Annotated in this window: 50 protein-coding genes and 1 tRNA gene (1 of these 51 running past the window's edge); 13 read left to right on the top strand and 38 right to left on the bottom strand. The window is 68.0% G+C overall.

Features of this window, described 5'->3' with window-relative positions; translation table 11 throughout:
* The first annotated feature begins 14 nt into the window (after window positions 1–14).
* Window positions 15–91, top strand: a tRNA-Met gene (locus Q8S38_RS17315).
* Between the two features lie 443 nt (window positions 92–534).
* Here the strand turns inward: Q8S38_RS17315 and Q8S38_RS17320 are convergent.
* From Q8S38_RS17320 to Q8S38_RS17365, 10 genes are all read right to left on the bottom strand, one after another.
* Window positions 535–1,809, bottom strand: a complete 1,275-nt coding sequence (locus Q8S38_RS17320; protein WP_305681631.1) for a TRAP transporter large permease — start codon at window positions 1,807–1,809, stop codon at window positions 535–537.
* Between the two features lie 12 nt (window positions 1,810–1,821).
* Window positions 1,822–2,424 (bottom strand): TRAP transporter small permease, encoded by a 603-nt coding sequence (locus Q8S38_RS17325; protein WP_305681632.1) that lies wholly within the window; start codon window positions 2,422–2,424, stop codon window positions 1,822–1,824.
* Window positions 2,425–2,527: 103 nt separating this feature from the next.
* Window positions 2,528–3,535 carry a TRAP transporter substrate-binding protein gene (locus tag Q8S38_RS17330; RefSeq protein ID WP_305681633.1) on the bottom strand — a complete coding sequence of 336 codons (1,008 nt, stop codon included), beginning with the start codon at window positions 3,533–3,535 and terminating at the stop codon, window positions 2,528–2,530.
* Window positions 3,536–3,581: 46 nt separating this feature from the next.
* A complete protein-coding gene (locus tag Q8S38_RS17335; RefSeq protein WP_305681634.1) occupies window positions 3,582–4,505 on the bottom strand; it encodes an amidohydrolase family protein in 924 nt (307 codons plus the stop codon).
* Window positions 4,502–5,419 (bottom strand): NAD(P)-dependent oxidoreductase, encoded by a 918-nt coding sequence (locus tag Q8S38_RS17340; protein WP_305681635.1) that lies wholly within the window; start codon window positions 5,417–5,419, stop codon window positions 4,502–4,504. The genes Q8S38_RS17335 and Q8S38_RS17340 overlap by 4 nt, the downstream gene beginning before the upstream one ends.
* A gap of 209 nt (window positions 5,420–5,628) precedes the next feature.
* A complete protein-coding gene (locus Q8S38_RS17345; RefSeq protein WP_305681636.1) occupies window positions 5,629–6,411 on the bottom strand; it encodes an enoyl-CoA hydratase in 783 nt (260 codons plus the stop codon).
* Entirely contained in the window at window positions 6,408–7,598 is a 1,191-nt protein-coding gene (locus Q8S38_RS17350) for a CaiB/BaiF CoA transferase family protein (protein WP_305681637.1), read from the bottom strand. Before Q8S38_RS17350 ends, Q8S38_RS17345 begins: the two co-directional genes overlap by 4 nt.
* Before the next feature lie 129 nt (window positions 7,599–7,727).
* Window positions 7,728–8,507, bottom strand: coding sequence for a GntR family transcriptional regulator (locus Q8S38_RS17355; protein ID WP_305681638.1), 780 nt, complete (start codon window positions 8,505–8,507; stop codon window positions 7,728–7,730).
* A gap of 144 nt (window positions 8,508–8,651) precedes the next feature.
* Window positions 8,652–10,160 carry an NAD-dependent succinate-semialdehyde dehydrogenase gene (locus Q8S38_RS17360; RefSeq protein WP_305681639.1) on the bottom strand — a complete coding sequence of 503 codons (1,509 nt, stop codon included), beginning with the start codon at window positions 10,158–10,160 and terminating at the stop codon, window positions 8,652–8,654.
* Window positions 10,161–10,179: 19 nt separating this feature from the next.
* Window positions 10,180–11,403, bottom strand: coding sequence for an iron-containing alcohol dehydrogenase (locus tag Q8S38_RS17365; RefSeq protein WP_305681640.1), 1,224 nt, complete (start codon window positions 11,401–11,403; stop codon window positions 10,180–10,182).
* A gap of 236 nt (window positions 11,404–11,639) precedes the next feature.
* Between Q8S38_RS17365 and Q8S38_RS17370 the strand changes: the two genes are divergently transcribed.
* Together Q8S38_RS17370 and Q8S38_RS17375 are read left to right on the top strand one after the other, a co-directional pair.
* A complete protein-coding gene (locus tag Q8S38_RS17370; RefSeq protein ID WP_305681641.1) occupies window positions 11,640–13,043 on the top strand; it encodes an NAD(P)H-dependent oxidoreductase in 1,404 nt (467 codons plus the stop codon).
* Window positions 13,044–13,093: 50 nt separating this feature from the next.
* Window positions 13,094–13,762: a GntR family transcriptional regulator gene (locus Q8S38_RS17375; protein ID WP_305681642.1), complete on the top strand. Its 669-nt coding sequence runs from the start codon at window positions 13,094–13,096 to the stop codon at window positions 13,760–13,762.
* Between the two features lie 404 nt (window positions 13,763–14,166).
* Here Q8S38_RS17375 and Q8S38_RS17380 read toward each other — a convergent pair whose 3' ends face one another.
* The 6 genes from Q8S38_RS17380 to Q8S38_RS17405 form a co-directional block, all read right to left on the bottom strand.
* The gene (locus Q8S38_RS17380) at window positions 14,167–15,132 is read right to left on the bottom strand and encodes a LysM peptidoglycan-binding domain-containing protein (protein ID WP_305681643.1); all 966 of its coding nucleotides are present in this window, start codon (window positions 15,130–15,132) and stop codon (window positions 14,167–14,169) included.
* 52 nt (window positions 15,133–15,184) lie between these two features.
* Window positions 15,185–15,670: a helix-turn-helix domain-containing protein gene (locus Q8S38_RS25060; protein ID WP_465247599.1), complete on the bottom strand. Its 486-nt coding sequence runs from the start codon at window positions 15,668–15,670 to the stop codon at window positions 15,185–15,187.
* A 149-nt stretch (window positions 15,671–15,819) separates the two neighbouring features.
* Window positions 15,820–16,830, bottom strand: coding sequence for a TRAP transporter substrate-binding protein (locus Q8S38_RS17390; protein ID WP_305681644.1), 1,011 nt, complete (start codon window positions 16,828–16,830; stop codon window positions 15,820–15,822).
* Between the two features lie 68 nt (window positions 16,831–16,898).
* Window positions 16,899–18,182: a TRAP transporter large permease subunit gene (locus Q8S38_RS17395; protein ID WP_305681645.1), complete on the bottom strand. Its 1,284-nt coding sequence runs from the start codon at window positions 18,180–18,182 to the stop codon at window positions 16,899–16,901.
* Entirely contained in the window at window positions 18,179–18,733 is a 555-nt protein-coding gene (locus Q8S38_RS17400) for a TRAP transporter small permease (RefSeq protein WP_305681646.1), read from the bottom strand. The genes Q8S38_RS17395 and Q8S38_RS17400 overlap by 4 nt, the downstream gene beginning before the upstream one ends.
* Window positions 18,734–18,999: 266 nt before the next feature.
* Window positions 19,000–19,671 carry a cyclase family protein gene (locus tag Q8S38_RS17405; protein ID WP_305681647.1) on the bottom strand — a complete coding sequence of 224 codons (672 nt, stop codon included), beginning with the start codon at window positions 19,669–19,671 and terminating at the stop codon, window positions 19,000–19,002.
* 157 nt (window positions 19,672–19,828) lie between these two features.
* On the opposite strand from Q8S38_RS17405, the gene Q8S38_RS17410 reads away from it, so the two are divergent.
* The 8 genes from Q8S38_RS17410 to Q8S38_RS17445 all read left to right on the top strand — a co-directional run bounded on the left by Q8S38_RS17410 (window position 19,829) and on the right by Q8S38_RS17445 (window position 28,332).
* A complete protein-coding gene (locus Q8S38_RS17410) occupies window positions 19,829–20,587 on the top strand; it encodes a GntR family transcriptional regulator (RefSeq protein ID WP_305681648.1) in 759 nt (252 codons plus the stop codon).
* A gap of 128 nt (window positions 20,588–20,715) precedes the next feature.
* Window positions 20,716–21,729 carry a TRAP transporter substrate-binding protein gene (locus Q8S38_RS17415; protein WP_305681649.1) on the top strand — a complete coding sequence of 338 codons (1,014 nt, stop codon included), beginning with the start codon at window positions 20,716–20,718 and terminating at the stop codon, window positions 21,727–21,729.
* A 115-nt stretch (window positions 21,730–21,844) separates the two neighbouring features.
* Window positions 21,845–23,143: a TRAP transporter large permease gene (locus Q8S38_RS17420; RefSeq protein WP_305681650.1), complete on the top strand. Its 1,299-nt coding sequence runs from the start codon at window positions 21,845–21,847 to the stop codon at window positions 23,141–23,143.
* Window positions 23,140–23,646 carry a TRAP transporter small permease gene (locus Q8S38_RS17425; protein ID WP_305681651.1) on the top strand — a complete coding sequence of 169 codons (507 nt, stop codon included), beginning with the start codon at window positions 23,140–23,142 and terminating at the stop codon, window positions 23,644–23,646. Before Q8S38_RS17420 ends, Q8S38_RS17425 begins: the two co-directional genes overlap by 4 nt.
* 25 nt (window positions 23,647–23,671) lie before the next feature.
* A complete protein-coding gene (locus tag Q8S38_RS17430; RefSeq protein ID WP_305681652.1) occupies window positions 23,672–24,442 on the top strand; it encodes an SDR family NAD(P)-dependent oxidoreductase in 771 nt (256 codons plus the stop codon).
* Between the two features lie 180 nt (window positions 24,443–24,622).
* A complete protein-coding gene (locus Q8S38_RS17435; protein ID WP_371125912.1) occupies window positions 24,623–26,314 on the top strand; it encodes an AMP-binding protein in 1,692 nt (563 codons plus the stop codon).
* A 195-nt stretch (window positions 26,315–26,509) separates the two neighbouring features.
* Window positions 26,510–27,499, top strand: a complete 990-nt coding sequence (locus tag Q8S38_RS17440) for a Gfo/Idh/MocA family protein (protein WP_305681654.1) — start codon at window positions 26,510–26,512, stop codon at window positions 27,497–27,499.
* A 221-nt stretch (window positions 27,500–27,720) separates the two neighbouring features.
* Window positions 27,721–28,332 (top strand): helix-turn-helix transcriptional regulator, encoded by a 612-nt coding sequence (locus tag Q8S38_RS17445; RefSeq protein WP_305681655.1) that lies wholly within the window; start codon window positions 27,721–27,723, stop codon window positions 28,330–28,332.
* Between the two features lie 4 nt (window positions 28,333–28,336).
* Here Q8S38_RS17445 and Q8S38_RS17450 read toward each other — a convergent pair whose 3' ends face one another.
* Genes Q8S38_RS17450 through Q8S38_RS17460 form a run of 3 tightly spaced genes read right to left on the bottom strand, consistent with a single transcriptional unit; the run spans window position 28,337 to window position 30,860 of the window.
* On the bottom strand, window positions 28,337–29,374 hold the full coding sequence (locus Q8S38_RS17450; protein WP_305681656.1) for a 5-oxoprolinase subunit C family protein: 1,038 nt from the start codon (window positions 29,372–29,374) through the stop codon (window positions 28,337–28,339).
* On the bottom strand, window positions 29,371–30,105 hold the full coding sequence (locus Q8S38_RS17455) for a 5-oxoprolinase subunit B family protein (RefSeq protein ID WP_305681657.1): 735 nt from the start codon (window positions 30,103–30,105) through the stop codon (window positions 29,371–29,373). Before Q8S38_RS17455 ends, Q8S38_RS17450 begins: the two co-directional genes overlap by 4 nt.
* A complete protein-coding gene (locus Q8S38_RS17460; RefSeq protein WP_305681658.1) occupies window positions 30,102–30,860 on the bottom strand; it encodes a 5-oxoprolinase subunit PxpA in 759 nt (252 codons plus the stop codon). Before Q8S38_RS17460 ends, Q8S38_RS17455 begins: the two co-directional genes overlap by 4 nt.
* A 216-nt stretch (window positions 30,861–31,076) precedes the next feature.
* On the opposite strand from Q8S38_RS17460, the gene Q8S38_RS17465 reads away from it, so the two are divergent.
* Together Q8S38_RS17465 and Q8S38_RS17470 are read left to right on the top strand one after the other, a co-directional pair.
* A complete protein-coding gene (locus Q8S38_RS17465) occupies window positions 31,077–33,770 on the top strand; it encodes a methyl-accepting chemotaxis protein (RefSeq protein ID WP_305681659.1) in 2,694 nt (897 codons plus the stop codon).
* A 208-nt stretch (window positions 33,771–33,978) separates the two neighbouring features.
* A complete protein-coding gene (locus Q8S38_RS17470) occupies window positions 33,979–34,545 on the top strand; it encodes a hypothetical protein (protein WP_305681660.1) in 567 nt (188 codons plus the stop codon).
* A 42-nt stretch (window positions 34,546–34,587) separates the two neighbouring features.
* Here Q8S38_RS17470 and Q8S38_RS17475 read toward each other — a convergent pair whose 3' ends face one another.
* The 19 genes from Q8S38_RS17475 to Q8S38_RS17565 all read right to left on the bottom strand — a co-directional run.
* A complete protein-coding gene (locus Q8S38_RS17475) occupies window positions 34,588–35,289 on the bottom strand; it encodes a response regulator transcription factor (RefSeq protein WP_305681661.1) in 702 nt (233 codons plus the stop codon).
* A complete protein-coding gene (locus tag Q8S38_RS17480) occupies window positions 35,286–36,917 on the bottom strand; it encodes a sensor histidine kinase (RefSeq protein ID WP_305681662.1) in 1,632 nt (543 codons plus the stop codon). Before Q8S38_RS17480 ends, Q8S38_RS17475 begins: the two co-directional genes overlap by 4 nt.
* 184 nt (window positions 36,918–37,101) lie before the next feature.
* Complete coding sequence (locus Q8S38_RS17485; RefSeq protein WP_305681663.1) at window positions 37,102–38,715, bottom strand: isochorismatase family protein; 1,614 nt, start codon at window positions 38,713–38,715, stop codon at window positions 37,102–37,104.
* A 12-nt stretch (window positions 38,716–38,727) separates the two neighbouring features.
* Window positions 38,728–39,576 carry an N-acyl homoserine lactonase family protein gene (locus tag Q8S38_RS17490; RefSeq protein ID WP_305681664.1) on the bottom strand — a complete coding sequence of 283 codons (849 nt, stop codon included), beginning with the start codon at window positions 39,574–39,576 and terminating at the stop codon, window positions 38,728–38,730.
* A gap of 13 nt (window positions 39,577–39,589) precedes the next feature.
* Window positions 39,590–40,474, bottom strand: coding sequence for an amidohydrolase family protein (locus Q8S38_RS17495; protein ID WP_305681665.1), 885 nt, complete (start codon window positions 40,472–40,474; stop codon window positions 39,590–39,592).
* The gene (locus Q8S38_RS17500; protein WP_305681666.1) at window positions 40,471–41,583 is read right to left on the bottom strand and encodes a vWA domain-containing protein; all 1,113 of its coding nucleotides are present in this window, start codon (window positions 41,581–41,583) and stop codon (window positions 40,471–40,473) included. The genes Q8S38_RS17495 and Q8S38_RS17500 overlap by 4 nt, the downstream gene beginning before the upstream one ends.
* Window positions 41,580–42,464 (bottom strand): AAA family ATPase, encoded by an 885-nt coding sequence (locus Q8S38_RS17505; protein ID WP_305681667.1) that lies wholly within the window; start codon window positions 42,462–42,464, stop codon window positions 41,580–41,582. The genes Q8S38_RS17500 and Q8S38_RS17505 overlap by 4 nt, the downstream gene beginning before the upstream one ends.
* 4 nt (window positions 42,465–42,468) lie before the next feature.
* On the bottom strand, window positions 42,469–43,512 hold the full coding sequence (locus Q8S38_RS17510) for a xanthine dehydrogenase family protein molybdopterin-binding subunit (protein ID WP_305681668.1): 1,044 nt from the start codon (window positions 43,510–43,512) through the stop codon (window positions 42,469–42,471).
* 255 nt (window positions 43,513–43,767) lie between these two features.
* Window positions 43,768–45,537 (bottom strand): xanthine dehydrogenase family protein molybdopterin-binding subunit, encoded by a 1,770-nt coding sequence (locus Q8S38_RS17515; protein WP_305681669.1) that lies wholly within the window; start codon window positions 45,535–45,537, stop codon window positions 43,768–43,770.
* Between the two features lie 11 nt (window positions 45,538–45,548).
* Window positions 45,549–46,031, bottom strand: coding sequence for a (2Fe-2S)-binding protein (locus Q8S38_RS17520; RefSeq protein ID WP_305681670.1), 483 nt, complete (start codon window positions 46,029–46,031; stop codon window positions 45,549–45,551).
* Window positions 46,032–46,041: 10 nt separating this feature from the next.
* Window positions 46,042–46,863, bottom strand: a complete 822-nt coding sequence (locus tag Q8S38_RS17525) for an FAD binding domain-containing protein (protein WP_305681671.1) — start codon at window positions 46,861–46,863, stop codon at window positions 46,042–46,044.
* 1 nt (window position 46,864) lies between these two features.
* Window positions 46,865–47,317, bottom strand: coding sequence for an SRPBCC family protein (locus Q8S38_RS17530; protein WP_069054938.1), 453 nt, complete (start codon window positions 47,315–47,317; stop codon window positions 46,865–46,867).
* Window positions 47,318–47,320: 3 nt separating this feature from the next.
* Window positions 47,321–47,758: an SRPBCC family protein gene (locus Q8S38_RS17535; protein WP_305681672.1), complete on the bottom strand. Its 438-nt coding sequence runs from the start codon at window positions 47,756–47,758 to the stop codon at window positions 47,321–47,323.
* Between the two features lie 12 nt (window positions 47,759–47,770).
* Window positions 47,771–50,683 carry a flotillin family protein gene (locus tag Q8S38_RS17540; RefSeq protein ID WP_305681673.1) on the bottom strand — a complete coding sequence of 971 codons (2,913 nt, stop codon included), beginning with the start codon at window positions 50,681–50,683 and terminating at the stop codon, window positions 47,771–47,773.
* A 172-nt stretch (window positions 50,684–50,855) separates the two neighbouring features.
* A complete protein-coding gene (locus Q8S38_RS17545; RefSeq protein WP_305681674.1) occupies window positions 50,856–51,737 on the bottom strand; it encodes a phosphoenolpyruvate hydrolase family protein in 882 nt (293 codons plus the stop codon).
* Window positions 51,737–53,986 carry an ABC transporter permease gene (locus Q8S38_RS17550; RefSeq protein ID WP_305681675.1) on the bottom strand — a complete coding sequence of 750 codons (2,250 nt, stop codon included), beginning with the start codon at window positions 53,984–53,986 and terminating at the stop codon, window positions 51,737–51,739. Before Q8S38_RS17550 ends, Q8S38_RS17545 begins: the two co-directional genes overlap by 1 nt.
* Window positions 53,979–54,782: an ABC transporter ATP-binding protein gene (locus tag Q8S38_RS17555; protein ID WP_305681676.1), complete on the bottom strand. Its 804-nt coding sequence runs from the start codon at window positions 54,780–54,782 to the stop codon at window positions 53,979–53,981. Before Q8S38_RS17555 ends, Q8S38_RS17550 begins: the two co-directional genes overlap by 8 nt.
* On the bottom strand, window positions 54,779–55,864 hold the full coding sequence (locus Q8S38_RS17560; RefSeq protein WP_305681677.1) for a branched-chain amino acid ABC transporter permease: 1,086 nt from the start codon (window positions 55,862–55,864) through the stop codon (window positions 54,779–54,781). The genes Q8S38_RS17555 and Q8S38_RS17560 overlap by 4 nt, the downstream gene beginning before the upstream one ends.
* Before the next feature lie 2 nt (window positions 55,865–55,866).
* Window positions 55,867–56,249, bottom strand: partial view of a branched-chain amino acid ABC transporter permease gene (locus Q8S38_RS17565; protein ID WP_069054945.1) — the end only. The gene runs 628 nt beyond the window's last position; 383 of the gene's 1,011 nt are visible here — the last part of the coding sequence; its start codon lies beyond the right edge, outside the window; its stop codon occupies window positions 55,867–55,869.

Consider the following 56,249-nt stretch of genomic DNA (forward strand, 5'->3'; position numbering starts at 1 on the left):
GCACCAGAACTCACCGCGGGGTGGAGCAGCCCGGTAGCTCGTCAGGCTCATAACCTGAAGGTCGTCAGTTCAAATCTGGCCCCCGCAACCAAAACACACAAACCCCCGTCTCAAACAGAGGCGGGGGTTTTGCGTTCAGGCCGGCTTCCCCGAAGACCGGCTGCCGCCCCCTTCAGGATCGTGCCCCGCCGGCGTGCGGCGTCTCAAGAACGTTGCTGGGTCACATGCGCCACGCATCGGCACGATCTTGCCGAACAACCTTCGCAGGGCGTCGGTTTCCTCCGGAGCGGTATCGGGATCACTGAGAGCTTCGTCAGAGCCACGACCCTGGTTTCGTCAATCGCGGCGGTACTCCGCAGGTGGTGGGGTTGGCCGGCGGGTGCGTCCGCGAGTCGTGAAGCCCGACACCCGATCAGGCTTGCTTCAGTGCGCTTGCGCCGATCCCGGTTGCGGCATCACGGGGCGAGAATCCACTGAGAGACAGGTCACGCACGGTTCAGACGAACCCAGCTCGATCTCCTCTGGCGCGGCAAATCAGCGGAGCATCCGCGGCAGCCACAGCGTCAGGTCGGGCCAGAAGGTGATGATGCCCAGGGCGCCGAACAGCGGGATGTAGAACGGCATCACGGCCTTCAGCACCGCGGGCATCGAGGTCTTGGCGATGTCCGACAACAGGAACAGCGCCAGCCCCAAAGGCGGCGTCAGCAGCCCGATCATCAGGTTGAAGACGAAGATGATGCCGAGATGCACGGGGTCTACCCCCGCCATCACCAGCGGCGCCGAAACCAGTGGCGCCACCAGCAGCGTCGCCGTCGTGCTGTCGAGGAACATGCCGACGATGATCAGCAGCAGGTTGACGATGAGCAGCAGCACGATCGGGTCGGTCGAGATCGAGAGCAGGCTGCGGGTGAAGCTCTGTGGCAGTTGTTCGATGGTCAGGATCCAGCCGAACAGGGCCGCCGCCGAGACGATGATCAGTACGGCCGAGGTCGTCTTCACCGTGTCGAACAGTGCGAAGCGCAGCCGGGGCCAGCTGAGGCCGCCATAGAAGACCATCGCGATCAGCAGGATGTAGGCGACCGTGATCGAGGCGGCCTCCGTCGGCGTGAAATAGCCGCCCAGCATGCCGCCGACGAGGAGGAGCGGCGTCATCAGCGCCGGGGCTGCCGGCCAGAAGGTCGTCCAGAGTTCGCGGAAGGTCGGCCAGCGCTTCGAGCGCGGATGGTTGTTGCGCTTGGCGAGCCAGGCCACGGTCGCCATCAGCATGGCAACATAAAGCAGCGCCGGCAGGATGCCCGCGATCAGCAGCTGCACGATGGAGACGCTGGTGACCGAGCCGTAGATGATCAGCGGGATCGAGGGCGGAAAGATCGGCCCGACCACGGCCGACGCTCCGGTGATGGCGGCCGAGTAGGCGCGGGTGAAGCCGGCCCTGACCATGGCACGGATCTCGATGCGGCCAAGGCCGCCGATATCGGCGAGCGCGGCGCCCGACGTGCCCGAGAACACCAGCGAGCCGATGACGTTGACCTGCGCCAGGCCGCCGGGCACGCGACCGCCCAGCGTATGGGCGAAGCGGTAGATATGGCTGGTGATGCCCGCCTGGTTCATCAGGCTTCCGACGAAGATGAAGACGGGGACAGCCACCAGCGGGAAGGAGTCCAGCGCATAGGTCATGCGCTGCGCGACCAGTTCCAGCGGGAACCCCGACAACAGCACATAGAGCAGGGCCGGCACCGCAATCGCGACGACGACCGGAAACCCGAAGAGGAACAGCGCCACGAAGGCGAGGATGATGGTGATCGCCATGATGATCCGCCCTCAGTGCTTCATCTCGTCGGGCAGATCGAGCTCGTCTTCGGGCTCGTGCTCCTGCGGGAAGGTGACGTAGAGCGGCCGCCCCTGGATCGCCTTGGCGGTCTGGATGGCGCATTCGAGGGTGCTCATCGCAAAGCTGATGCAGGCCGCCCCTAGAAAGATCCAATAGGGTATCCCCAGTGTCGGGGTTGAATTGTCGAGATTGCCGCCGATGGCGACGAAGCTGGCGAGCGTGATCGCCGCGAAGGTCGCGGTCGCGGCAACCGCGCCGATGATCGTCGCCGCACGCACGACGCTGCGCGGCAGCATCGAGACGATCTCTTCCATCCGGATATTGGCGCCGGCCGAGATGACATAGGGCAGTGCCAGAAACACCGCGCAGATCAGCATGAAGCGCGCCAGTTCCTCGACGCCGATGATCGGCATGGCGAAGATTTCGCGCGACACGACCTGGATGAAGGGCAGCGACACCATGGCGATCAGCATCGCCAGGCTGCCCCAGCGGAACAGCCACCGCATCGGCTCGACGGCGCGGTCGATCCGATAGGTCCGGCTGTCGACGGTCACGGAGACAGGAACGTCGGGGGCGGTGGCGGAGCTTTGCAAGAGGCTTCTCTTTGCGGGATGGAGGAGGAGGCAGTGCGGCTCGACCGGACCGAGACCGACGCAGAAAAGCGAAAGCCGGGGCGTGGCGCCCCGGCTTTCGGTATCACTTCATGGCGCTGATGCGCGCGATGATCGGTGCCCAGGTCGGGAAGTCGGTGTTGACCTGCGCGCTCACCGATTTGCGGAACTCGTCGACCTTGAGTCCGTCCTTCTCGGTGATGAAGGTCATGCCCTTCTTCTTGAGCTCGTCGATCAGCTTGACCTCGGCCTCGAGCCCGAGCTTGAGCGTTTCCTCGCCGACCTCGGCCGCGATGGCGGCCACGACGGCGCGATCCTTCTCCGGGATCGACTGCCAGCTGCGCTCGTTGATGAAGACCGGCAGCACGTTCTGCATGTGCCCCGTCAGCATCACATGGCTCTGAACCTCATAGAGCTTGTTGGCGTTGATCATGGTGAGCGGATTTTCCTGGCCGATCACCATGCCGGTCATCAAGGCGGTCGGCAGTTCGGCGACCTCGACCGGCGTCGGCACTGCGCCCATGCCCTTGATCATCGTCGTCCAGAGCTGCAGCGGGACGCCCCGGAAGCGCTTGTCCTTGAGATCGGCGGGGGAATAGACCGCCATCTTCGCGGTCATCTGGCGTGCCCCGCGGTAGAGCCGGCCGACGATGCGGATATTGGCCTGCTTGACCAGCTTCTCCGACATCTCCTTCATGATCTCGGAATTCGCCGGGTCTGTGGCCTTCATCGCATGCGTGCCGTCGCGATAGATGAAGGGCGCGGCGAAGGCCGCCATTTCCGGCATCAGCCGCGACAGCGAAGCGAATTCATGGTGGGCGAGCGAGATCGCGCCGCTGCGGACGCCGTCGACCGTCTCCTGCGCGCCACCAAGCTGCGAATTCGGGAAGACCTGAACCTTGACGCGACCTTCCGTGCGCGCCTGAACCCGCTTGGCGAACTCCTCGGCGTACCAGTACTGGATGTCGCCCTCCGAGCCGACATGGGCGTAGCGCAGGGTCACCTGGGCTGCCGCGGGGGCGGCGAAACCCGCCGCCAGCGCCAGCGCTGCGACCATGCTTTTGAGCGTCTGCCTCTTGTTGATCCTGGTCATCGGTTCCTCCTCCGTTTTTTATGGTGAGCCTTGTCGGTCCGGCGGCTCACAGCCGGTAGATGCGCCGGGCGTTGTCGTGAAACAGCCGGTCGCGGTCGCTTCCAGGCAAGGTCGCCGTCGCGGCGAGAAAGCCCGAGAAGATCGTATCGAAATCGCCGACGAGACTGTCGACCGGGAAATTGCTGGCAAACATCGTCCGGTCCAGGCCGAAGATGGCGAGCGCATCGCGGATGACCGGGCCATTGGTCGCGACCGTCCAGGGTCGACCCGGCAGGCCGAGGCCGGAGATCTTGAGCGCGACATTGGGCTGCGCCGCCGCGCGCTCCAGGGCCCGCCGCCAGGCCGCAAGCGCTTCCGGGGAGCGATCGGCGGGAAGGCCGGTGTGGTTGATCACGATCTGCGTCGCCGGGAAATCTCTCGCCAGATCGGCGGCCGCATCGAGATGCCACCAGGGCGTCTGCAGATCGAAGGACAGGCCGTGACGCTCGAGCAGGGCATATCCCTGGCGCCAGGCCGGATCGTCCATGGAGCCGGCGGCGCCACGCTTCGCCTCGGTCGGCCCGGAGGCTGCCGCGGGCTTGTGCCGGATCCCCCTCACGATCGACACGGAGGCATGGGAGGCGAGCAGCGTGCCGGCATCGGGCGCCGCAAGATCGCACCAGGCGACGACGACCGAGGGCAGCCCCTCCGTCTTCGAAACCGCCGCAACCCACCGGCTTTCCTCCGCCGCCTTTTCGCGCGCCCATTCCGCCTCGACATAGACCGAGGCCACGACCGGCCATCCGGCAAGATCGGCGCGGTAGTCCACAGGCATGTAGTCCCGGCAGATCGCCGAGTAATCGCCGTAGCGGAAAGGCACCCGCTCATGCTTCAGCCAGGGCAGATCGTTGGCGAGGTCCCAGACGTGATGATGCGCGTCGATGACGGCGCGCGGTCGGGGGGGAAGGGTGGGCCTCGCCTCGGCGGTCATGGCTTGCCTGCCGCCCGCTGCGCCGCATCATGCTCATAGAGCTTCACCACCGCCGCCGAATCCGTCATCTCGTGGCCGAGTGCGACATAGTCCTTGTAGCGCTGCACGCCCTGCTCGATGACCTTGAGATCGAGCCCGAGTTCGCGCGAGAAGGCGGAGACCGCCTTGAGATCCTTGAGCAGCTGCCGGGCATAGCTCGAAGGGGGCTCGAAGGCGCGGGCTTGCATCTGCGGATAAAGCCGCTGCAGCAGACTGGAATCGGCGTGGCCCCCGGCCAGGCATTGCGGCAGGCGCGCGGCATCGATCCCTGCGGCCTCGGCCAGCATCAGCGCCTCGGCCATCACGACATAGCCGGTGCCAACGATCGCCTGGTTGATGATCTTGGTGGTCTGACCGGCGCCGACCGGCCCCATCAGCGTGACGTTGCCGGCCATCTGGTCGAGGATTGGCTTGGCCTTGGCGAAATCGGCTTCGGACCCGCCGGCCATCACGGTCATGCCCCCGGTGCGGGCGAGCTGTGGGCCTCCGGAGACCGGAGCGTCGATCCAGCCGGCGCCGGTCAGGCTCGCCAGCTTGGCAGCCACCTGGCGGGTGCCCTCGGGATCGGCGGTCGAGAAGTCGATGACCATCGTCGGGCCGCGGCCGGCAGCCGCGACGCCGTCCTCGGCCAGGATGCAGCGTTCCACCGCGGCCATATGCAGGACGCAGAGCATGACGATGTCGCTCGCCGCTGCGACGTCAGCGGGGCTCGCTGCCGCCGCCGCGCCATGCGGCGCGACGGTGCCGAGCCGCTCGGGCTCGAGGTTCCAGACGGTGACGGGGTAGCCGAGGTCGAGCAGGCGACGCACCATCGCTTCGCCCATGATGCCGATGCCGATGAACCCGATGCGGGGCAGGGCGGTGGAGGCGCTCATGCGGGCACCCTCCCGTTACGGAGATGAGCACAGGTTGCATGCCAAGACTCTCGCCCGATGCCGGTCTCAGTCATCGATTTGGCTCCTTTTCGTCCGGCTGGTCTCAGGCCGACAATCTTGCATGCCAGATTTCAGATGTCAGCAGATTGCGCGGCCCGAGGGCTCGATGCGCGATGTTGAAGTGGATGTCGGTTGGCGCGCCGTTCCGGTCAGCGCCCCGTCCAACTCGGCAGCGCCTTGGTCCTGGCCAGGAACGCCTGCACGCCGCGCCGGAAATCATCGCTGCCGTAGACCCTGTCGATCAGTGCATCGACATCGGGCAGCGCCTCCAGCGTCATGCGCCGCAGCGTCTCCTTGGTGGTGCGGGTGGTCAGCGGCGCGTTCTCGGCGGCGCGGCGGCACAAGGCCACGATCTCGGCGTCCATTGCCTCGCGCTCGACCACGCGCAGCAGGAACCCGCCGGCGACAAGCTCAGGCGCCGTGATGATCTCGCCCAGCAGCACCATGCGCCGCGCCATCGCCACGCCGATCGCGCCGCCGATGCGCGCGAGGCTGAGCGCAGACAGGCAGTTGCCCAAAGTGCGGCCGATCGGCGAGCCGAAGCGGGCATCGGGCGTGGCGATACGGAAGTCGCAAGCCGCTGCGATGTTCAGGCCACCGCCGACCGCCCAACCATCGACAGCGGCTATAGTCGTGACCGGAATGGCGTCGAGCGCGCGCATGCAGTCGTCGATCTCCTGCTCATAGGCGATGCCGTCGGCGCCGCTCGTGAACGTGGCGAAGCCCGAGATATCGGTGCCCGAGACGAAGGCCTTGCCGCCCGTGCCGCGGAAGACCGCGACGCGGATGGTCGGATCGTCGGCAATGGCGCGCGCGGCGTCGCGCATGTCCAGCCACATCTGCTTCGTCAGGGCGTTGAAGGCCTGGGGATTGTCGAAGCGGATATGCGCGACGTCGCCGGCCGTCTCGAAAACGATGCGCGAACCGGTCATTGCGCAGCCTCGGCCTTGCGAGCCTGCTTGATCAGCCCCTTGCGGAGCAACTCCTCGCGAATTTCGTCGCCATGCTGGTCTAGCAGAGGCGGGGGCAGGCGGATTTCCTGGGGCGTCCCGCTGAGCTTGACCGGGAAGCCCAGGGCCTTGAACTCGCCCTCGACCGGATGGGGGATGGTCTTGACCATCTCGCGCGCCACGGCCTGTTCGCTTTCCACGGCCTGCGCATAGTCGAGAATCGGCGCGGTCGGCACACCGGCCTCGATCAGCGCGTCGATCCATTGCTGCTTGGTGCGGCTGCGGAAGGTCGGCGCCATCGCCTCGATCAGCGCGATGCGGTTGATGATGCGGTTGGCATTGGTCGCGAAGCGCTCTTCCAGTTGCAGCTCCTCGCGCCCGATCGCCTTGATCAGCTTGAGCCACAGCCCCTGATTGGCGGCGCCGATGACGAACCAGCCATCCGAGGCCTCGACCGCCTGGTAGGGCGCCGACATGCGGTTGGCCGAACCGATCGGGATCGGCGAGCGGCCGGTGCCCCAGAGTTCGGTCGTCTCCCAGACCGAGAGGGCGAGCGCCGCCTCGAACAGCGAGGCGTCGATGAACTGGCCGACGTTGGAGGTCTGGCGGCCGATGATCGCGCTCAGGATCGCATAGGCGCTGAACAGCCCTGCACCCAGGTCGGCGACGGGGATGGAGTTCTTCGCCGGCTCCATGCCCGGAAATCCGTTGGAGCTGAGCACGCCGGAGACGGCCTGCGCCATCAGGTCGAAACCGGGGCGCTGCGACCAGGGGCCGGTCTGGCCGAAGCCGGAGATGCTGGCATAGACCAGGCGTGGATTGATGGCGCGCAGCGTCTCGTAATCCATGCCCAGACGCGCGGCCACGCCGGGGCGGGCATTCTCCACGAGGACGTCGGCCGTTTGTACCAGCCCGTAGAGAACCTCGCGGTCTTCTTCCTGCTTGAGGTCGAGCGTGATGCTGCGCTTGTTGCGGTTCAGCGCCAGGAAGCCCGGGCTGTCGGCGCCCTTCAGCCGGAACCCCATCGACAGGCGAGTCGAATCGCCGGTGCCCGGCGGCTCGATCTTGATGACGTCTGCGCCCATATCCGCCAGCAGCATGCAGCAGAAGGGGCCCGCCATCACTTGCGAGATGTCGAGCACGCGAATGCCCGCGAGTGGCAGTGCCATCGGATCTACTCCTCCCAATGTCGGCGCTCTGCCGGAGCAGGAAGCGCCGTCCGCATTTTCGCGGCCTTATTGAGCTGACATCAGTCGACGTTCAGCTAGTGTATGCGACATTCTGTATATCCTATAGGATTAGGGGTGGCTGTCTCCCGTGTCAATCCGGCGCGGCGGGGTGCCGGCAGGGCCCGGCAACGCATCGTCATGATGATCCAGCGCGGCCGCCATGCGCTGACGCGACGCTTCGAGATGGGCGCGCATCGCGGCCTCGGCTGCATCGGGGTCGCGCGCCAGCAGGGCGCTCACGATGGCGGCATGTTCCTGAAGCGCCCGTTCGGGGGCGTTGGTGCGAAACAGGAAGCGGAAGATGTGCAGATGGACGTGCAGCCCTTCGATCGTCTGCGCGATGAAGCGGTTGCCGCTGGCGCTGGCGACGAGGTGGTGCAGCCGCGCATCGCCTTCGGCGAACAGCGCATAGTCGGTCTCGTCGCCACCGGCGACCCGAGCCATCTGCTCGGACAAGGTCGTCAGCGCATCGAAACTCTGCTGGTTGCTGCGCAGCGCGGCGAAGGCCGCGGCCCGCGGCTCGATCAGAAGCCGCATTTCGAAGAGATCATCGATCTCCGGCCGGGTCAAAAGCTCGGCGGCCCGGAACCCGACATTGGGAATCTTGTAGGCGAGTTTCTGGGCTTCGAGCAGCGTCAGCGCCTCGCGGATCGGCGTCGGCGATATCTGCAGATCGCGCGAAAGCGCTTCGATCCCGATATGGGCGCCGGGCGCGATCTTCATCGTCACGAGCATCGACAACAGTTGCTCATAAGCGAGTTCGACCAGCGATTTGGGATAGGCAAGCGGTTGCTCTCTCAGCGTGACGAGGCGAGAAAAAGCGGGCGACGCGGGTGTCTTGGCGACCATCGATGCGAACCTGAGGGCACGATGCTATAGGATATTGGCTTTCCCTTCGCGCTCCAACCCCGTTCACGCAGCGACCGAGCCGGTCGCATCGTCGTCTCGGCCGCATCCGGGACGCGACGCCAGCGCGGCGTATCCCGGGAGGCCTCACCAGCTCACGGCGATGTATTTGGTCTCGGTGAATTCGAGCAGGCCGTGATGGGCGCCTTCGCGCCCGAGCCCGCTCTGTTTCATGCCGCCGAAGGGAGCCGCCGGGTCGGACACCAGGCCGCGATTGAGCGCGACCATGCCGTAGTCGAGCCGCTCGGCGATCCCCAGCCCGGCCTTGAGGTCGCCGGTATAGACATAGGCCGACAGCCCGTATTCGGTGTCGTTGGCCATGCGGATGGCATCCTCCACATCGTCGAACGGCGTCACGGCCGCGACCGGCCCGAAGATCTCTTCGCGCTGGATCGCGGCATCGCGCGACAGATCGGCGATCACCGAGGGCGGATAGAACAGTCCCGGTCCCGGCCCGGCGACGCCGCCCAGCCGGAGCGTGGCTCCCTTGCCGAGCGCATCGGCGACCAGCGCCTCGATCTTGTCGATCGCGGCCCGGTTGATCATGGCGCCGCATTGGGTCGCGGCATCGGTGCCGGGCCCGACGGTGAGGGCGCCCATCCGTGAAACCAGCTTCTGGACGAAGGTCTCGTAAATGCCGCGCTGGACATAGAACCGGTTCGCGGCCGTGCAGGCCTCGCCGGCATTGCGCATCTTGGCGATCATCGCGCCGTCCAGGGCCGCCTCGAGATCGGCATCGTCGAGAACGAGGAAGGGCGCGTTGCCGCCGAGTTCCATCGAGCAGCTGATGACGCTGTTGGCAGCCTCGCGCAGCAGGATGCGGCCGACCTCCGTCGAGCCGGTGAAGGAGAGCTTGCGCACCCGCCTGTCATGCAGGATCGCGCGGCAGAGCCCTGCCGGCTCCGAGGTGTTGACGATGTTGACGACGCCCGCCGGAACACCGGCGCGCCGCAGGATCTCGCCGACGGCCAGCGCCGTCAGCGGCGTTTCCTCGGCCGGCTTGAGAATGCAGGTGCAGCCGGCCGCCAGGGCCGGGGCGATCTTGCGCGTCGCCATCGCCGCCGGAAAATTCCAGGGCGTGATCAACAGCGCGATGCCGATCGGCTGGTACTGGACCAGGATGCGGTTGCCGCCGGCTGGCGCCATCGCGATCTCGCCATTGATGCGCACGGCCTCCTCCGCATACCACCGGAAGAACTCGGCCGCGTACATAACTTCTGAGCGCGCGTCGGCCAGCGCCTTGCCGTTCTCCAGCGAGATCAGCCGGGCGAGCCAGTCGGCCTGATCGACCATCGCCTGGTAGCAACGCTGCAGGATGATTGAGCGCTGGCGCGGCGGCGTCGCGGCCCAGCCGGCCGCCGCTGTTTCGGCGGCATCGACCGCCGCCAACCCGTCGGCGACCGTGGCGTCGGCGACCGAGGTCAGGACCGTGCCGCTCGAGGGATCGAGAACCGCGATGCGGCCCGTGCCGGCGCCTTGCGTCCAGGCGGCGCCGATCAGATGATCGGTCGGAATCGGAAAGCCGCCTTCTCCCGCGAACCCCGCTACGACGTAGTGGCGGTCGGCGGCGGCTGTGGTCTCGGTCTGGGCGTGCATGGTGATGGGTCCTGTGGCGTCAGGCGTTCAGCAGGGCCGCGCGATCGCCGGTGAAGGCGGCGCGGGTGATGGCGAGCATGCCCGGGAGATCCAGCGGGCGCGGATTGTTCTTGACCAGGCGCTCGGCCTTGAGCGCGCCGGTCGCGATTTCCTCGTCATGGCCTGGAGCCAGCCCGAGTTCGGCCAGCGTCTTGGGGACACCGACCGAAGCGAACAGATCCGCGACCGCATCGACGAAGAGCTGCGAGCGCTCGGCTACGCCCATCCCCGCCTCGCCGAGGCCGACGACGCCGGCAAGCTCCGCGAAATCCTTGGCACAGACGCTGCGGTTGAACTGCATGACGTAAGGCAGAAGCGCGCCGACGCCGTCGCCATGGGCGGTGTGGGTGAGATTGCCGACCGGATATTGCAGGGCATGCGCGGCGGCCGTGCCCGCCGTGCCGAAGGCGCAGCCGGCCGCGAGAGAGGCCAGCATCAGCCCCTCGCGTGCTTCGGCGTCCGAGCCGTCCCGGCAGGCCCGCCCCAGGAAGCGGAACACATGCGTGACGGCGAGCCGGGCGAAATGGTCCGAGAGCAGGTTCTTGCCGACGAAGACCTGCTGTTCGGTCAGCAGCGGGTCGGCCGGGCGGCGTTTGCTGGTGAAGGCCTCGACGGCATGGGCCAGGGCATCCGCCCCCGAACAGGCGGTGAGGCGCGGCGGGCAGGTCATGGTCAGCGCGGGATCGCAGATCGCGAGGCGCGGAATGATGTGGGGGCTGGCGACGCCGATCTTCAGGCCGCGCCCGCTGTCCATGACGACCGCGACGGGCGTCACCTCGGAGCCCGTGCCAGCGGTGGTCGGCACCGCGACGAGCGGCAGCACCGGGCCCGGCACGGCGAATTCGCCGTAGTACTGGCCGACGGGCCCGCCATGGGCGATCACGACCGCGACCAGCTTGGCCAGATCCATGCAGCTGCCCCCGCCGATCCCGATCACCAGATCGGGCGCAAACCCGGCGGCTTCGCGCGCGCAGTCATCGATGCATGCGATCGGCAGGTCGGCGATCGTCCGGTCATAGACATGGACCACGACGCCGGCGGCGCGCAGATCGTCGAGCGCGTCGGCGAATTCGGGCTGCGCCGACAGGCGGGAGTCGGTGCAGACGAGTGCGCGGCGACCGAGGCGGGCGGCTGCCGCGCCCAGCGCGCGTCGCTTGCCCTCGCCGAAGAGGATCGTAGCGGGCAGTCGCAAGGCTCCGAACATGACACCAACCTTCTCTCGCCGTGCGGATGATGGGACCGGCGGCAGTGCACGATCTCAAGTCTATATCCTATAGGATAGATGATTGATGGCAAGGGGGGCAGCGCCGGCTCGCCTCCTCGCGAGGCAAGTCCGCATGACGCGAGCAACGCACATGCTGTCTGCTGCCTATGTCGCAGTGAGACCTGTTCTTGCATGCAAGATTGCCGTAAGACGCGTCCGACAGGGAGGAGTCGTTCGTGAATTTCCATCAGCACTATGCGCGCATCGCGCGTCCCATCGAGACTTGCGTGGTCGGCAGCGGCAGCTTCGGCCGCTCATTCCTGACCCAGGCGGCCCGCATCCCGCTCGTCAACGCGCGCATCGCCGTCGACATGACCGCCGAGGCCGCGGGCGAGGCCTTCGCTTCCGCCGGAGTTGCGCGCCGCGAGATCGCGCTCTGTGCCACGAGCGCCGAGGCGCGCACGGCCTGGGATGCGGGTCGCCGCGTGGCGGCCGCCGCGCTGTCGACCGTGGTCGATCTGCCCTTTGACATCCTGATCGAGGCCACCGGCGCTCCGGTCGCCGCGGCGCGTCATGCGATGCTGGCGATTGAGGCCGGCCGCCATGTCGCACTCGTCTCCAAGGAGGCCGATTCCGTCGTCGGGCCGGGGCTGGCGCGTCTGGCGGCGGAGAAGGGCGTGGTCGTCACCCCTGTCGACGGCGACCAGCCGAGCCTGCTGATCGGCCTCGTGACCTGGGCCGAGTTGATCGGTTTCGAGGTCATCGGCGCCGGCAAGTCGAGCGAATATGATTTCGTTTTCGATCCGGCGTCGGGCGACGTCACCTGCAACGGCGTGACCCGGCCGCTGCCGGCGCTCGCGGCGCAGTGGGCGCTCGGCGGCCCTGAAGCGGTCGCGCGCTCCGCCGCCCGCGCCGCCGTATTGGGGACGGCCTTTCCGCTGCGCACCGTGCCCGATCTCTGCGAGATGACGGTGGTCGCCAACGCGACCGGGCTTGGTGCGGACACCGCCCGCTTCCATGCACCGCCCGCGCGCATCCCAGAGCTCGCCGACCTGTTCTGCGAGCGCGGGCAGGGTGGGCTGCTCGGCGGGACGCGTCGCGTCGACGTCTTCCATCATCTGCGCTTGGCCGACGAGCCGAGCTTCGCAGGTGGGGTTTTCGTCACAGTGCGCTGCGAGGATCCGGCCAGCTGGGCTCTGCTCGCCGAGAAGGGGCATGTCGTGGCATCCGGCGGGCACGCCGCTGCGCTCTATCTGCCGCGCCATCTGCTCGGCCTGGAGGCGGCGACCTCCCTGCTCGATGCCGCTGGCCTGGGCGTGTCCGGTTACGGCACGGATTACCGCCCGCGGCAGGATCTCGTCGCAGTGGCCGAGGCCGACCTGGCGGCCGGCACCGTGCTGAGCATGGGCGGCCATCATCACAGCATCGCCGATGTCGGCGGCGCGATGGTTCCTGCCGGCCCTCTGCGGGACGACGCTCCCGCGCCGTTCTACCTCGTGGCCGATGCGACACTGGTGCGGCCGGTCCGCGCCGGCGAGGCGATCAGGCTCGGCGATGTGGCGGTGGACGAAGCCTCGCCGCTGCTGGCGGCCCGCATCAGGCAGGATACGATGTTCTTCTGCGATGCGCCGCCGCGTTGACGGCGCGAGGTCGCTACGGGGTCACCCCCGATGAAGGAGCGACGAAGCCTATGAGCGAGGCTGCCGAGGCCTATCCCCGCATCCAGCGACGCACGCTGCACGACGAGGTGCTCGAGCGCCTGCGCGACATGATCATCGAGGGCCGGCTGGAGCCGGGCCAGCGGATCAACGAGGGCGCGGTGGGGGCCCAGCTCGGTGTCTCCCGCACGCCTTTGCGCGAGGCCATCAAGAGCCTCGCCAGCGAGGGGCTGGTCGAGATGCAGCACGCCAAGGGCGCCGCGGTGCGGCGCTTCTCGGTGCGAGATCTGCGCGAGATCCTCGAGGTCACCAAATCCCTGGAGCAGCTCGGTGGCCGCATCGCCTGCGTCCAGGCCAGCGATGCGCAGATCGAGGCGATTGCCGCCCTGCATCAGCGCATGATGGAGCTTTATGCCCAGCGCAACCGGCTGGAATATTTCAAGCTCAACCAGGCGATCCATTCGGCGATCGTCGCCGCTGCGGGCAATGCCGTGCTGATGGAGACGCACGAGACGCTGCAGGCGAGGATCAAGCGGCTGCGCTTCATCGGCAATGAGGGACCGGCGAAATGGGCCGGTGCCGTGGCCGAACACGAGGCGATGGTCGCGGCCTTGAGCCGGCGCGACGGGGACGCGCTCGCCGCCGAGATCGGCAAGCACATGGACCACACGCTGACCCGCGTCAGCGAGGTCATCGTCTAGTGGATTGAATTGGACGCTTGGTACCCGCCAGTGACCGTCGTCACAGTTCGGGAAGGACGGCGCGGCCTTACCCGTTTGAAGACGTTCAGAGCGTCGCGGAAGGGTCGAATTTTCCCGTTGGCCGCTATCCAGGGAGCGGACATTCGGCGCGGACCAAGCCGGACTCTTTTGTCCCAATCAATCCACTAGCTTCAGCTGCAAAGGAGGTCACGACGGCTGTTCAACGCGTACCTCGCCTCCACGGAGAGCATGAGCGGACGGTTGCCGCTAGTGGATTGAACGGGACGCTTGATACCCGCCAGTGACCGTCGTCACAGTTCGGGAAGGGCAGCGCAGCCCTGCCTGTTTGCAGACGTTCGGAAGGTCGCGCGCGCGCATCCCTGCCTCCGTCACCATCCACCGGATCACGGCGGGCCGATCAGATCGTACATGAGCGGGTTGCGTGACCGGATGTTGAAGTGCCCGGCAAAGCGCCATGACTTGGACTTGATGACCGTGGCAACATGGTCGCGAACTTCGACGACGTCGCCACGAAAATCAAGCTCGATGCTGATCCCGTTCATCGATTCCGGGTTGCCCGATGAATTGATATAAACCTTCTCGATTTCGATCCCGGGATCGTCGGTGGCGCGGTAAGTGTACCCGGTCTGTGGCGGGGCGATGACTGTCGGATTCTCGTAGAGATCCACCTCCGGGTGGTGGAAGGGCGGTGCGACGCGATAACCGTATCGCAGCACCCTCCCCAGTCCATCGAACCGCCCATCCTCGAGAAAGGTATGGCGGTTGATTGGCCGGTTGAGCGCATTGATCGCGGGGGATCCGGGAACCGGGACCTTGATCGGCGTCACGTCAAACCACACCGGGCTCGCCGAGGTCCTGATCCGGACGCGACCCTTTATGTACTGGCGGTATTGATAGGGCATGACGTCGGCAATCGAACTGTCGAAGTAGACGTTGATGTCGAAGTGCGCCTTGCACGAGATCCACCCCAGGGGATTGGTCGGCAGGTCCTTGAGGGTGAAGCCGGCGCTGGGTAACACGATCAGCGTCACGAGACGCGGGTCGAGCGGCGGCGTGGCGTAGGCAAAGTCCGGCAGCAGGTAGATGATGCCCGGCGAGGCATTGCGGAAGCTGTAGTTCTTCCCGTCGGGCGACACTTCGGTGCAGCCGACATTGTGCCTGAGGTAGTAGTTGATCTCTTCTGGCTTCGTGGTGCGGAAATTGAACCGGATAAGGTCCATCACCGGCACATGGTGCTTGTCGGCGATCGAACCCCAGTTGTCGCCGAGCTGCACCCGGTAGGGCCGCCCGCCCGGCGGTCGATAGTCACGCGGCAGCGTCGGCTTGGGTGTTGCGATCTTCAATGCCATGGCACTGCCTCGACCGATCGATGCCGAAGCTTAGCGACCGATAGCGGGCCTGTCACCACCACTGGATTGAATCCAACGCCTGGTTCCCTCGTGCAGCGGCGGCGATGATTTCGTCGGGGTCGGCTTTCCAGCGGAACGGCTTTGGATCGACGTTGTGCTCGGCGAGGTATCGGTTGATGGCGGCCTGGAGGTCGACGACGCCGAGGAAGACGCCCCGGCGGAGCCTGCGGCTGGTCAGGGCGACGATGCGATCTCCCACTTCGGGGCCGAACGGCGCGATGCGCGGGGGACGGGTCTTGTCATGAAAGAGCCCGTCAACGCCGTCACTGGCGAAGCGCTCCTGCCAGCGCCAGACGGCGGTCTTGCTCTTGCCGGTCGCGCGCATGAGCGCGTTCGTACCCAGCCCGTCCGCCGTCGCCAGGACGATCGCGGCGCGCCAGACGTGCTTCTGAGGGCTGTTGCGGTCCGCGACTACGGATTCAAGCCGGCGCGGTCCGCGGTGGTCACATTGATGACAATTCCTGGACGCATCGCCCAGACTCGCACGCCGACCGGCCCAGCGGAATCCCTATCGGGACTCTTCCGTCACCCTCAATTCACTAGATTCTGCCCTCAAAAGAAGAGGCGCGGTGACGGGGCTCCGGCCGGCGTCGCGGCCGGAGCATGGCGGAATCTGGCTACGGATTGTCAGACGGCGGCCTTCTTGATCGCCTCCAGGGTCTCGCTGCCGTATTTCGAGACGAACTCCTTCTCGACCTCGGCGGTGACGATCTTGGCAAAGGAGTCGCGGTCGGGGCTTTCCACCGCCTGCATGCCGGCCTTCTTCAAGGCTGCCAGGCTGGAGCCTTCGGTATCCTCGTTCATCTGGCGCTGGACACCGGCAATCTCGACGGCGCTGCGGACCAGGAGTTCCTGGATATCGGCCGGTAGCGCATCGAACTTGCCCTTGTTCATCACCACCGGGCCGGTGGTGAAGGCATGGCGCGTCAGCGAGAGGTGCTTTTGCACCTCGAAGAACTTGGCGTTCAGGATCAGCGTGACCGGATTTTCCTGCCCGTCGACCGTGCCGGTTTCGAGCGCGGTGAAGAGCTCGGTGAAGGCCATTGGGGTCGGCAGGGCGCCGAGCAGCTGGAAGGCCTTGATATGGGCCGGGTTGGGCGTCGTGCGGATCTTCAGCCCCTTGATGTCGGCGGCGGAGGCAACCGGGCGGCGGTTGTTGGTGAGGTTGCGCCAGCCGATCTCCCAGGTCGCCAGGGCCTTGAGATTGGAGCCCTCGAGTTCGCGGCGCAGCCCGTCGCCGATCGGCCCGTCCATCACCACTGCGGCATGCTGGCGGCTCTGGATCAGGAAGGGCAGGTCGAGCACGTTCAGCTTGGGCGCCAGCCCCGTGAAGAACGGATTGCCCGTCAGGCAGATGTCGAGCGAGCCGCCGCGCACGGCGCCGATCGTCTGCTGGTCGGAGCCGAGTGCGCCGTTCGGGAAGACCTGCACCTCGAAGCGGCCCTGGCTCTTGGCCTTGATCTGGTCGGCGAAGATCAGCGCCGCCTTGTGCCAGCTGTCGGCCTCCGGATGGGGGTGGGCGAAACGCAGCTTCGTCGTCTGGGCGAGCGCGGGCCTGCCGATCATGAACAGGCCGATGCCGGCGCCGGCCCCTGCCAGGGCGGCGCGGCGGGTCGGCAGCTTCGTGTAAAGGGTCATGGGCGTCCTCCTTTGGTGGTCTTGTTCTGGGTCAGTCTCTCGCATTCAGGTCGGCGCGAGGTCGGTGTTCACCGTGCCGACAGCCAGCGGGCCGGCACGGTGACGATCTCCGGCACGAGGATGAGCAGCACGAGCACGGCGATCTGCGCGAGCAGGAACGGCATCACGCCGCGGATGACGCGGTCCATCGGAATGCGCCCGACCGCGCAGACGACGTTCAGCACCGTCCCGACGGGCGGTGTCAAAAGCCCGATCGCGTTGTTGATGATGAACATCACCCCGAAATAGACCGGGTCGATGCCGGCCTGCTTGACGATCGGCATCAGCACCGGGGTGAGGATCAGGACGGTCGGGATGAAGTCGAGCGCCGTGCCGACCACGACGACCAGCGCCATCATCGCGATCATCAGCAGGGTCTTGTTGTCGAGGAGCGGCCCCAGCAGCGTCGCGACCTGACCGGGAATGTCGGCGATGGTGATCAGCCAGGCCGAAACCATCGCCGCCGCGACGAGGAACATCACCGCCGCCGAGGTCTTGATGGCGTTGAGCAGGGCCGGGCGCAGATGCTCGAGCTTGAACTCGCGGTAGATGAAGGCGCCGACGAAGGCGGCATAGACCGCCGCGACGACGGCGGCTTCGGTTGGCGTGAAGACGCCGGCCTTCATGCCGCCGATGATCAGCCCCGGCAAAGCCAGCGCCCAGAGGCCGTCGAAAGCCGCCCGGCCGATCTCGCGCAGGCTGGCGCGCTCGGCACGGGCCACCGGCTCGTCGCGCGCCACGATCCACCAGGTCACGACCAGCGCCAGCGCCATCAGGATCCCGGGCACGATTCCGGCCAGGAAAAGGCGCGTGATCGAGACGCCGGCGGCGACGCCGAAGACCACGAAGCCGATCGAGGGCGGGATCACCGGCGCGATGATGCCGCCCGCCGAGATCAGCCCGGCCGCGCGCGGCATGTTGTAGCCGGCCTGGCGCATCATCGGCAGCAGGATGGCGGCCAGCGCCGCGGTGTCGGCGACCGCCGAGCCGGAAATCGATGCCATCACCAACGCCGCCAGCACCGCGACATAACCGAGCCCGCCGCGGACATGCCCGACCAGCGCGACCGCGAGCGCGATGATGCGGCGCGACAGCCCGCCCGCATTCATCAGTTCGCCCGCCAGCATGAAGAAGGGCACGGCCATCAATGGAAAGCTGTCGGCGCCCGCGATGAGGTTCTGCGCCAGGATCTGGGCGTCGAAGGTGCCGAGCTGGAGCATCAGCGCCACGCCGCAGACCAGCAGCGCCATAGCGATGGGCATGCCGAGCGCCATCGCGCCGAGCAGAGAGCCCAGGAAGATGGCAACGGTCATCGGCCCGCCTCGCGGCCGCGCTGCTGCGCCTCGAAGGCGGAGAGCTCCTCGGATTCAGCGCCGATCACCAGTTCGTCGTCGCGCATTGTGCCGCGCAGCAGCGCGCCGATGGCGAGCAGGTTCAAGGCGCCGATGGACAGCCCGCAGAGCAGCCCGGCGAGGTAGGTGGCAGCCAGCGGCACGCCGCTGACCGGCGCGGGATTGTGGATGTTGATCGCGGTCTGCGTCCAGCAGCCCATGACGAGCAGCGCCATGCAAAGCAGGGACAGGCTTTCAGCCGCCAGCCGGCACCACCATTGGCCGCGCCGACCCAGCGCGAGCACGACGGTGGTCATGCCGAGATGGCCGCCCTCGCGTGCCACCAGGAACGCGCCGCCGAAGGTCAGCCAGACGAAGATCAGCCGCGACAGCTCCTCCGACATGGTGATGCCCGATTGAAAGCCGTAGCGGAGCACGACATTGCCGAAGACCATCGCGATCATCGCCAGGAAGCCGAGAATGAGCAGGTTTTCGACGCTGCGCAGCAGCCCGGCCCGGAGACGCTCAGACATCGTCTGCAGCTCCATCCGCGCGCGAAGCAGCCGTCATCGGCGGGAGCGGCGGCGCGCACAAACCATTCTGGCGACCTGGGAGGGAATGGGGATGCGTGGCCACGGCCACAGATCGCCCGGGCAAGACAACACCCATCGTTCCCTCCTTGGGACTATCCTCAGTCGTGGCGCGCCCTTCGCCTGCGCGTGGGCAACATCATATTCTGCATACAGCATACAAACGACGCCCGGTCTGTCAAACCTCTTGCGGCGGTCGATGGCTGTCGTCAGACCCCCAGGCCCTCGATCGCGTAGAACCGCGCGGGAGCGCCGTCGGCATTCGGGATGAGGAGCGGAGCGGCTGAAAACAGGTTGCGCGGCGCCGTCAGCCGGCTCGTGTTGACGACGTACTCGATCAGCGTGACGCCGTTCGAAAGCAGCACGTCATGGGTGACATGCTCGGTCTTGGGCACCTCCTTGCCGTCCAGCAGCAGCCTGATCGGGAAGTCCTGCGGAAAGTCGAAGGCGACTGCGCTGGGCTTGCGCGCGGCCAGCCATTCGGCCGAGGCGCGGCTGAGCCAGGGCGCCTGCGTCCAGAAGCTACGGTCGTTGTAGTCGCGGCGGTCGGACCAGTGAGCCGCCAGCAGCAGGATCTCGCCCTCGGCACCGCCGGGGTCTGCGGCAGCCAGGTGTTCGGGCTCGATGGCCGCGTCGGCCGGCCGGTCGCTGAGGTCGAGCACGCGGCAGGGGCCGACCACGCGTGACAGCGGCGTGGCCTCGATCGTCGGTGCGCCGGCGACGAAATGCGCAGCCGCGTCGACATGCGAGAAGCCGTGGCAGGTCGCCGACAGGCGCGAGACCCGGAACTGGTCGCCCTGCGCGATATCGCCCTTGATCGCCAGTTCGACCGGCCAGCGGAAATGTTGCCCGATGGGCATCGAAAGGTCGATAATCTTCATGGCTGGGTTTCCCGTGATGCGTGGGCTTGCGGCCGTCACTTGAAGGGGGCGGAAATTGCATGCAAGCACTCATGGCAGTCAAGCAGCCGGCCGGACTTTGACCGAGGCCGGCACGTCCACACCAGAATGTCCTCTTCCCGATGTTGATCGCCCCGACATGACGCTCTCCCAGATCCCGACGCCGCTCGCCACGCTGATCGCCCGGACCCAGGCTCTCGATGGTGGCCGCCGCAAGGGCGCGCTGCATGGCGGCGTCGTCACCCAGCTGCGCAATCTCATCGTCACCGGCGTGCTGGCGCCCGGCGCGAAGCTCAACGAGCGGGAGATCTGCGAACAGCTCGCAGTATCGCGCACGCCGGTGCGGGAGGCCATCAAGACGCTGATCCAGGACGGGTTGCTGCGGGCGCTGCCGAACCAGTCGGCTGTGGTGGCCGAGCTCGACCTCGACCATGTCACAGCGCTGATCGACGTGGTGACCACGATCGAGGGGCTGGCCGGAGAACTCGCGGCGCGCAACATCAGCGAGGAGGCGATCGCCGAGATCGGATTGCTGCATTACCGCATGCGGCTGCATCACGCCCGCGACGAGCTGCCGGGCTATTTCGAGGCCAACACCGCGTTTCACCGCAAGATCGTCGAGATCGCAGCCAATCCCGTGCTGCTCTGGGTGTGGGACCTGCTGGCGCTGCGGGTCGATCGCGCGCGCTACTCCTCCAATCTCTGGCCAACACGCTGGATGATGGCGATCGAGGAGCACCAGGGAATCCTCGACGCCCTGTCGGCGCGCGATTCCGCCAGGGCCGGCGAGGCGCTGCGCCAGCATGTCCGCAATGGTCTCTCCGGCCTGGTGGCGGCGCTCTCGGGCGAGCAGCCGGAGCCGCCACAAAAACGCCCGGACGATGACCCCGTTGGTTGACGTCGCTTAATCTTGCATGCAAGTTCGCTTGAGGCTTCGCAGAAAGCCGGCGGAGGTGGTCCATCGTCAGACCGCCTCACGCACCAGAATGGCCGCGCCCCGCGCGGTCGGGAGCGAAGGAAACAGCCATGATCGCCAGCAACGTCACGCGGCGTGCGGTTCTCGGTGCGGGCACGGCCCTCGCCGTCGGCGCACCATTCATCCGGCCGGCCCATGCGGCGGTCGAGCTCAAGCTCACCCACCCGGCCGATCAGAGCCATCCGGTCCACATCGAGGCCGATGCGATGGTCAAGCGCATCGCCGAGCGCACCAAGGGCGAGGTCAAGATCACGATCTTCCCCAACAACGCGCTCGGTTCGCCGGTCGAGGCGGCGCAGCAGACGCGGCTGGGGGCCATCGACATGATGCTGCTCAATCCGGCCAATATCGAGGCGCTGTCGAAGACGATCGGCGTCATCAACATCCCCTACCAGTTTGATTCCTATGAGCACGCTCACCGCACGCTCGACGTCACCGGCCGCGACTTCATCGCCGAGCAGCTGAAGGCTGCGGGTTTCACCTGGATCGCCAATTTCGAATGGGGTTTTCGCGCCCTGACCAACAGCCGCCGACCGGTCAACGGCCCGCAGGACGTGCAGGGGCTGAAGCTGCGCGTGCCACCCGAACTCGCCATCAAGGCCGCCTTCGAGGCGCTGGGCGCGAGCACGCAGACGATCGCCTTCCAGGAGGTCTATCTGGCGCTGGCCAACAACCTCGTCGATGGCCAGGACAACCCTGTCGGGACGACCTTCGCGGCGAAGTTCTTCGAGGTCCAGAAGCACATCGCACTGACCCGGCACATCTACGCCTCGATCATGTTCTGCGCCAATCCGCGCAGCTGGTCGAACAAGCTCAACGAGGCGCAGCGCAAGATCGTCAGCGAGGAGGCGGCCACCGCCGGTGCGGCGGCGCGCAAGGGCGTGCGCGACAATGAGGAGCGCAATCTCGCCGAGATGCAGAAATCCGGTGTGGCCGTGACGCGGCCCGATGTCGCGCCGTTCCGCGACAAGATGGAGCCGGCCTATGCGCAGTTGCGCAAGGCGCTGGGCGACGAGACCTGGAACACCTGGGCCAAGCTCGTTGCCGCAGGCCGCGTGGCCTGACCTGCGCTGAATCTCCCGCCACCGCCGATCGGGCGGCGGCCGGGGCTATTGCGAGAGCGTCCGACCGCCGCGAGCCGCCGACGCTTGTGCCCTATGCTCGAGGAACGTAGCCGGCATGCTGGTTTCCGCCGTCCTGATCGGCGTCTGCGTCGTCATCATGCTGGGCGTTCCGATCGCGGTGGCGCTCGGGCTCGTGGCGATCGGCACCATGGTCGCCACGGTCGGCCCCGACCTGCTGGTGATCTTCATCCAGCGCACCTATGCCGGAACGACATCGTTCCCGCTGCTGGCGATCCCCTTCTTCGTGCTCGCCGGCAACCTGATGAATGTCGGCGGCACGACCGAGCGCATCTTCCAGGTCGCCCAGCTCTGCATGGGCCGCGTTCGCGGCGGGCTGGCGCATGTCAACGTCATCGGCAGCGTGATCTTCGCGGGCATGTCGGGTTCGGCCGTGGCGGATGCGGCGGGCATGGGCGTGATCGAGCATCGGGCCATGACCAAGGCCGGCTATACCAGCCGCTTCGCTGCGACGATCACGGCCGTGTCGTCAACGATCGGGCCGATCATCCCGCCCAGCATCCCCTTCGTGATCTATGGCAGCCTGGCCAATGTCTCGGTCGGCGCGCTGTTCCTGGCGGGCATCGTGCCGGGCCTGCTGATGGCGGCCTCTCTGATGGCGGTCATCGCGCTGGTGGCAAAGCGGATGGACCTGCCGCGCGGCGAGGGGCTGCCGCCGCTGACGGTGGTCCGAGGGATCCTCCTTCGGGCCATGCCGGCGCTGCTCCTGCCGCCGACGATCCTGATCGTCATCCTGACCGGCATCGCGACGCCGACGGAAGCCGCCGTGGTCGCGGCCGGCTACGCCTTCGTGCTCGGCCGCTTCGTCTATCGCGAACTCGCCTGGTCCGACACGCTGGCGGTGATCTGGGACAGCGCACGGCAGACGGCGCAGGTCATGTTCATCATCGCGCTCGCCGCGCCCTTCGGCTGGGTCCTGGTCCAGCAGCAGATCCCCAATGCGGTGCTGGCCTCGCTGCTGACGCTGTCCTCCGAGCCCTGGGTCATCCTGCTCGTCATCAATCTGGCGCTGCTGCTGTTTGGGATGTTCATCGAGGGCATCGCCATCATGATCATCGCCTATCCGGTGCTGCTGCCGGTGATCACGCAGATCGGCGTCGATCCCGTGCATTTCGGCGTGATCCTGGTGCTCAACATCATGATCGGGCTGGTGACGCCGCCGGTCGGGTTGTGCCTCTACGTGATGGCCGGCATCGCCAGGATCTCGATCGCCGAGATCACGCGCGAGATCTGGCCCTATGTACTGGCGCTGGTGGGCGTGCTGCTGCTCATCACCTTCGTTCCCGCGATCTCGCTGTGGCTGCCGCAGTCACTGGGCTACGGAGTGGCGCGATGATGCGAGTTCTGACAGGCCTCGACCGGCTCATCGCAGGCACGTGCAAAGTTGCCGCGATCGCCTGCCTGCTCGGGCTGTTCGTGCTGCTCGCGCTCGCGATCGTGCTGCGGCTGCTGCCGCTCTTCACGATCCCCGGCTATGATGAACTGGTCGAGCTTTTGTTCATCTGGCTGGTGATGCTGACCTCGCTGGCGCTGTGGCGCGAGGGCGTCCTCTACCGGGTCATGCTGTTCGAGGACCTGATGCCGGCCGCCGCCAAACGGCTGGTCGAGATCGCCATCAATCTGGCGATGCTCGGCTTCGCGCTGGTGCTGGTGGTGTACGGCCTGGATTTCACCCGGATGTCGGGCGAGACGACGCCGTTCCTGCGCATGGACAAGGCCTGGTTTTACGGCGCGATTCCGGCCTGTGCCGCCCTGATGGCGGTCTACAGCCTCGTCTGGCTCTGGCGCGTCGCCACCGGCCGGGGCGCGCTGGAATCGAGCGCGACGCTCGCCGGCTGATCAACATCTGGAAAGGTTCACGACCATGGCCCGTCTCAGCGGCAAGACCGCGATCATCACCGGGGCAGCGGGGGGCATCGGCGCCGCCACGGCCCAGCTCTTCGCGGAAGAGGGCGCACGCCTCGCCCTCGTCGACATCGACGCCGCCGTCCTTGCCGAGGTCGAGGCCATGGTGAAGGACGCCGTGCCGGGCGCGCAGGCGATTGCGATCGCAGCCGATGTCGGCCAGGAGCGTGCGGCGGCCGAGATCGTCGCGCGCACGGTCGAGGCCTTCGGCGGCATCGACGTGCTGGTCAACAATGCCGGCATCCGCTCCTACGAGCCGCTCGACGCGGCCAAGGCCGAGACCTGGCAGAAGATCCTTTCGGTCAACCTGCTGAGCTACGCCTATCTGGCGCGCGAGGCGCTGCCTGCGCTGCGGCGCTCCGGCAAGGGCGCCATCGTCAACATCTCCTCGACCCATGCCTTCAATCCGCGCGGCGGGATGGGGCAGTACGACGTCGCCAAGGCCGGCATCATCTCGATGACCAAGACGCTCGCCTTCGAGGAGGTCGGGCATGGAGTCCGCGTCAACGCGGTCTGCCCCGGCCTGACGCTGACGCCCTTTCATGTCCGTCGCTTCGCGCCCCAGGGCAAGAGCGAGCAGGATCTGCGCACCGAAAAGGTCGATCACAACATCATGCAGCGCTGGGCCGATCCGCGCGAGGTCGCCTGGCCGATCCTGTGGCTGGCCTCCGACGAGGCGTCCTTCTGTACCGCCTCGGTGATCATGGCCGATGGCGGCACCCGTGTGTGAGCCACACACGCTTGCCAGAAGCGGCTGCGCTTGCTGGTCTGCCCCTCTCAAGCGGCCAGACCGACCTCCAAATCAGTCTCCTCGCTGCCCATCATCCAGCCCGTACGGTTGATGGCGATCGGCTGAGCGTGCTCAATCCAGGCGAATGAACACGCCCACGCCGAAGCAGGAGCCATGTCGATGGATGAAGACGCCTATTTCGCACGACTGCAGGCGTTGCAGCGGACGGCATGGCCCTCGGACGTCCCGCGTCAGCCTCATTATCCTCTCGGCGAGATCGCGATCAGCGAGCATCTGCGCGAATGGGCGAGGCGCCAGCCGGAGAAGCCCGCCTGCATCTTCTATGGTCGCGAGATCACCTACGCCGAGCTTGACGATCTGAGCGACCGCTTCGCTGCGCTTCTCGACGAGGGCGGCGTGCGCCCAAGCGATCGCGTCGCCGTGTTTCTGCCGAACTGCCCGCAGTTCATGCTGGCCTTCTTCGCCATCCTGAAGCTCGGGGCGGTGCATGTGCCGGTGAACCCGCTCTTCCGGGAAGCCGAACTCGCCTATGAGCTGAACGACACCGGCGCGCGGGTCATCGTCTGTCTCGACTCGCTGATGCCGTTGCTGCGGCAGGTGCGAGAGCAGACGCCGGTCGAAACCGTCTTCGTGACGAGCTTCGCCGAGATGCTGCCGGCGGTGCCGAGCCTGCCCTTGCCGAAGGCGCTGCAGCAACCCAGGCTCGCCTGCGACGACGCGATCGACCTGCTGCCGGCGCTGGCGCGGGTGACGGCGTCCGCACCCGCCATCGCGCCCGATCTCGATGCCATCGCCGCGCTGAATTACACGGGCGGCACGACCGGCATGCCGAAGGGCTGCATCCACACCCAGCGCGACATGCTCTACACCGCCGGTACCAGCCTCGCGGCGAGCTTCCAGCTGACGCCCGACGACGTGGTCGTCAATTTCGTGCCGATCTTCTGGATCGCAGGCGAGGATACCGGGTTGCTCTTCCCGATCGTCGCAGGCGCGACCGTGGTGCTGATGGCGCGCTGGGATGCGGTCGGCTTCATGACGGCGGTGGGGCGCTACCAGGCGAGCTTCGCCTACCTGCTCGTCGACAACGCCGTCGAGATTCTGGAGCATCCCCAGGCGGCATCCTTCGACCTGACCACATTGCGAAAGGTCCGCGTCTCGTCCTTCGTGAAGAAGTTGAACCCTGATTTTCGGGCCCGCTGGCGGGCTCTGACCGGTGCGGACATGATCGAAGCCGCCTGGGGTATGACCGAAACCCACACGATGGATACCTTCACCATCGGCATGCAGCAGGAGGATTTCGATCTCTTGTCCCAGCCGGTCTTCGTCGGGCTGCCGGTGCCGGGCACCGATTTCAAGATCTGCGATTTCGACAGCGGAGCGCTGCTGCCGCTCGGCGAAACCGGCGAAATCTGCATCCGCACGCCGTCGCTCTTCAAGGGCTACTGGAACAAGCCCGAAGCGACGGCGGAGGCGATCCGCGCCGGCTTCCTGCATACCGGCGACATCGGCGTGATCGATGCGCAGGGCTACCTGCACTTCCTCGGACGCCGCAAGGAGATGCTCAAGGTCAAGGGGATGAGCGTCTTCCCGGCCGAGATCGAGGCGATGCTCGGCCAGCATTCAGCCATCGCGGGATCCGGGGTCATCGGGCGCGAGGATACGGAGCGCGGGCAGGTGCCCGTCGCCTTCATCGCGCTGGCTGACGAGGCGCGGCTGGACGAGGCTGCGCTGGCGGCCTGGTGCCGGGAGCGCATGGCGGCCTACAAGGTTCCCGAGATCAGGATCGTGCAGGCGCTCCCGATGACCGCGACCGGGAAGGTCAAGAAGGAAGAGCTGCGCGCTTTGCTGTAGCGTCCACGCCGGTTTGCCCGACCTGCAGTCAGCAGGTGCCATTCGTAGCGTGGTCCAGACGGCGGGCGCAGCATTCGGCGTTCCTTCAGCCGGGTGATCGACCTGTCGAGCGCGATGGGATCGTCGCCACCGGCTCGTGTGCCGTCCGGAATCCTGCTACCGCGCTTCTCGGCTCCAGGCTGGGAATCTCAAGCGATGCATGACGGCACTCTCTCGATCGGGATCATTGGCGCAGGCATCATGGGCGAGCGGCTGCTGCGCGCCATTCTCGACCAGTCACCCCCGCTGGTGAAGGTCAGCGGTATCTGGGATCCGGCGCCATCGGCCATGGAGCGCATGGCAGCGACATTCCCGCACGTTCCGCGGTTGGCGGATGCCGCCGCGATTATCGCCGCCAGCGATTGCGTCTACATCGCCTCGCCGCCGTCTTCCCATCTCGGTCATGCCCGCGCCGCGATTGCCGCCGGCAAGAGCGTCTTTTGCGAGAAGCCGCTGGCGGTCGATGTCGCCGAGGCGCGCGCCTTCGTGGCAAAGGCCGGAGACAGGGGGGCCGTCAACTTCCCCTTTGCATCCTCGCCGGCGGTCGCGACGCTGATGGACTGGATCGCGCAAGGGGCGGTTGGCACGGCATCGCGCGTCACGGTCGAGGTCGCCTTCGCAACCTGGCCACGCTCCTGGCAGGCCGATGCCGCGGCCTGGCTGGACGGGCGGCAGCAGGGCGGCTTCACCCGTGAAGTCGTGTCGCATTTCCTCTTCCTGAGCCGTCGGCTGCTGGGCCCGCTGCACGGTCTCTCCGCGAACGCGGCTTTCCCCGAGACCGGCGAATCGGAGCGCTCGATCGAAGCGAGGCTGATGGCTGGCGATATCCCGATCGAACTCAAGGGCAGTGTCGGCACCACTGCGAAGGACGACCACAACATCTGGATGCTGGAAGGCGACAGGGGCGCGGTCCGGCTCTGCGACTGGTCGGTGGCCGAACGCCGCCGGCCCGATGGCACATGGGAACGCGCGCCCGACGCGCTGTCGCAGGCGGATGCGCGCCCGATCGCACTCAGGCGCCAGATCGAGGGCGTGGTGAGACTCACGCATGGCGAAGCGCATCATCTCGCCACGCTGGCTGAAGCCTTGAACGTTCAGGAGATCGTCGAGGCCATTCTCGCCAGCGGCGTCACGGCCGCAGGGTGACCGAAGCATCATCATGGAGCCTTGCCGCAGCGCGGCTCGGCATGGCCTCGCAACGCAGCTCCGAACACGCAGCGGAGGGCTGCTCTCTGGGTTGATGAACCGACATCCATCCTGACGCGACCACTGGAGGATCGCCGCACGCGCCCGCCTGTCACGACCGTGTCAGCCGCGCTGTTACATAAGGGACCGCGAAGATGCTCGAGCTCGGGGATACTCCTCGCATGTCCATGATCTTCAGCCTGCCATCCGCCCCGCCGCTCGATGCCCGTCCCTGCCCGTCCCCTGGGCGGGATAGCGGCCGCGGCGCCAAGCCGCTCTTCATCATCGACGCCGATCTGCGCGTCCATTTCAGCAACCAGGGCGCCGCCGCCCTGGCGCGCGACGGGTTCGGCGGCGGCAGTGGCCGCCTCGTCAGTGCCGACAAGCTCTTCGCGGCCAAGCTCCAGACCTGGCTGAAGCGACGCGGCGCGGGGGCAGCCCCGGCCGAGATCCGCATGCCGCTGTCGATGCGCTGCGGCCGCCAGGTCGTTGTCGATGCGGTCCATATCGGCGGCGGCGGCATGGACCTCTTCGTGCTGACGATCGACGATCCCCAGCGCGCGATCGACGGCAAGGTCGACGAGGTCGCCGAGGCCTGCGGACTGACGCCGACGGAAGCGCGGATGCTCGGCCTGATCGTCAAGGGCCTCGACACGGTCGTTGCGGCCAAGAAGCTCGGCATCGCCCGCACCACGGCGCGCACCCATCTGCAGCGGCTCTTCGCCAAGACCGGCACGGCCCGCCAGAGCGAACTCGTCCGCTATGTTGCGACCTTCGTCGAGGAGGCCGCCTGAGCCCTCAGCGCGGATGCTGCGCGTCGACCCAGCCATCGACGAGATTGAGCCCGAGCAGGAATTCCGGGCTGAACCGGTCGCGGACCAGCGGCGCGATGGGGATCGGTGCCTCGAGGAAGGCGCGTTCCGCCGCCAGCGCCTCAACCGCTTCGGCATGCGAGACGGCCTGAAAGCTGAAGACCGTTCCGGGCCTCGCCTGCGCGAGACGGCCGAGATCGACGCCGATCACGGTTGCGATCTTCGGATAGCCGCCGGTCGATTGCCGGTCTGCCATCAGGATGATCGGCTGGCCCTCGCCGGGAACCTGGATCGCCCCCATGGCGACACCGTCGGAGGGGATGTTGAAGCCGAGCCGGTGGTGCAGCCTCGGCCCTTCGAGAAAACACGCCATCCGGTCGCCGCGTTCCGACACCCGCCAGGGCCCGGCGAGGAAGGCCGCGATCTGGTCGTCGGTGAAGTAATCCTGCTGCGGCCCGAGCAGCACGCGGATGACCGCGGGGGGCCGGTCGAGCAGGGGGGCGACGATCTCGCCGGTCGCAATCTCCGCCGCCGCCAACACGCCGCCCGCTGCCGCACCGACGGGCAACCGGTCGGCCGCCTGCAGCATGCGTCCTGACAGACCGCCCATTCCGGTGCGCAGATGCGTCGCGGCTGACCCCAGCACCGGCGGCAGGTCGATCCCACCCGCGACCGCCAGATAGCACCAGACCCCGGCTGGGCCCGGACGCAGCTTCAGCGACGCACCGGGCTCGAGCCTGATGACGCAGGCTGCCGGGAGCGCCTGCCCATCCAGCGAGACATGGAACCCGCCGCCCGCGACGGCGATCGCGAGCGGGCCGTCCTCGGCCGAAACGGAGATCCCGCCCAATGAAACCTCGATGGCGGTGGCGCCGGGCGCGTTGCCGAGCGCGCGATTGGCGAGCGCATGGGCGAGCGGGTCCATCGGCCCGGCGACGGTCACGCCATAGCGAAGATAGCCATGTCGCCCGCCATCCTGGATGGTGACGCCGGGCCCGGCCGACAGGATGTGCAGGCCCGTCATGACGCTGTCCGCCGGGCGACGATCTCGCCGCCCTCCGCCCGCGCCTCGAGCCGCGCGAAGGTTTCCGCGTCGATGGCCTCGAAACGCAAGCCGTCGCCGGGCTCGAACAGGAAGGCGTTGGTGCGTTCGGGGGCATAAAGCCGCTCCGGCGTGCGGCCGACGACATACCAGCCTGTCGGCATCGAAAAGCTCGCAATCGCGCTCAGTCCCCCGCCGACGAGCACGGCCTTGCTGTCATGGGGCGGGCGTGGGCGGGCGCGGCGCGAGATCGCGATCGTCTCCGGCAGGCCGCCGAGATAGGTGAAGCCCGGCGAGAACCCGTACATGTAGACGCGGTAGCGCGCGCCGGCATGGATGGCCGCGGCCTGCGCCGCGCTGAGGCCCATCAGCCCGGCCATCTCGGCGAGGTCCTCGCCATGGGGGAGATCGTAGCAGCAGGGCAGCGTCCAGAGCGCGGACTGGCGGCAGGGTGTCGGGGTCGTCGTCAGCCTGGCCTCGACCAGCGCAACCAGCCGGGCGCGATCGAGCCGCAGCGGGTCGTAATGGATCATCAACGAGCGATAGGTCGGCACCAGCTCGCGCAAGCCGTCCGGCGGATCCGCCGCCAGAGCCGCATCGAGCGCCAGCACCCGGTCGCTGATGGCGGGATCGACGCTGCGCCCGAACTCGACGACGAGCGCGGATTCCCCAGCATCGAGAAAGACGGGGCCGGCGCAGACAGGCTGGTTCATGTGAAGGCGGAAAGCCCGATGCCGGCCTCCTCCAGCGCGGCCCGAACCCGCCGCGCGGTCGCCACCGCATGGCTCGAATCGCCATGCACGCAGATCGAGCGGATCGGCGTCGGCAGCCGCCGCCCCGACAGCGTGATCAGCGCGCCCTCGCTCACCATCGCAACGACGCGATCGGCGGCTTCCTGCGCGTCCGTGATCATCGCGCCCGGCAGATGGCGTGCGACCAACTGCCCGTCTTCGGTGTAGCCGCGATCGGCGAAGATCTCCTGATGTACGGTCAGGCCTGCCGCTTCGCCGGCCGCGACCTGCGCGGTCAGCGCGGTTGCCAGCAGCGACAGCGCGGGGTCGACCGCCTTGATCGCGCGCACGATCGCGTCGGCCACCGGGCGCTCCTCGCAGGAGATATTGCCGAGCGCACCATGGGGTTTGACATAGGTGATGCGGTGGCCGGCATAGGCCGCGAGCGCAGCCGCCGCCCCGATCTGATACGCGACGAGGCGCTCGATTTCGCCGATCGAGAACGGAATCCGCCGGCGGCCGAAGCCCCAGAGGTCGGGAAAGCCGGGATGGGCGCCGACCGCGACTCCGCGCTCGCGCGCCACCGTGAAGGCGTGAGCCATGATCTCGGGGTCGCCGGCATGCAGGCCGCAGGCGACATTGGCCGAGGTCACGATCGACAGCATCGCCTCGTCGTCGCCGCAACGATAGGCGCCGAAGCCCTCGGCCAGATCCGAGTTGAGATCGATCGTCTTCATCGGCGGTATCCGTTCGGTCGGGGCGGGCGGCAGCGGCCCGTCTGCGTGCCGAGTTTACGCCAGATATCCCCCTCTGAGAAAGCGTCCGGATCGAAAGCCGATCAAGGAAAAATTGTGATCACAGTCGCGCGATTCGAGGGTTCCCTTAGGTCAACCTTAACGGATCGCGAGCGAAAAAAGGATGCGCGTAATCAATGGCCTAGGGACACTGCTATAATGACATCGCTGGCTAACCGGATCACCTCGCTCACCGTCGGCGCGAAGATTGCCGTGATCATGGCGCTCATGCTGTTGCCGATCGGCCATCTCACGCTGCTGTTCGTGCAGCAGGTGAAGAAGGATATCGCGTTTTCCTCGCTGGAGGTGACCGGCGCCAAGCTGCTGGGCGATGTCTGGGGCGCCGTGGCGACGGCGACCTCACCCGCAGCCTCGCCTGATCGTCTCGCGGCGGCCGCCCAGTCGGTCACGGCCAGGCAGCCGGCAGCGGACGCTCTGAACGCGGGCGAGCCCATGAGGGCCTTTGCCAGCGCCCTCGCGGAGGGGCGAGACAAAAACCAGATCTGGGACGCCGGCCAGGCCGCGATCCAGCGCATCGCCGACGCCTCGAACCTGACGCTCGATCCCGATGTCGATTCCTATTACACCATGGATGTGGTGACGGTTCGCCTGCCCGAACTGGTCATCGCCCGCGCGGCGCTTCAGGCCGCGATTCAGCCTGCGCTGGCGACAGCCGGAAAGCTGCCGCCGCCTCAGCTGGACGCTTTGATCCAGGCGGCGACGCGCTACAGCATCGCGCTGGCGTCAGCCCAATCCTCGCTGGCGTCCGCTGTCGCCGGGAATACCGATGGCAGCCTCGCCGCCGCCATCGCAGGCGCGCGCGGCGCTTTCGACACCGCGGCGGCGCTGGTCGGCAAGCAGGCCGCGACCTTGCGTGAGGGTTATGCGCTCGACCGCCCCGTTTCGTTGACGCGGACGGAGGTCGATGCGGCCGCTGCCGGCCTTTCGACGGCTGCCGATGCCCTCTGGCGCAGCGCTCAGCCGCAGCTGATCCGGCTCATCCAGACCCGGATCGATGGCTTCGAACATCGCGCGACGCGTGATCTGGCGATCGCGGGCTTTGCCGCCCTGGTCGCTCTGGCCTTTGCGTTCGTCTTCATCCGGTCGATCCGCAATCCGCTCGCCGATCTGGTCGCGACGCTGCGCCGTCACGAGGCGAATGACTACAGCCAGCCGGTCGCGCATGGAGAACTGCGCAACGAGATCGGCGCGATCGCACGCGCCATCGATCATGGGCGCCTCGAGGCGGGCCGCAGCGCCTTGACGGTCTCGGCGATGAACCAGTCGCCGACCATGCTGATGATCACCGATCCCGAGGAGAAGATCACCTTCATCAGCGCGTCGCTGCTGCGGATGCTGCAGCAGCTCGAGCCGAGCTTTCGCCAGGCCTCACCCGATTTCAGGGTCGCAGGCATGCTCGGCCAGCACATCGATTGCTACCGCGCGAACGCCAATCTCAAGCGCCAGCTCATCCTCGACAACGGCCAGGTCCGCAAGGTCCGGTATGACGTCGCCGACGAGGCGATCATGGTCGACATGGCCTATATCCACGATGCCGATGGCCGTACGATCGGCCATACGCTGATCTGGCGCAACGTCACTGCGGATCTGCGCAACGAGGCCGAGGTGGCCGCCGTGGTTGATGCCGCACGGCAGGGCGATTTCTCGGCGAGGCTGTCTGTGGACGACAAGGACGGCTTCGTCCGCGACATCGCCATCGGCTTGAATCAGGTCTCGACCGTGGTCGAGCAATCGACCACCGATTTCGCGCAGGCGATGCAGGCCGTGGCCTCCGCCGACCTGACGCGTTCGGTCACCGGTGAGTATCACGGCGTCTTCGCGACCCTGAAGGACGCCATCAACGAGACGGTCGAGCGGCTGTCATCGACGGTGAAAACGATCCAGCTGACCTCGGTCGATGTCGGTCTCGCCGCCCGCGAGATCAACACCGGCGCCGACGATCTGTCGAAGCGCACGGAGGAGCAGGCGTCTTCGCTCGAGGAAACCGCCGCCACGACCGAGCAGCTCGCAGCCTCCGTCAAGGCCTCGGCCCAGGCCTCCCGCCAGGCTGCGGCCGTCGCCAACGAGGCGATGCAGGCCGCCCAGACCGGCGGCGCGATCGCCGGCCAGGCCGTCGACGCCATGGCCCGGATCGAGAGCGCCTCGACCAAGATCTCCGATATCATCCGCGTCATCGACGACATCGCCTTCCAGACCAACCTGCTGGCCTTGAACGCGGCGGTGGAAGCGGCCCGCGCTGGCGACGCCGGCAAGGGCTTCGCCGTCGTCGCCTCCGAGGTGCGAACGCTGGCGCAGCGCTCGAGCTCCGCGGCCAAGGACATTTCGGCGCTGATTTCGTCCTCCAACACTGAGGTCGTGCAGGGCGTGAAACTGGTCCGCCAGGCCGGTGAGCAGCTCAGCCAGATCCTGACCTCGTCGCAGAAGGTCGCCGCCACCATCGCCGACATCTCGGCGGCCTCGGGCGAACAGGCCAATGGCATCGACGAGATGAGCCAGGCGGTCGCGCATCTCGACGAGATGACGCAGCAGAACGCGGCGCTCTCCGAGCAGAGCGCTGCCTCAGCCGCCTCGCTGTCCTCGCGCATCGCCCAGCTCAACGATCTCGTCGCCGCCTTCAAGACCGGGTCGGACGGTGGCCATGCGGCCAGCTATGCCGCGCCGCGCGTTGCCGCGACCGAGCCCGCGCGCCTGCGCCAGCTCGCGCAGGCGGCCTTCACCCACAAGGCTCCCGCGCCGCGGACTGCAGCCCCGGCACCACGCCCGGCACCCGCTGCACCCGCCAGGAAGGTCGCCAACAGCCGTGCCGGCGACAGCGGCTGGGAAGAGTTCTGAGCCGGGACATCGTCGCGCGGGTCACCTCCGCTTCAGCGTGAGGCCGCCGCCGCTCGCCAGGCATCGGCGCCACGGCGCCTGCACCTGGCCGTCATGGCCCTTTTCACGCCCCTGTCATCGGCCGTTCATGTGGACGACAGGCGCCGATCAGAACCGATCTCCAGTTTCCCGTCAGGCCCGAAACGCGGTCGCAACTGGAGATTGGAACATGTCAACGCGCACGGTGAAGAGCCTTCTCGCAAGTGGTGCTCTCGTTGTCTCGCTCGGTGTCGGCTCGGCCTCGGCGTTCGAGCGCTACAACAGCACGATCAGCGAGGCCGAGGTTCTGGTGGCCCAGAAGAACTGGGGCGATGCTGTCGTCGCCATCTCCCAGGAGAACGACACAAAGGGCTTCGCCGCCGCGAAAGCCGCAGCCGAGGGCGCGCTCGACGGGGCTTACGGCTATAATCTCGGCCCGGTCCTGTTCAAGCCGACCCTGACCAAGAGCCCGCAGACCTTCCGGACGACGCGCGAAGGCGCGCTGGCCTATTTCGTCGGCGGCAATCCCAAGTTTCCCAATGACACCGGCTTCGCGCTGAAGGGCTGGCGCAAGGTCGAGGTTCAGAACGCGGCGATCCAGCTCAACGGGGCGACGGCGACGACGCTCGGCAATGTCTCCTTCACCGACAAGGACGGCAAGGTCACCACCGTCGACAAGTCCTGGACCTTCCGCAAGGACGACCGCGGCGTAATCCGCATCGTCCAGCACCACTCCTCGCTGCCCTTCGGCAACTGAGCCGACGCGCGCGGATACAACGGCAGGATCCGGATGGCGCCCTCAGGGCTCCATCCGGTAGCCGAGTCCGCGCAAGGTGGTGATCGCGGAGGGCTGGCCGTCCGGGTCGATCTTGCTGCGCAGGCGGCGGACATAGACATCGACCACATTGGTCAGGGGGTCTTCGTCGACCCCCCAGACATTGGCGAGAATGCGCTCCCGGCTCAGGACACGGCCGGGCGCCGACATGAACAGCTCCAGCAGCGCCAGTTCGCGCGCCGTCATGGAGAGCTCGGTCCCGGCCCGTGTGACGCGCATGGTGGAGCGGTCGAGTTCGAGCGTGCCCACGACGAGGCTGCGGCTGGCGACGGGCCGGACATCGCGCGAGCGCCGCATCAGCGCCTCGATGCGCGCGAGCAGCTCTTCAAAGGCGAAGGGTTTCACCAGATAATCGTCGGCGCCCATGCGCAGCCCGGAAATGCGGTCCTCAACGGCCCCGAGCGCGGTCAGCATGATGATCGGCGTCGCGATGCCGCTCGCCCGCAGCGTCTGGCAGACCTCGATGCCGTTGATCACCGGCAGCATCAGATCGAGCAGGATGACGCCGGGCTGCTCCGTCTCGCGCCAGGCGGCGGCCAGTTCCCGCGCCAGTGCGATTCCGGCCGGTCCGTCGCGCGCGACGCGGACACGGTAGCCTTCGGCCCGCAGGCCGCGCTCGAGAAAGTCCGCCACCCGCGGATCGTCCTCGACGATCAGGATGTTCATGCACGCTGTCCTTCGTCGTGCGGCGCGTGCCGCCCTGAAGCCTCGAGCGGGAAGCGCAAGCTTACCGTCGTCCCCCGGCCCAGTTCGCTCGCCAGCGCGATCTGGCCGCCCTGCCGCTGCGCGAGCGCACGGGCGATCGCCAGCCCCAGCCCCGTGCCCTCGGGGCGGTGGCTGCGCGCATTGGAGGCTCTGTAGGTCCGCTCGAACACCATCTGCACGTCCTCGGGCGCAATCCCGATGCCCTCATCGGCGATGACGAGCTGCCAGACCGGCGCCTTCGCGCCCTCGCGCAGCACCGCACTCGCGACCGTCACCGTTGAGCCCGGATGCGAATAGCGGATCGCGTTGTCGAGCAGAAGCGTGATGATCTGCTGGATGCGGACCGGATCGTGGCGGAATGCCGCTGGGTCGTCCGCTGTGGTGACGGCGAGCCCGATGTCGCGCTGCGCCGCCGTTGCGGTGACGTTCACCAGCGCCTCTTCGAGGCACATGCGGACATCGCGGACCTGCAGGTCGAGCGCCAGCGTCTCGCCATCGCTGCGCGCCATCATGATCAGGTCGTCGATCAGCGCCGCGAGCTGCTGGGCAGCTTGTCCGACCCGGGCCAGGGCTCCGCGATAGTCCGCTTCCGTCTTGCTGCCGCGCAGCGCGATCTCGGCCTCGCCGCGGATCGCCGTCGTCGGCGTGCGCAACTCATGGCTGATGTCGCCGAGCAGCTGTCGGCGCCGGTGCTCGGATTGTCTCAGCCCGTCCAGCGCCGCCTCGAGTTCGATCGTCCGGTCGGCGACCAGGCTCTCCAGCTCGGCGCGGATCTTCGCCTCCTGCTCGCGGCGCTCCGAGAGCTCGGCCGCCATGCGGTTGATGCTGCCGGCGAAGCTGGCGAATTCGTCCCGCCCGCTGACGGGAATGCGGTGGCGAAGGTCGCCTTGCTGAAAGGCGAGGGCGCCCCGCATCATCTCGGACAGCGGCCGGCGCAGGGCGCGCGCGAAATAGCCGGCCAGACCCAGCGCACACAGGCTCAGCAGCAGCGTCATCAGCAGGGATTGCAGCTTCAGCGCCGCCAGCGCCCGGTCGGCATCGGCGCGGCGGCTGGCGAGCAGCTCGGTTTCCGTGCGGATGCTCTCATTGAGGACCTCGCGCAGATCGCGGCCGGCGCCACGGTCGAACACCGCTTCCAGCGCCGCCCAGGCCGTCAGCACATCGGCCGAGGAGCCGCGCTGGTTGATCGTCTCGATGGCGGGTTTCAGCGCCACCACGCTGGCTGCCAGCAGCCTGAGCGCATCGTCGCGGCGCGCATCGTCTGTGTTGCCGCGCGCTGCGCCGGTCAGCCGGTTGGCTTCCCGGCTGAGCCCCTGCAGCCGGGTGATGGTGTCGGCCATGCTGCTGCGCAGTGCCTCGCCGTCGTTGCGCTCATGCTCGGCGCCGATCAGCGCGCGCAGCGACCAGGCGCGCAGGCGTTGCTTGGTCGCCGACAAGGTGAGGAAGCCGGACTGGAGATCGCCGGCGACGCGGCCGCGAACGACCTGCAGCTCCGCTTTCTCGGCCACCCACCAGCTGAGCCCCCCTTGCGCGAGAACCAGTACCGCCACAGCGGTGAAGGCGCCCAGGAGGCGCGCCCCGAAAGACATCCGATCGCTCCCTCAGCCGGCCATCGCCACGACCATAACCCGGCCGACGCCATCGCGAAATCGGCGCGCGGGAGGGGGCGTGGCTGTGGCGCAGCGTCATGGGACGGGCCGCAGACACAGATGATGGGGATCAACCGTGCGGCGTGAGCCGGAGCGGCGCATTGCCTTCAGCGGGGGGGCGTCATCACGCGGTGGCAGCGATGACCGCGTCGACATCGGTGACAACGCAGACATTCTGCAGCGCGTAATTGACCGACGCCGCATGCCATTCGGCGTTCATGGTCGAGCAGGCATCCTCCGGCACCAACATGAAATAACCCTTGTCGGCGCCGCTGCGCGCCGTGTGCTCGATCGACATGTTGGTCCAGGCGCCGGTGACGATGACGACGTCGCGGCCCAGCGCCTTGAGCACGGTTTCGAGCCGTGTCCCCTCCCACGCGCTCATGCGGCACTTCTCGACGACATGGTCGCCGGTTTGCGCCTCCAGACCCGGCACCGCCGCGCAGCCCCAGGTTCCGCGCACCAGCGCCTTGGCGTCGGCCAACCCTTCGAACAGGGGCGCATTCATGGTGACGCCCGGCGCGCCCGCTTCGACCACGAACCAGACATGAATCACCGGAATGCCGCGCGAGCGTGCCGCCTGCGCCAGACGAGCCGCGTTTGCGATCGCGTTCTGCTGCTTGCAATGCTCCGGCGAACCGGACGACGCGAAGGCGCCGCCTTCCATCACCACGTCGTTCTGCATGTCCTGGATGATCAGCGCGCAGCGCGCCGGATCGAGCCGGTAGCCGGCCGCCGCCTTCTTTGCGCCGCTGGCGGCGATCGTCGCGGCGGGCTTGACGCCGGACACCGGCTCCGTCGCTGCGCCGCGTTCGCGCGGGCCGGCGCCGGCCTTCATATAAGGCTCCGCCCGCGGGCCTATCTTGGTCTCGACGGCATAGAGCGAATGCGTCGCGGTCAGGAACAGCGTGCGCCAGTCGGGCCCGCCCCAGGTCAGGTTGCCGACCAGTTCGGGCACGCGCAGCTTGCCGATCAATTCGCCCTTGATCGTGTAGATCCAGACGCCGCCGGGGCCGCAAACCCATAGATTGCCCTGCGCGTCGCATTTCATGCCATCGGGGACGCCGGGCTCGCTGGCCGAGGCGATTCCGGAGGCGAAGATGCGCCCCGGTCCCAGCCGCCCGTCGGGCAGGATCGGGAAAACGCGGATGTTGTGCTGGACCGTGTCGTTGACGAAAAGCCGGTCCTCCGTCGGGCAGAAGCACAGGCCGTTGGGCTGGTCGAAGAGATAGCGGTCGACCAGGAGCTGCGGTTCGCCGCCTCCGGGGGGAATGCGGTAGACCCCCTGGAAGCCGAGCTGCCGCGGTCGCTCGACGCCGAAGACCGGCATGCGGCCATACCAGGGGTCGGAGAAGTAGATCGACCCGTCGGACTTCACCACGACGTCGTTGGGGCTGTTGAGCTCCTGCCCCTCGAAATGCGAGGCCAGCACCTCGCGCCGGCCGTCCGGCCGCTCGCGGATCAGCGAGGAGGTGGCGTGCTCGCAGACGATCAGGCTGAGGTCGGCATCATAGGTCATGCCGTTGCATTTGTTGGCGGGACGCATGACCTCGCGCACGCCGCTCTTGTCCCAGCGACGGCGGACATCGCCGGGCATGTCGGAGAACAGCAGATGCTGTTCGCGCGGATGCCAGACCGGCCCTTCGCAGAATTCGAAGCCGGTGCCGAGCTGGCGCACTGGCGCCCAGAGATCGACGAGGTCGGCGAAGGCCGGGCGGACGGCGATGTGTGTGGTCATGGCGGCAGGCCCTTACGCCGCGAACCAGTTGCGCGGCGGCAGCGACTGCACGACCGGGCCGGGAACCGCCATATCCATGCGGCCGACGACCTGGCCATGGGCGATCTTGGCCGGCTTGTCATGGACCGGCAGCAGGAATTTGCCCGTCGAGAGCAGCTTCTTGATCGCGGCCTTCTCCTCGCGCTTGGAAACGCCGTGATTGCCGGTGGTGCGTGGCTCGTTGGCGCTGATCTCGTGGAAGGGCGTGACGATCTGATCGTTGAAGTCGTAGATCACGTCGCCGCAGAGGATCGCGCGCCCCTCGACCGTGTCGACATGCACGTTCATCGAGCCCTCGGTATGGGCGCCGGCCGCCTCCAGATAGCAGCCCGGGAACAGCTCGATCATCCCCGAGAGCTCCAGATCCTCGAAGCGCAGCGCGTCGCGCGTGTGCAGCCGGTCGATCAGGTGCTTGATGTCCGGCGCCGGATATTGCGGGTGCATCAGCCCGGAGACCGAGTATTCGAGCTCGCGCCGGTTGACGATGACGGTCGTGTTCATCGGGAAGAGTTCGTCCTTCCCGGCATGGTCGATATGGAGATGGGTGTGCATGACGTAGCGCACGTCGCCCATCCGCACGCCGTGCTTAGCGAGCTGGTTCTCGATCATGTTCTCGTGGAATTGCAGGCCCCGCATGCCCAGGCTTTCCATGATCTGGTTGTGCCGGTAGCCGGTATCGACCACCACCGGCCAGGGGCCGCCGAGGATCAGGAAGCCATAGGTCGGCACACGCCGCGTGCGGCCGCAGTCGCGGCCGAGCACGAGGAAGCTCGATTCCAGCTCGATGTCGCCATAGTCGAGGATCTTGATTTCGAGCGCCATGGAGTCTCTCCCGTCAGGGCTGGGCGAGGCGGTAGACCCGCCGCGCGGTGTGGCTGAAGATGTGATCGGCGGCGTCTGGCGGCACGGCGGCGCGATGGGCGCCGATCAGGTCCGCATAGGTCGTCCAGAGCTTCTCGATCGGGAAATTGGACCCGAACAGGCAGCGCTCCGCGCCGAACAGCGCGAGCGTTTCCGCGACGACGAAGGCAATCTGCGCGGGATCGTTGCGGCGCAGGAAGGTGCCGAGTCCCGAGAGCTTGCTGACGATGTTCGGCCGGGCGGCGAGGGCGGCCATGCCGTCGCGCCACTGCGCCACGCCGTCTGGCGAGACATCCTCCAGCATGCCGGCATGCTGGAGCACGAAGGGCACCTGCGGGCAGGCCGCGGCGAGTTCGGCTGCGCCCGCCATCTGCGGGGCGAAGACCTGCAGGTCGAAGCTGAAGCCGTAACCGGCCAGCCGGCCGATATTGGCCTGCAAGAGCGGGTTGCGGCAGAGATCGGCGCCGCTGGCGAAGCGATAGAGCGGGTTGTCGTGCCAGTGCAGCTGCATCCGCACGCCGCGCACCCGCGGGTTCAACGCCAGCGCGTCGAGCTGCGGCCGGACGTCTTCTGCGAGCATGTCGGCATAGGCGACGATGGCGATCGGGAAGCCGGAGTCGTCGGAGGCCTGCGAGACGAAGGCGACCTCGTCGAGATGACGCGCCGGCGCCCAGTTCGCCTGGACATAGACGGCTTGCGTCACGCCGCAGGGGCGACAATCCGTGAGGTACTCCGCGACCGGATAGTCGCGCCGGATCGGCTCATAGGGGCCAAAAATGCGCGGCTGCATCGGGCCGACGAGCCAGGGCAGGTCGGCCTGGCGCCAGATGTGGAAATGCGAATCGACGGTTCCGGTCATGCCGCGGCTGAGCCTCCGAGCGAAAGGATGTGGCGGCAGATCCGCGCCGTGCTGCCGCCATTGCCCAGGCTGGCGAGCGCGGGTGCGATCAGGCGCAGCGCCTCGGTCTCCGGCCGGTAGCCGGGATCGCTGGCCAGCGGCGTCAGCCAGTCGATGCGGTGGGCGCGGGCCGCAAGCCGCGCCACCGCCGAGACCAGCGCGGCCGGATCGCCGCGTTCGAGCCCATCGGACAACACGACGACGACGGCGCCGCGCGCGTAAGACGCGAAGCGCGGCACGGCGAGGAAGGCCTGCAATGCATCACCAATCCGGGTGCCGCCATCCCAGTCGGCGACGAGACCCGATGCCTCGGCCAGTGCCTGTTCACGCCGCTTGCGACGCAGCGCGCGCGTCACCCGCGTCAGCCTTGTGCCGAAGGTGAAGACCTCAACGCGTGGCGTGGCCTGGACGATCGCATGCGCCAAAGCGAGATTGGCGTCGCTGCGCTGCTTCATCGAGCCGGACACGTCGATCAGCAGCAGGATCGGCCGGGGCCGCGTGACGCGCCGGAGCTTCTTCAGGCTCATCACCTCACCGTCATGGCGGATCGCGGCGCGCAGGCTGCGGGCGAGATCGACGCTTTGCCCTCGCCTGGCACCGCGATGGCGGTAGCCGCGGCGGCGGGGCAGGGCGGCCGGCAGCGCCCGGGCGAAGCGGCGCAGGGTCTCGGCCTCGTCGAGCGGCTGCAAGGCGCGCACGGATAGGGCTTCGGCCCCGGTGGCGGCCTGCCCCGTCTCGTTGACCTCCTCGCCGACGAGGATTTCGCGCGAGCCCGAATCCTCCTGCACCGCCATCTCCTCGTCGGGGGCGAAATCCTCGTCGCCGGGTTCCGCGAGGGCGCCGAGGAAATGCAGGTCGAACAGCGCGTCGAACAGGTCGCGCTGTTCGGGATGGGGCGCGAGCGTCGCGACCGCCGCCTTGCGGATGTGCTCGACACTGCGCGGCCCGAGCAGCTCGATCGCCATCAGGAAGCTCGTCGTCTGCTCCGGCGCGACCGAGAACCCATGGCCGCGCAGCAACGTTGGGAAGGCAACGAACAGGCGTGCCGCGGCGGGGAGGGGGGCGATCATGCCGCCAGCCCCGGGATGATCAGCGGCAGGCGGGGGCGTAAGTGGACGAAATCCTCCTCGTCCTTGATCGCGGTGCCCAGCGACCGGCGGAAGGCCTCCGGCCAGGGCGCTCCGGCCTGGGCGAGCGCGGTCGCGGCCTCCGCCCAGTCGACGGCTTCCGCCACGCCCGGTGGCTTGGCCAGCGGCTCCTGCCGCAAGAGCCCGATGGCGTGGACGACGGCGCGCGCCGTGCCCTCGGCGACGGCCGAGGAGCGCATCATGATGATCTGCGCCTCCCGTTCGGGCTCGGGATAGGCGATGTAGTGGTAGACGCAACGGCGGCGCAGCGCCTCGTGCAGCTCGCGCGTACGGTTCGAGGTCAGCACCACGACCGGGCGCTCGGCGGCGCGCAAGGTCCCGCGCTCGGGGATCGAGATCGAGAAATCGGAGAGGAATTCGAGCAGGAAGGCCTCGAATTCATGGTCTGAGCGGTCGATTTCGTCGATCAGCAGCACGGTGGATTCCGGCCGGCGCAGCGCCGTCAGCATCGGCCGCTCGATCAGGAAATCGTCGCGGTAGATGTCGAGCGTCTCGCCCTCCCGCGCCTGGCGGATCGCCAGCATCTGGCGCGGATAGTTCCATTCATAGAGCGCGGCCGACGCGTCGATGCCCTCGAAGCATTGCAGCCGGATCAGCTGGCGCCCGAGGATGCCCGCGATGGCCTTGGCAGCCTCGGTCTTGCCGACGCCGGGTGCGCCTTCCAGCAGCAGCGGCTTGCCGAGCGCGAGCGAAAGATAGCCGGCGGTGGCGATGCCGTCATCGGCGAGATACATCGCGCCCGTCAGGGCCAAAGCGAGGTCCTCGGGGCTCGAGATTCCGGCGACGGTGGTGCGCAGCGCCATGCCGTCACCGCCAGTTCACGGGGCCGCCCCGGCGCGGGCCGGGCTTGACCCCGCCATTGGCCTTGAGGCCGCGCAGGATCTTCTCGGGCGTGATCGGCAACTCGTCGACGCGCACGCCGACGGCGTTGTAGACGGCGTTGGCGATCGCCGGCAGGACCGGATTGGCGCACATCTCGCCCGGCCCCTTGCCGCCGAATGGCCCGTCCGGCGCCGGGCGCTCCAGCACCGTGACGTGATAGGGCGCGATCTCGCCCGGGCCCGGCATCAGATATTCGCTGAAGTCGCGCGGGCCATGGGCGGTGTCGGGATAATAGGGCTCGGGCGTCTCGTAGAGGGCGTGGCTCATGCCCATCCAGGCGCCGCCGACGAGCTGCTGCTCGACCATGCGCGGATTGATCACCCGGCCGAGTTCATAGGCGCTGGTCATCCTGAGCACCTCGACCTCGCCGGTTTCGTCGTCCACCGCGACATCGGCCACGAGGCAGGCATGGGCGAAGGCGGTGTTGGGGTTCATCTCGCCGGTCTCGGCATCGACCGCCGAGAGCGGGATCAGGAAGATGCCGCGCCCGGCAATCGTCTTGCCCTGCTTGAACTGCGCCGCCTGGGCGGTGGCCTTGACCGTGATCGAGCGCGAGGGCGCGCCGCGGACATGGATGTTGCCGCGGCCGTCGGTGACGAGGTCGCCGGCATCGACCTCGAGCTCCTCGGCCGCCGCCTCCAGCAGCACGCCGCGCGCCTCGCGGGCTGCGACGATGATGGCGTTGCCCATGCGATGCGTGCCGCGCGAGGCAAAGGAGCCCATGTCATGGGGGCCGGTGTCGCTGTCGGCCGTGTCGACATAGACGTCCTCGACGGGCACGCCGAGCGTTTCCGCCGCGATCTGCCGCGAGACCTGCTTCATGCCCTGGCCGAGATCGATGGCCGAGAGCGCGACGGTGAACTTGCCGTCGGGGTTGGAATGGATCAGCGCCTGGCTCGGGTCGCCGCCGAGATTCATCCCGATCGGGTAGTTCACCGACGCCATGCCGCGCCCTTCGTGACGGGCCATGATCAGGAGCCTTTCTGGTGAGGCCGCGGCAAAGCGAGCCTCTTTCCCTCCACCTTGTGGGGAGGGGATAGGGGTGGGGGTGGCGCCGCCTGGTGAGCGTCCAACAAGAAGGTACCCGGCATCAATGATGTGTGGCTTCGGAGATCGCATGCCTCTGCCCCGCGACCCCCACCCCTATCCCCTCCCCACAAGGGGGAGGGGGAGAGCCATTCGGTCGATGCTCTGAGGCCTGCTGATGCGTGCCCATGAAACATCTCAACGCCTCCTGCCGAAGACGGACGAGAAGCGCACCGCGCCATGCTGGGTCTGGGCGGCGGGCGCTGGTGCGGGCGACGGCGGAGCCGGAGGCGGCTGATAGGGCGGGGGCTGCTGGCCGGCGACCGGTTGGTAGGGCGAGGGCTGCGGCGCATAGGCAGCCGGCGCCAAGGGCTGCGTTACCGGCTGCGTCGTGGGGCGCGCCGGCTCGTAGCGCGGCACCTGGGTTGGTGCGGCGCGTCCGTCGCGGGCGCCCTCCATCACCGGCTGCTTGCTCAAGGCGATCCGGGAGGTGCCGGCCGGCAGGGTCTGCGTCGGGCCCGATTGCCGCGTCTCGGGCCGGCCGATCTGGCCGCGCGCGTCGAGCACGGTCGCAGGGATCTGCCCGCGCTCGCCGGCCCCGCCGCCTGTCAGGGACGACTGCCGCTGGCCCTGTTCCGAGATCGGCCAGTTGGCCTTCCCGGCGGCGACCTGAACGCATTCGATCAGCGCCGTGTTCGAGGCCTTGCGCCGATGCGGCTTCATGTCCCCGTCGCGATAGGCGTTGAGGATCCGGAACTCCATCGGGTCCATGCCGGCCGCTTCGGCCAGCCGGTCCATCTGGACCTCCAGCGCGAAATCGACCGCCGTGATGCCGAAGCCGCGCATGGCGGTGGAGGGGCAGCGATTGGTGTAGGCGACATGCACGTCGGAGGCGACGTTGGGGATCCAGTACGGACCCGGCAGATGCGCCGTGCACTTGATCGCGGCATAGCTCGACAGCCGCGTATAGGCACCGGCATCGAAATAGCTGCGGATGTAGCGGGCCACGATGCGCCCGTCGCGCATCAGCGCATCCTTGATGTAGATGCGCTCGGCCCCGCGCGGCGAGCCGTAGAGCATCTCCTCCTCACGATCGAGCACGAAGCGGACCGGGCGGCCCGTCACCATTGCGCCCAGCACCGCCAGCGGCTCGGTGAGCGAGTCGACCTTGCCGCCGAAGCCGCCGCCGACCGTTCCGCCGATGAAATGCAGGCGGTTGGACTCGACCGCGACGATCTTGGCCGCGGTGCCGAGCGCGAAGAACAGGCCCTGCGCGCAGGAATGGACGACAAAGCGGCCGTTCTGCTCGGGCGCCGCGATCGAGCCATTGGTCTCGGTCGGCGCATGCTCGATCGGCGACATCTGGTAGCGATGTTCGAGCACCATGTCGGCGCCCGCGAACGCGCGCTCGACATCGCCGAAGCGCAGCTTCTGATGGTCGAAGCGCTCGTGATATTCGAAGTAATTGGCGGGATAGGTCTCGTTGACGACGGGCGCGCCCGGCTTCAGCGCCTCCTCGACATCGAAAACGGCGGGCATCGGCTCATAGTCGATGCGGACGAGCTTCTTCGCGGCCAGCGCCTGCGCCTCGCTCTCGGCGATGATGGCGACGACGGGCTCGCCGACATAGTGCACCTTGTCGACCGCCAGCGAGGGCTCGTCGTCCTTGCCGAAATTGATCAGGCTGAGCAGCGTGTTCTTGTTCACCGGCACGTCGGCGGCGCGCAGCACGCGCTTCACGCCCGGTGCGCGCGCCGCCGCCGAAACGTCGATCGAACGGATGCGCGCGCTGGCATGGGGGCTGCGCACCACCTTGAGATGCAGCATCCCATCGAAAGCATGGTCGTCGAAATAGCGCGTCAGCCCGGTGACATGGCCGGGCATATCCTGACGCTGGATGCCCTTGCCGACGACGTTGAGGTTGTCGTCGCGCTCATCGGCGAAGAGGTCCTTGCGGAGTTCTAGCATGTCGGACTCCCTCAGGCGCGGCGCAGGCCGGGCGAACCGGCGGCGGCGAGGATCGCGGCGACGATCGGTTCGTAGCCGGTGCAGCGGCAGATGTTGCCGCTGATGGCTTCGATGACCTCGTCGCGGGTGGGGTTGGGGTTTGTGTCGAGCAGGGCTCGCGCCGCCGTCAGCATGCCCGGCGTGCAGAACCCGCATTGCGCGGCGAAATGCTCCATGAACTGCGCCTGCAGCGGGTGCAGCTCGGGTCCGTTCGCCATCCCGGATGCCGTCTCGACCTGCCGGCCCTCGCAGGCGACCGAAAGCGTCAGGCAGGAGAGATGCGGCTCGCCGTCGATCAGCACGGTGCAGACGCCGCAGGCTCCCTGGCCGCAGCCATATTTCGGGGCGAAGTCGCCCATGCTCCGGCGCAGCGTGTTGAGGAGAGTCTCCGGCGCATCGACGAAGGCGGCCCGGTCGGTGCCGTTGAGGCGGAACTGGACGGGAATCTTGGCCATCGCGCGCTCCTCAGCGGGGCTCGCCGGCGAGCAGCCGGCCGAGATGAACGGGCAGGACCTCGCGGCGATACCACTCGCTGGCGATCGCATCGGTCGCGGGGCGGCAGCCTTCGAGCGCGGCCTGTTTGGCGGCGGCGACGGCCGCGGCATCGAGTGCCTTGCCCTCCAGCGCCCGCTCGACGCCGCGCGCGCGGATCGGCGTCGGCGCCATCGCGCCATAGGCCACCCGCGCCTGGCTCACCCGCCCGCCCTCCAGCGGCAGATGCGCGGCGATCGACAGCACCGAAATCCCCTTCGGCTTGACCCGGCTGATCTTCCGGAAGTGGAAATCGCCCGGATTGGCCGGCCGCGGGAACTGGATCGCGCTGACCAGCGCCGGCCCCATGCGCTCGCGGGCCGCCAGGAACTCCTCCAGCGGCGTCGCCCGCCCGCTGCCGAAGCCGGACTGCACCACCACCTGCGCATCGAGCGCGAGCAGCGCCACGGTGAAGTCGCCGTAAGGAGCGGGCGCAAAGAGATTGCCACCCACGCTTGCCATGTTGCGCACGGCCGGGCCGCCGATCGCACGGGCCGGCGCGTGGAGAAAGGCGAGCTCGCGGCTGGCCAGGATCTGGCCCATCGTGACCCCGCCGCCGAGCTCGATGCGGGCGCCATGGGCCTCGATCCGCCGGAAGGCCGGGTCGGTGACGCGCAGCAGCGTGCCCTCGGTCAGCCGGCCCTCATTGACGTCGCGCATCACCAGCGTGCCGCCGCCGATCAGCACCGCCTGCCGGTCCCCGGACAGGATGCCCGCGGCCTCGGAAAGCGTCGCGCAGCTTCTCACAGCGAGCATGTCAGACCGCCTCTCGTGCGAGTTCGGGCAGGCGGCGCACCGCCTCGATACCGTTGGTGTAGACCTCGTCGCCGACGATGCGGGCGAGCTCCGCCTCGCGGCCGCGCGGCGTGGTGAAGCGGCTCTCCCAGTGCCAGAAGGCGCGGTTGCCGTCGGTCACCGGCAGCAGCCGGACATGGGCGACGTAGTTGAAGAGCGGGATCGGCGTGTCGAGCAGGCAGTAGCTGAAGGTCATTTCCAGGTCCGACAGCGTGAGGAGTTGCTCGCGCAGCTCGCTGCCGTCCTGCAGCCAGAACCGGCGCACGCAGCCGATCCGGTCGGACGGGTGGCCGCGCTCGATTTCGCTACGGGCGACGATCGGGTGCCAGCGGTCATGGCCGTTGAAGTCGCGCAGCACCGACCAGAGCAGGTCGACCGGCGCGTCGATGATCGTGCTGCGGACGACGTGAGGCATGCCTCATCCCCCGAATGCGCGCTTGAGGGCGTCGAAACCGCCCTGGAAGACATTGGTGCCGATGCCCTCGACCAGTTCCGCCTCGCGCTCCGGCGCACAGTCGAAATCGGCCGACCATTCGATGAAGGTGCGCTCCTGGTCGGTGATCGGCGTGAGCCGCAGCGTCGCGACGTAATTCGTCAGCGGCATCGGCGAATCCAGGATCGAGTAGGTGCAGAACATGTCGTAGTCGGAGAGCCCGAGCAGTTGCTCGCGCAGCCGGTCGCCGCTGCGCAGCGAGAAGGCGCGGATGCAGCCGACCTTGTCGGCGGGCTCGCCATTCTCGATCCGGCTTTCGGCGATGCGCGGATGCCAGTTCGGCAGGCCGTTGAAATCGCGCACGCGGGCCCAGACCTTGGCGGCGGGGGCGGAGATGACGCTGGAGACGTAGACGCGGGGCATGATGCTGCAGCCTCAGGAGGTCTTGCCGGGGCCGGCTTCGGGGGCAGGGCCCTCGCCGCCGGTCGTAGGCTCGCTCTTGGCATCGCCGCCGCTCTTCGGCCTGGCCGGCTGCGCATCCTTGGCGACGCGCTGCATGTCGGACGCTTCGCGCATCAGACCGCCCATCTTGGCGAGGTTGCCGCCCTCGATGCCGATCTCCTTCAGCACCTGGTCAATCATCGGCGCCTGGACGCGGTAGCGCAGTGCCGACTCGATGACTTCGTCGGTGGGCGAGCGCGCCGCACCGCCGGCTCCGCCCGAGCCGCTGCCACCGGCGAGCCCGTCGACATGGAGAATGCGGATGCCTTCGATCTTCTCCATCGGCTTGACGCTCTCGCGCACGATGCCCTCGATCTTGTCGAGCAGGCGGCGCCGGAACAGCCCGTAGCGGGCGCCGTCGCTGAGCACGTTCTCGGCCTCGTAGAGCAGCTTCTGGGCCTCGGCCTCGACGGTGCGGCGCACCTTGTCGGCCGCGGCGGCGATGTTGGATTCCTCGGCCGCCTTCTCCGCGAGCAGCACCTCGACGGTCTTGCGCCGTTTCGCACCTTCGCTCTCGCGGATCGTCTTGACCTGTTCCTCGGCCTCGACCGCCTTGGCGCGGGCGCTCTCGGCATTGGCCTGGGCGGCGGATTCCTCAAGCGACTTGGTGTAGAGCGCGATCGCCTTGTCCATGGCGGCCGCCTCGACATCGCGCTCCCTCGCGATCTCCAGCTTGCGCAGCTCGCGCTGGCGCCCGACTCGGGCCTCGTCGAGCCCGCGATCCGACGAGATGCGGGCGCGCTCGACCTCCTCGTTGGAGGCGATCTGCGCCTCCTGCAGAGCCTGAGTCCGGGCGATCTCGAGCTGCTCCAGCGCGCGCCGGCGCTCGATCCGGGCAGCCTCCAGCGCCTGTTCGCGGACGATGTCGACGGATTCGACCTGCTGCTTGGCGGCGATCTCGGCCTGGCGCAGCGCGCTGTCGGCGTCGGTGCGCTCGACCCTCTTGGCGGCGAGCACGATGGCGCGGTCTTCCTCCGCCACCTCGACCGCCTTCTTCTGGGCGATCTGCAGCATCTCGCGGGACTTCGCCGCGTCGATGCGCTCTTCGTCCAGACCGAGTTCCGTGGCGATGCGCCGGCGCTCGACGGTGTCGCGGCGCTTCAGCTCGGCGGTGTCGAGATCGGCGTTGCGGCGGATCTCCAGCTCCTTCGTGGCGAGTTCCGCCGCGATCCGTTCGGCAGCGACGACCTTCTCCTGGGCGATGCGCGCGGCTTCCGTCGCCTCGCGCGCGGCGATCTCGGCGGTGTCGATCGCCTGGTTGCGGGCGATCTCGAGATTGCGGACCTCCTCGTCGCGGCGGATGCGCTCGCTGGCGACGGTCCGCTCCTGGCTGATGCGCGCCTTCTCGACGCTCTCGCGCGCCGCGATCTCGGCGGACTCGATCGTCTCGGTCTGCTCGATCTCGAGCAGGCGCTTGCGCTGCTCCAGCGCGATGCGCTCGGCCGTGAGCACGTTTTCCTGCGCGATGCGGGCCTTCTCGACCGCCTCGCGGGCGGCGATCTCGGCCTCGTCGAGGGCGCGGTTGCGGGCGATGCCGAGCGCGCGGACGCGCTCCTCCTGGCCGATGCGGGCGGTATCGACCGCCTCGCGCGCCGCGATGTCCTCCTGGTCGAGCACGCGGGTGCGCTCGATCTCGCGGTTGCGGATCTCCTGCTCGCGGATGATGCGCTCGGCGCTGATCGCGGTTTCCTGCAGGATGCGCGCCTTTTCGGTCGCCTCCCGCGCCGCGATCTCGGCGGCTTCGAGCGTCTGCGCGCGTTCGATCTCCTTCTGGCGGATGTCGCGCTCGGAGGCGATGCGGGCGGCGCTGATCGCCTGTTCATTGGCGATGCGGGCCTTCTCGATCAGCTCGCGCGAGCTGATCTCGGCCTCCTCGACGGCCTGCGTCCGCGCGATCTCCTGCTGGCGGATGTCGCGCTCGGAGGCGATGCGCGCCTCGCTGATCGCGCGCTCGTTGGAGATGCGCGACTTCTCGATCTCCTCGCGCGAGAGAATCTGCGCCTGCTCGGCTTCCGTATCGCGGGCCGCGCGCTCGCGGGCGATCTCGGCCCGCTGCACGGCGCGCTTGATCTCGATCTCGCGCTGCTGTTCGAGGCGCGCTGCCTCGCTGTCGCGCTCGATGTCGAGCGCCTGGCGTTCCGCCTCGAGGTTGCGGGTGCGGATGCGGATCATCGAATCCTGCTCGATGTCGTTGCGCAGCTTCCGCTTGTCCTCGATCTCCTCGATGATCCGCGTCAGGCCGGCGGCGTCGAAGCGGTTGGAGGGGTTGAAATACTGCAGGTCGGTCTGGTCGAGGTCGGTGAGCGCGACCGATTCCAGCAGCAGGCCGTTCTGGTCGAGCGCCTCGGCCGCGGCCTCCTTGACGCGCTGGACATACATCCCGCGCTGCTCGTGCATCTCCTCCATCGTCATCTCGGAGGCGACGGTGCGCAGCGCCGAGATGAACTTGCCCGACAGCAGGGCGTGGAGCTGGTCGGGCTGGAGCGTGCGGCGGCCCAGCGTCGCGGCCGCGACCGAGACCGAATCCCGCTCCGGCTTCACCCGGACATAGAACTCCGCGTCGATGTCGACGCGCATCCGGTCGCGGGTGATCAGCGCGTCGTTGCTGGCGCGCGTCACGGCGAGCTGCAGCACGTTCATGTTGACGGGCGTGACGTCGTGGATGATCGGCAGCACGAAGGCGCCGCCATTGATCACCACCCGCTCGCCGAACAGGCCGGTGCGGACGAAGGAGACCTCCTTCGACGAGCGCCGATACAGCCAGTTCACCAGATAGACGACAATGGCGATGACGATCACCGCCACGATCAGCCAGAGGATCAGCGATCCGATCAGCTGTCCCGTCATCGTGAGGCCCTCCCAATCCATGTCGCTGTTTGGTTCGAAACGTCGTCGTCATCCCGGACAAGCCGCGTCAGCGGCGCCGATCCGGGATCCATTCCTGAACCGGCCCGGAATGGATCCCGGGTCTCCCTTCGGTCGCCCGGGATGACCCGCGCGGTTGGATCAAGACACACCCTCATAGGTTCCGGCCCTTGCCCGCCTTGCCGGTGGACTTTTTGTTCGTGAGATCGCGCCCGATGCGCTTGAAGGCGCGCGTCTGGTCGCGGATCGCGACTTCTACCGGCAGGCGCTCCATCGAGGAGGCGCCGTAGAAGCCATGGCAGTGCTTCGTGTGCTTCATGATGAAGTCGGCATCCGCCGGCTCGGCGACCGGGCCGCCATGCACGAGGATGAGCGCGTCCTTCTTGACCGCGAGCGCGGCCGCGGCCCAGGCATCGACCAGCGCCGGGCAGTCGGCGAGCTTCAGCGCCGTCTCGGCGCCGATCGCCCCGCCCGTCGTCAGCCCGAGATGGCAGACGATGATGTCGGCGCCCGCTTTCGCCATGGCGCGCGCATCGGCCTCGCAGAAGACATAGGGCGTCGTCAGCAGGCCCTTGGCGTTGGCGAGTCGGATCATCTCGACCTCGAGGCCAAAGCCCATGCCGGTCTCTTCGAGGTTCTTGCGGAAGATGCCGTCGATCAGCCCGACGGTCGGGAAGTTCTGCACCCCGGCGAAGCCGATCCGCGCGACCTCGTCGAGGAAGACGTCCATCCGCCGGAACGGGTCGGTGCCGCAGACGCCGGCGATCACCGGCGTCGACTTCACCACCGGCAGCACCTCGGCCGCCATCTCCATGACGATGGCGTTGGCGTCACCATAGGGCATGAGCCCGGAGAGCGAGCCGCGGCCGGCCATGCGGTAGCGACCGGAATTGTAGATGACGATGAGGTCGATCCCGCCGGCCTCCTCGCATTTGGCCGACAGCCCGGTGCCGGCGCCGCCGCCGACGATCGGCTCGCCGGCCTTCACCATCGCCCGGAAGCGCTTCAGCAGGCTCTTCTTGTCGAAGCTCGCCATCAGGCCCCTCCTGCCTTCGCCCGCTCGCGCCGGCGCCCCGCATGCAGCGCGCGGAACTGCTGCACGAGGGCGGCGGCGAAGGCCGGGTCGTTGATGTGATGCGGGCAGCGGATCAGCTGCCGCGTCGGCGTCTGGCGCACGGTCTGCTCCAGCGCCTGGAACAGGGCGGCGTCGGCGGCCGGATCGTGGAAGGGCTTGCCGGGGGCATCGAGCGCCGAGACGCCGCGCTCGGGCAGGAGGAAGCGCACCGGCCCCTCCATCAGGTTCAGCCGCTCGCCGATCCAGCGCCCCATCCGGGCGTTCTCCTCGGCGGTCGTCCGCATCAGCGTGATCTGCGGGTTGTGCGGATAGAGATTGCGGCCCCGGTAGCGCTCCGGCACCGTCTCGGGCGCGAAGAAATTGACCATGTCGAGCGCCCCGACGGAGCCGACATAGGGGATGCGGGTGCGGATGATCGCGCCGAAGCGGTCTTCCGTCGCCGGCAGGAAGCCGCCCATCATCATGTCGCAGATTTCGGTGGTGGAGACGTCGATGACGGCCCCGACCAGCCCGGAGTCGACCAGCTTCTCCAGCGCCCGCCCACCCGTGCCGGTGGCGTGGAAGACGAGCGGCTCCCAGTCGGCCTCCAGCAGCCGCGAGACCTGCTGCACGCAGGGCGTCGTCACGCCGAACATGGTGAGCCCGACGAGCGGCTTCTCGGGCTCGGCGCGCCGCGTCGTCGCCGGTCTGGTGAGATCGGCCAGCCGCGCCTTGGCCATGGCGGCCATCGCCCGCGCCCCGTTGCCGAGCACCAGCCGCGAGACCCGGTTGATCCCCTGCACATCGGTGACGGCATGCATCATGGTGATGTCGGCGGCGCCGACATAAGCCGAGACATCGCCCGAGGCCATGGTCGAGATCATCAGCTTCGGCAGCCCGATCGGCAGGGCCTGCATCGCCGGCGTCACCATCGCGGTCGCCCCCGAGCCACCGGCCGAGATCACGCCGAGAACGCCCTGCTGGCGCGGGAGCCAGGCCTTGAACGCCTCCGTCATCGCCGCCACGGCCGCGCCGCGGTCACCCGACGCGATGCCGGCCGAGCCGCGCGGATGGGCGAGCGCGATCTCCTGCGGGGTGACGTCGCCGCCGGCACTGCGGCCCGAGGTCGAGATGTCGACGAGCCGCGCCCGAACCCCGTCGGCCTGGACGAGATCGCGGATGAAGCGCAGCTCCTCGCCCTTTGTGTCGAGCGTGCCGACGACGATGACATGCGGCTCGCCGCTGCCCGAGGGCGCCTGGCGCCGGCCGTCCGCGACCCGGGTGCCGTCGCGCGTCGCCAGCGTCGGGCGCGAGATCGTCCGCGCCTGCGCCTCGATCCGCGCCGCCGGGACGGGCTGCGACCAGCGCGTCGGGATGACCGGATTGGCGTTGTAGACCCGCATCGGGCCGCTCGGCGGGGCTGGGGCGAGGGCCGCCCCGTTTTCGGACGTCTCCGCCGGTTCGGGCGCGCCGTCGGTTTCGTCATGGCTGTGCCGGCCGACGCCGAGCAGGCGCTGCTGCAGGTCGCGGTCGCCGGCCAGCGTCACTGATGCGATGATGCGGTTGATCCGGCCATTGACCATGATGGCGACCGGGTCCGACATTTCGGTCGCGACACCGATATTCTGCTCGATCACGAGGATCGCCACGTCGCCCTGCTCGGCGAGGCGCACCAGCATCTCCTCGACATGGGCGACGATGACGGGCGCGAGACCCTCCGTCGGCTCGTCCATGATCAGCAGGCGCGGATTCATCAGCAGGGCGCGGCTGATCGCCAGCATCTGCTGCTCGCCGCCCGAGAGCTGGGCGCCGCCATTGTTGCGGCGCTCCGCCAGCCGCGGGAAGGCCTCGTAGATCCGCTCCGGCGTCCAGGCCCCGCGCTTGGAGCGCTGCATCAGCCGCAGATGCTCGTCGACTGTGAGCGAGCGCCAGAGCCGGCGCCCCTGCGGCACATAGCCGATGCCGAGCCGCGCGATCTCGGCCGGGCTGCGCCCCGCGATCTCCTCGCCGAAGAAGCGGATCGAGCCCGAGCTGACCGGCACCAGCCCCATGATCGCCTTGCACATGGTCGTCTTGCCCATGCCGTTGCGGCCGACCACGGAGAGCACGCCGCTCTGGAGCGTGAGGTCGACGCCCTGCAGCGCATGGGAGCGCCCATAGAAGACGTTGAGACCGGCGATCTGCAGGATCGGCACGCCGACGCCGGGCGGGGCCTTGAGGCGCTCAGCCATGCCCGCCTCCGACATGTCCGCCGCCGAGATAGAGCTCCTGGACTTCCGGGTCGCTCTCGATCTCCTGAGGCGCGCCTTCCTTGAAGATGCGGCCGTTGTGCATCATCGTCACGCTCTCGACGACGCGCAGCGCCACATCCATGTCGTGCTCGATGATGATGTAGCCGATATGGCTCGGCAGCGAGGTGAGGATGTGGACGAGGTCGCGCCGCTCGGTCGGCGAGAGCCCCGCCGCCGGCTCGTCGAACAGGATGAAGCGGGGCGCGCCAGACAGGGCGAGCGCGATCTCGAGCTGGCGCTGCTGGCCATAGGCGAGCTCGCCGACCAGCCTGTCCTTGACGGCCGAGAGATGCACCGCCTCGACCAGCGTCTCGGCCGCATGGACCAGCGCGTCGTCCCGGCGCGGGCGCAGCAGCGAGAAGCGGTTCCGCGAGACACCCCGGCAGGCGAGATAGACGTTGTCGAGCACCGAAAGCCCGGTGAACAGCGACGAGATCTGGTAGGTCCGGCGCAGACCCCGCCGGATCCGCTCCTGCGGCGGAAAGGCGGTAACGTCCTCGCCGAAGAAGCGGATCACGCCCGAACTCGGCGCGAAATCGCCGGTGACGCAGTTGAACAGCGTCGTCTTTCCCGCCCCGTTCGAGCCCAGCACGGCGCGCCGCTCGCCGGGCTTCACCGAGAGCGTGATGTCGGTCAGCGCCGCCAGCGCGCCAAACAGCCGCGAGACCCCGCGCAGTTCGAGCGCGTTGGCGGAGCCCGCCGCCGTCAGCCGCTCGCGGGAGACGACCGCGCTCATGGTGCGCCTCCGCCGGAGCCCATCTGGCTGTCGCGGGCGTCGCGGCCGCGGCGATAGCGCTCGCGCAGCCGCTGGAAGATGCCGATCAGCCCGTCGGGCGAGAACAGCACGATGACCAGGAAGCCGAGCCCGATCAGCAGCTGGTAGCGCCGCCCGTCGAGGCCGACACCCTCGAGCACGTCGAGCGCGAAGGTGCGCAGCAGCACATAGACGAGCGCGCCGATGAAGGGGCCGATCGGGCGGCTCAGGCCCCCGACCACCGCGATGATCAGCATGTCGACGACGGGCCCGACGCCGGCCGTGCCGGGCGAGATCTGGCGCTGGTACCAGACCAGCAGCACGCCTGCCGAGGCGGCGATCAGCGAAGCGAAGGTATAGGCGGCGATGCGATGCGCGACGACGTCGAAGCCGAGCGCCGCCATGCGGCGGGGGTTGTCGCGCGTGCCCTGCAAGGCGAGCCCGAAGGGGGCCCGCGAGACATAGATCACCGCGCCATAGGCCAGCCCCGCACAGGCCAGCGTCAGGTAGTAGAAGGGCAGGCTCTGGCCCCAGTCGATGCCCAGGAAGACCGGCGGCAGGATGCCGTTGAAGCCGCTGAAACCATTGAAGATCGTATAGTTCTGCAGCGTCAGGTAGTAGAAGGCCGAGGCGATCGCGAGCGTGATCATGATCGTGTAGATGCCCTCGGTGCGCACCGAGAGCGCCCCGCTCAGCGTGCCGAACAGCGTCGCGACCAGGATCGCGACCGGCACCGCCGTCCACCATGGCCAGTTCAGGCTGATCTGGGTGATGGCGCTGCCACCGAGGATCGCCACGAGGTAACCGGCAAAGCCCGCCACCGTCATCTGGATGAGGCTGACGATGCCGCCATAGCCGGCCAGGAACATCAGGCTGAGCGCGACCATGCCCAGGATCATCGCATAGGCGATGATCTGGACAAGCCAGAACGGGCTGGCGATGGCGGGCATGGCGAGCAGCAGGGCGGCCACGATCCAGAAGGCGGTGCCCCGCCGGGCAACCCAGTCCCCGAAGCCCTCCTGGGGACGGGCGCGCTGCTCCAGATCGAGGTCGGCGATGGCCATCGTCAGCGCCTCGCCGCCAGGCCTTCGGGCCTGATCGCCAGCACCGCGACCATGATCAGGAAGGTCAGCATCACCGCATAGGTCGGCATGTAGACCGAGCCGAACTGCTCGGCGAGGCCGACGATCAGCGCCCCGACCGCCGCGCCCGGGATCGAGCCCATGCCGCCTACGATGACGACGACGAGCGAGGACAGCAGGATGCGCGTATCCTCGCCCGGCTGCAGCGACTGGAAGGTGCCGCCGACGACGCCGGCGAGGCCCGCGAGCCCGGCCCCGAAGGCGAAGACCATGACGAAGACGAGTTGCACGCGCACGCCGGTCGCCGACAGCATGTCGCGGTCGTCCACCCCGGCGCGCACCAGCATGCCGACCCGCGTGCGGTTGA

Source organism: Allobosea sp. (assembly GCF_030695125.1).
In the GTDB taxonomy this organism is placed as follows: domain Bacteria; phylum Pseudomonadota; class Alphaproteobacteria; order Rhizobiales; family Beijerinckiaceae; genus Allobosea.

What these genes read in the sequence shown, in the direction of transcription:
- Q8S38_RS17320 (WP_305681631.1), bottom strand. Translation starts at nt 1,809, where the DNA reads ATGGCGATCACCATCATCCTCGCCTTCGTGGCGCTGTTCCTCTTCGGG.
- Q8S38_RS17330 (WP_305681633.1), bottom strand. Translation starts at nt 3,535, where the DNA reads ATGACCAGGATCAACAAGAGGCAGACGCTCAAAAGCATGGTCGCAGCG.
- Q8S38_RS17335 (WP_305681634.1), bottom strand. Translation starts at nt 4,505, where the DNA reads ATGACCGCCGAGGCGAGGCCCACCCTTCCCCCCCGACCGCGCGCCGTC.
- Q8S38_RS17340 (WP_305681635.1), bottom strand. Translation starts at nt 5,419, where the DNA reads ATGAGCGCCTCCACCGCCCTGCCCCGCATCGGGTTCATCGGCATCGGC.
- Q8S38_RS17345 (WP_305681636.1), bottom strand. Translation starts at nt 6,411, where the DNA reads ATGACCGGTTCGCGCATCGTTTTCGAGACGGCCGGCGACGTCGCGCAT.
- Q8S38_RS17350 (WP_305681637.1), bottom strand. Translation starts at nt 7,598, where the DNA reads ATGGCACTGCCACTCGCGGGCATTCGCGTGCTCGACATCTCGCAAGTG.
- Q8S38_RS17355 (WP_305681638.1), bottom strand. Translation starts at nt 8,507, where the DNA reads ATGGTCGCCAAGACACCCGCGTCGCCCGCTTTTTCTCGCCTCGTCACG.
- Q8S38_RS17360 (WP_305681639.1), bottom strand. Translation starts at nt 10,160, where the DNA reads ATGCACGCCCAGACCGAGACCACAGCCGCCGCCGACCGCCACTACGTC.
- Q8S38_RS17365 (WP_305681640.1), bottom strand. Translation starts at nt 11,403, where the DNA reads ATGTTCGGAGCCTTGCGACTGCCCGCTACGATCCTCTTCGGCGAGGGC.
- Q8S38_RS17375 (WP_305681642.1), top strand. Translation starts at nt 13,094, where the DNA reads ATGAGCGAGGCTGCCGAGGCCTATCCCCGCATCCAGCGACGCACGCTG.
- Q8S38_RS17380 (WP_305681643.1), bottom strand. Translation starts at nt 15,132, where the DNA reads ATGGCATTGAAGATCGCAACACCCAAGCCGACGCTGCCGCGTGACTAT.
- Q8S38_RS17390 (WP_305681644.1), bottom strand. Translation starts at nt 16,830, where the DNA reads ATGACCCTTTACACGAAGCTGCCGACCCGCCGCGCCGCCCTGGCAGGG.
- Q8S38_RS17395 (WP_305681645.1), bottom strand. Translation starts at nt 18,182, where the DNA reads ATGACCGTTGCCATCTTCCTGGGCTCTCTGCTCGGCGCGATGGCGCTC.
- Q8S38_RS17400 (WP_305681646.1), bottom strand. Translation starts at nt 18,733, where the DNA reads ATGTCTGAGCGTCTCCGGGCCGGGCTGCTGCGCAGCGTCGAAAACCTG.
- Q8S38_RS17405 (WP_305681647.1), bottom strand. Translation starts at nt 19,671, where the DNA reads ATGAAGATTATCGACCTTTCGATGCCCATCGGGCAACATTTCCGCTGG.
- Q8S38_RS17410 (WP_305681648.1), top strand. Translation starts at nt 19,829, where the DNA reads ATGACGCTCTCCCAGATCCCGACGCCGCTCGCCACGCTGATCGCCCGG.
- Q8S38_RS17415 (WP_305681649.1), top strand. Translation starts at nt 20,716, where the DNA reads ATGATCGCCAGCAACGTCACGCGGCGTGCGGTTCTCGGTGCGGGCACG.
- Q8S38_RS17420 (WP_305681650.1), top strand. Translation starts at nt 21,845, where the DNA reads ATGCTGGTTTCCGCCGTCCTGATCGGCGTCTGCGTCGTCATCATGCTG.
- Q8S38_RS17425 (WP_305681651.1), top strand. Translation starts at nt 23,140, where the DNA reads ATGATGCGAGTTCTGACAGGCCTCGACCGGCTCATCGCAGGCACGTGC.
- Q8S38_RS17430 (WP_305681652.1), top strand. Translation starts at nt 23,672, where the DNA reads ATGGCCCGTCTCAGCGGCAAGACCGCGATCATCACCGGGGCAGCGGGG.
- Q8S38_RS17435 (WP_371125912.1), top strand. Translation starts at nt 24,623, where the DNA reads ATGGATGAAGACGCCTATTTCGCACGACTGCAGGCGTTGCAGCGGACG.
- Q8S38_RS17440 (WP_305681654.1), top strand. Translation starts at nt 26,510, where the DNA reads ATGCATGACGGCACTCTCTCGATCGGGATCATTGGCGCAGGCATCATG.
- Q8S38_RS17445 (WP_305681655.1), top strand. Translation starts at nt 27,721, where the DNA reads ATGTCCATGATCTTCAGCCTGCCATCCGCCCCGCCGCTCGATGCCCGT.
- Q8S38_RS17450 (WP_305681656.1), bottom strand. Translation starts at nt 29,374, where the DNA reads ATGACGGGCCTGCACATCCTGTCGGCCGGGCCCGGCGTCACCATCCAG.
- Q8S38_RS17455 (WP_305681657.1), bottom strand. Translation starts at nt 30,105, where the DNA reads ATGAACCAGCCTGTCTGCGCCGGCCCCGTCTTTCTCGATGCTGGGGAA.
- Q8S38_RS17460 (WP_305681658.1), bottom strand. Translation starts at nt 30,860, where the DNA reads ATGAAGACGATCGATCTCAACTCGGATCTGGCCGAGGGCTTCGGCGCC.
- Q8S38_RS17465 (WP_305681659.1), top strand. Translation starts at nt 31,077, where the DNA reads ATGACATCGCTGGCTAACCGGATCACCTCGCTCACCGTCGGCGCGAAG.
- Q8S38_RS17470 (WP_305681660.1), top strand. Translation starts at nt 33,979, where the DNA reads ATGTCAACGCGCACGGTGAAGAGCCTTCTCGCAAGTGGTGCTCTCGTT.
- Q8S38_RS17475 (WP_305681661.1), bottom strand. Translation starts at nt 35,289, where the DNA reads ATGAACATCCTGATCGTCGAGGACGATCCGCGGGTGGCGGACTTTCTC.
- Q8S38_RS17480 (WP_305681662.1), bottom strand. Translation starts at nt 36,917, where the DNA reads ATGTCTTTCGGGGCGCGCCTCCTGGGCGCCTTCACCGCTGTGGCGGTA.
- Q8S38_RS17485 (WP_305681663.1), bottom strand. Translation starts at nt 38,715, where the DNA reads ATGACCACACACATCGCCGTCCGCCCGGCCTTCGCCGACCTCGTCGAT.
- Q8S38_RS17490 (WP_305681664.1), bottom strand. Translation starts at nt 39,576, where the DNA reads ATGGCGCTCGAAATCAAGATCCTCGACTATGGCGACATCGAGCTGGAA.
- Q8S38_RS17495 (WP_305681665.1), bottom strand. Translation starts at nt 40,474, where the DNA reads ATGACCGGAACCGTCGATTCGCATTTCCACATCTGGCGCCAGGCCGAC.
- Q8S38_RS17500 (WP_305681666.1), bottom strand. Translation starts at nt 41,583, where the DNA reads ATGATCGCCCCCCTCCCCGCCGCGGCACGCCTGTTCGTTGCCTTCCCA.
- Q8S38_RS17505 (WP_305681667.1), bottom strand. Translation starts at nt 42,464, where the DNA reads ATGGCGCTGCGCACCACCGTCGCCGGAATCTCGAGCCCCGAGGACCTC.
- Q8S38_RS17510 (WP_305681668.1), bottom strand. Translation starts at nt 43,512, where the DNA reads ATGGCCCGTCACGAAGGGCGCGGCATGGCGTCGGTGAACTACCCGATC.
- Q8S38_RS17515 (WP_305681669.1), bottom strand. Translation starts at nt 45,537, where the DNA reads ATGCTAGAACTCCGCAAGGACCTCTTCGCCGATGAGCGCGACGACAAC.
- Q8S38_RS17520 (WP_305681670.1), bottom strand. Translation starts at nt 46,031, where the DNA reads ATGGCCAAGATTCCCGTCCAGTTCCGCCTCAACGGCACCGACCGGGCC.
- Q8S38_RS17525 (WP_305681671.1), bottom strand. Translation starts at nt 46,863, where the DNA reads ATGCTCGCTGTGAGAAGCTGCGCGACGCTTTCCGAGGCCGCGGGCATC.
- Q8S38_RS17530 (WP_069054938.1), bottom strand. Translation starts at nt 47,317, where the DNA reads ATGCCTCACGTCGTCCGCAGCACGATCATCGACGCGCCGGTCGACCTG.
- Q8S38_RS17535 (WP_305681672.1), bottom strand. Translation starts at nt 47,758, where the DNA reads ATGCCCCGCGTCTACGTCTCCAGCGTCATCTCCGCCCCCGCCGCCAAG.
- Q8S38_RS17540 (WP_305681673.1), bottom strand. Translation starts at nt 50,683, where the DNA reads ATGACGGGACAGCTGATCGGATCGCTGATCCTCTGGCTGATCGTGGCG.
- Q8S38_RS17545 (WP_305681674.1), bottom strand. Translation starts at nt 51,737, where the DNA reads ATGGCGAGCTTCGACAAGAAGAGCCTGCTGAAGCGCTTCCGGGCGATG.
- Q8S38_RS17550 (WP_305681675.1), bottom strand. Translation starts at nt 53,986, where the DNA reads ATGGCTGAGCGCCTCAAGGCCCCGCCCGGCGTCGGCGTGCCGATCCTG.
- Q8S38_RS17555 (WP_305681676.1), bottom strand. Translation starts at nt 54,782, where the DNA reads ATGAGCGCGGTCGTCTCCCGCGAGCGGCTGACGGCGGCGGGCTCCGCC.
- Q8S38_RS17560 (WP_305681677.1), bottom strand. Translation starts at nt 55,864, where the DNA reads ATGGCCATCGCCGACCTCGATCTGGAGCAGCGCGCCCGTCCCCAGGAG.